Source organism: Allobaculum fili, assembly GCF_020969955.1.
GTDB lineage: Bacteria > Bacillota_I > Bacilli_A > Erysipelotrichales > Erysipelotrichaceae > Allobaculum > Allobaculum fili.
Genome location: NZ_JAHDSX010000015.1, coordinates 1 through 49757 on the forward strand (window position 1 = coordinate 1; position 49757 = coordinate 49757).

The window sequence follows — 49757 nt, forward strand, 5'->3', positions numbered from 1 at the left end:
ACTTTGGAGAAATCGATACCGAGATCGATTGCAGGGATGATTGATTCCATGAAAAAGCCTCCTTGAATAAAGGAATTATCCCAAGGAGGCGGTCGAGAAAATACCCGTCTTTTATTTGACGCTTACGTATTTATTAACATTCATTTTTTCAAAAAGCGAAAGGAAAAAGCCGAATTCGTGTACTTTTCGAATTCGGCTTGATTTAAGAGTCCAGAATTATTTCCCGTCTGAATAGCCCGGAGCATTCTCCTCATTCTTTTTTTCGGAATCGGCAGACAGCCGGCCTTCTTTTTGAAGACTGGTAATCGAGGCCAGAAGCAGCGGATCCGTCTCTGGATTGACGCTTACTGGATTCGTCGTTTTGGAAGTCCGGATTTCCTCCGTCTTTGTTTCGGGCAGCGGTACAGTGGCTGTTTCCGGTTTCGATGAGGCCTGCATGGTCTCTTCCAGACTGGAAGGCTTTTTGGGTGCAGGTTCTTTTCCAGTAAGTTCTTCTTCCAGAACAGACGGGCTGGCCGGTTCTTCTTGAACATAAACGTCGTCGACGGCTTCCCCGTTTTGCACGGACGATTCGTCATCCAGGACAGGCTCCGCTTTGCCGGTATCCGCACGAACCGCACTCTTCTCTTTCGAATCGGCGAGCGGAATGTTTTCGGCCGGATCGAGCGGGAAGCTCATGATGGCTTTGAAAATGTCGCCGTCGGTCTGAATGATGAAGTCGCCGTTCTGGACTTCGACAAAGCTTTTGATGATCGCCAGACCCAGACCGCTTCCCGCTTCGTGACGGCTGGCATCGCCGCGTACGAAACGTTCCATGATCTGTTCGGGATCAAAGTCGAGAATGTCTGCTGACGTATTGCGGAAAATCAGCTCGCAGCTCGAACCGCGGTTGATCAGGGTAATGAATACGCGGGAGCCGGGCAGCGAATACTTGCGGATATTGGAAAACAGGTTGTCGATGACGCGGACCATCTTGTTCGGATCGAGATCGATCATGACCGGTCCGTCCAGATTCATAATCGTTTCGAGCTGTTTTTCCGCCAGCGTATCGATCCATTCGGCCTGCACCTGTTCGACCAGTTCACACAGATCGATGTGAACGAGATCGAGTACGATATCGCCGCTGGTCGCCTTGGTGATATCAAACAGGTCTTCAATCAGCGAAGCCAGACGGGCGGAATAATTTTGAAGATGGCTGGCGTAATGATGAATATCGTCCATGTTGTCGGACATGCTGATGAGCTCGGAATAGCTCTGAATGCCCGCTACTGGCGTCTTCAAGTCGTGCGAAACGTTGGAAATCAGCTGGGACTTGGACACCTGGCTGGCCAGTCCTTCGTTGCGCGCGTTTTCGTAATTGCCCGCAATATGGACCAGATCACTGACGATCGGATTGAACATGCCGGCTTTTTCCGGCTTGAACTCGCTGTAGTTGCCCATGGCCAGAGAATGCGAAGCATCCAGAACGTGCTGAAAATCCTGCGAGATGGCTTTGGCAATGCCGACTGCAAAAAGAATGGCGATCAGGCAGCTGATCAGCACAGCCGCAATCAGTCCAAAAAGGTCGAAAAACAGGACGCCAAGAAGCATGAATGCTCCCGTCAGAACGATCCATAAAGCAGATAGTATCGTCAGACGGAATACGGGCATGTGCCGGTTTTGCGAAGAGAAGCTTTCCAGAATCCAGTCCTGGGCATGCACATAACCCCAGTAGCAAAGAGAATCCTGTTCCACAAAAGCTGCCGGACCCATTTTGAAAATGCGCTTAATGTAGAGCGCGATCAACGCGACAGTCATAAAAACCAGGAACCAGAGCAGAATGACGGTCGCCCAGGCGACCAGTTCCGCCTGCCAGTCGTTCATCGCAAAGGAAAGGTACTGCGCCTTCAGCGAACCGTTCGCAAAATTCATCGTGACACGGTTCAGGCCTGGGGAAAGAATCGCGTACATACCGCCAAGAACGAGAATCGCAAACAGCGCCTTCATCCGGCTGAGCTGTGTCAGTAAAGGCAGCCCTTCTTCCAGCCGGTAGCGAAAGAGCAGGACGAACAGAACCACGACGATGGATCCGTATAACATACAGAAATCAAATCCGGTCTGGTTGACGTCCGCAGCGACGCGGGCGACTACGCCGCCGTTGGGCTGCAGCGTTTTGGGTACGTAGTAATGAATGGAAAAATCGTCCGGGAGCACCAGCGAATACGCGTATTCGCAGCCGCTTGGCGAATTGCGCCGCTCTTCGGGAACGAGCGCCGGATTGACGAGAATCGAACGCGCCCTCGAAAAGGAGACGTCCGGCTGAATTGCCCCGGAATACGTGATGCCGCCCGCGGAAGAGCGGATCGTGTAGTCGAGTGCACCGTCGGTCTGGTTATACGAATCTTTCCAGTTGTGGGAATACTCGTTTCCGCCGTAGCGGATAATCCAGGCGAGGTTGGAATCGCGCGCCAGAGATTCGGCGGAAGAGCGAATGCTGTTGCCGGCGTTTTCCTCGATGTACTGCCGTATCGTCGAATCGGTTTCCTCATCCGTTTTCAGCCATTCGGTGCCCGGAACTAGCGATCTGGCCCGGACCACCGCCATGGCTTCGAGCGACGGGGCCAGCGCTTCGGTAAAGACATCGAGCGTTTCTTCCCCCTGCAGGGTAATTTTGGACGTCAGTTTGGTCGCCAGCGTACTCAGGATGAGCAGCAAAATGCAAAGCAGGCAGGTAAACACTTTCGCACCGTTCGATTTCCCGCTTTTTTTCAGTTCCGGCTTTGCCGATTGAAAGCTGGTGCTGCTTTTGGGCTCGTCTTCAAAGGCTGTATTCGGCGCGCTCTGCGTGCTGTCCAGACTTGCCGTCGAAGCCGGCTCGATCAGCCGGGCTCCGCTTATCATGCCGTCAGAGGATCTTTGCGCATTTTGTAGCCGAGGCCCCAGACCACCTGAATGTACTGCGGCTTTTTCGGATCCTCTTCGATTTTTTCACGCAGTTTTCGAATGTGGACGGTAATGGTTTCGGTCGAAATCGCATCTTCTTTCCAGACCAGCTCATAAATCTCGGCTGCGGAATAGACACGCTCGGGATGGCGCATGAGCAGTTCAAGAATCTGGAATTCCTTCGGGGTAAGATGCACCGGCTCATTGCGGACAAACACTTCCTTGGTCATCGGATTCAGAGACAGATCGCGGTTGACGAGCGAAGCGTTATCGGGTTCATCCTTGGCGTTTTTCATTTCCAGAAAACTGTCGTAGCGGCGCAGCTGCGCCTTGACGCGGGCGAGCAGTTCCATGGACGAAAACGGCTTGGTCAGATAGTCGTCGGCACCGATCGTCAGGCCGTTGATCTTATCGACTTCTTCGGATCTTGCCGAAAGGATAATAATCGGGAAATCATAATTTTTACGGACTTCCTGAATCATGGTCAGACCGTCCATGACCGGCATCATCAGATCGACGATGGCCAGATGAATTTTGTCTCCCGCTTTGCCAAGCTCTTCCAGGCCCTGTGCGCCGTTGGCGGCCAGCAGGACCTCGTAGTTTTGTGAACGAAGATAAATCGCAATCGCATCGCGAAGCCCCTTTTCATCTTCAACAACAAGAATCGTATGGTTCATCGTGTTCCCCTCTTTCTTTTCCTGTCTCCAGACGGATCGGAATTTCCCGTTTGCCTGCCGCGTATGTTCGCGCCAGAGCTTCCAGTCTGGTTTTATCTTCTAATTCTGGTGTCTGCACAGGCTTTTCTTAAGCAGACACTATGCTTTCAGTATAAAGCGCCGTATGCATCTGCGCGCTTTTTTAAGAAAACCTTCAGATGGCCGGAAGAATTTTTCCAGAAGCCCTCTGGATGGACCAGATGCGATGCAAGGCTGCAGATAGCTTTCTCCAAACACTCTCCAGTTGGAGAGAATTCTTGCCGATTTCCGTAAAAAAAGCCCCGCAGACTGCGGAGCAAAAGCGCTTCATAAAGCAGGACCATCCAGGGATTCGATCCGCATTTTTTGCCCTTATCGGACCGCCGTTTTATTGCGTACGGCTTTCTTTTCCCCGGTCCGGTTTTCCTGCAGATCCGAAAGACCGGCCAGCCGGCGCGCTCGATCTTCCATCGCCTTTCGTCTGGCCCGCTCGAGCATGACGCTCTGCAGCGAGGTATGTTCCAGACCCGCATTCGCACGGTTTCGATGCTTCGACTTTGGTGCATGCACTCGTTCGGCGCTTCTGACCGGGCGGCGAAAGCGGATCGGCCGCATGCCGCCGGTACAGAACAGATGGACGCCGGTTATCAGCACGATCAGTAAAAGAATGAAAACGAGTCTTCGCTCCGGTACGGCAAGCAGACCGAGCAGAAGCAAAACGAAGTACAGCCCCCACCGGCCGGCGCTCGCTTCCCAGTCGCAGCGCGTGAGCCAGAACCAGCACGGATAGCTCACCAGCAAAACGATCGGTCCGCAAAATACCAGGGTGATCATGCTCGAAACATCCATGAGCAGACCGGCCAATATCTGACCAACGACGCACAGGACAAGGTTTCGCATCGCTTCTTCAAATTTAAAGCGGCCGCAGACCATGAGAAAGGAAAGCAGCAGGCTGATCAGAATTGTAAACGGGATCCGGGATCCTTCCCCGGAAGCCAGAAGCAGGCCGCTGGCCATGCCGACATTGCCGGCGCCAAACCAGAACAGCGAGCTCTTCCAGTACTTTTTTATATTTCGGCTGCAGTGCCTTGTCCAGAAGCGCGTCCGGTCACAAAATTTCTTCCATCCTGCGCGCCAGGACGAAGCGGACGGAGCCGACCGGCGTTTTGATCCGTTGTAGACCGCTTTAGGATTTGTCTTTTTTTGTATTGCCGAGTCCATGCGCTCACCTCGCTTTCCAGTTTACTGTCTGGTGTCAAAACTTATCCTGTGAAATTCTTATCAATTTTGAAAGATTGTCTGTACCGCTTTTTCCGGCAGCCTGCAAGGCAGGCCGGTATCGTGAAAAAAGCGCATTTCCCGGGGAAACGCGCAGGATTTCAGAGAGGAGTCTTGCTCTCTGTACAGACGAGATGAAATCGGGCACTTTTGTACGGCTTCCGATTCTAGATTATTTCTTGTCTGGAATAGATAGTCTAACTGGATGCCTAGTAGTTTTCAACCGGGCGGCGTTCGGCTTTCAGATTGTGCTTTTTAAGCGAACGCTTCGCGAGTTCGGCTTCGACTTCATGCCAGCTGACATCCTTCTGTGCCATCAGCACGCAAAGATGATACAGCAGATCGCCCATTTCGCCGATCAGATGTTCCTTGTCCTGACTGAGCGAGGCGATAATGACTTCCGTGCACTCCTCGCCGACTTTTTTGAGAATCTTTTCTTCGCCTTTTCCAAAAAGATACGCCGTATACGAGCCTTCTTCCGGATTGGCTTTGCGATCCATGACGGTTTCGTACAGTTCCTGCATTTCGTTATTCTTCATGCTCTTTCTCCTCAAAGCTTTCCAGCTTGCGATAAAAACAAGTGCGATTGCCCGTATGACAGGCAGGACCGGTACTTTCTACCTGAACGAGCAGCGTATCCCCGTCGCAGTCCTTGTACATCGACTGAACGATCTGGAAATTGCCGGACGTTTCGCCTTTGATCCAGAGCGCATTGCGGCTTCTGGACCAGAAGGTTGCTTTTTTCGTTTCCAGCGTCTTTTCCAGCGCTTCTTCATTCATCCAGGCGACCATTAAAACGGTGCCATCTTTGGCGTCCTGCACAACGGCCGGGATGAGTCCGCCGCCTTTTTCAAAATCGAGATCGAAATCCTTGCCCGTCATCGAACCGCAATCCCCTTTCCTTTCAAATAGTCTTTAACATCCGTTACGCTCAGCTCATCGTAGTGAAAAAGCGACGCAGCCAGGGCAGCATCCGCGGCGTCTTCTTCAAAGACTGTCGCAAAATCTTCGAGCTTGCCGCAGCCGCCCGAAGCGATCAGCGGCACGCTGACGGCCTTTCGAACGGCTTTGCACAAATCGAGGTCAAAGCCCTGCTTTGTGCCGTCCGCATCCATGCTCGTCAGAAGAATTTCTCCGGCGCCAAGACGCACGCCTTCTCGAATCCATTCGATCGCGTCGCGTCCGGTATCGATCCGGCCGCCGGCTTTGTAGCAGTGCCAGGAACCGTCGGGCTGCCGCTTGGCATCGACCGCCAGCACAATACAGCTCGAACCGTACATGTGCGCGGCCTGTTCGATCAGTTCGGGATGATCGAGCGCGGCGGAATTCAGAGACACTTTGTCCGCGCCGTGATTGAGCAGATCACGGATCTGTTCGATCGAGGAAATGCCCCCGCCTACGGTCAGCGGAATAAAAACCTGTTCAGCCACGCGGGCTACGGTTTCGACCATCGTCTTGCGGCCCTGCCAGGTGGCTGTAATGTCGAGAAAGACGAGCTCATCCGCACGCTGGTCGTTATACTTTCTGGCCAGCTCCACCGGATCCCCGACTTCCTGAATGCCTTCAAAATGAACGCCCTTGACGACTTTGCCATCGCGTACGTCCAGACAGGGAATGATTCGTTTCACTAACATGACGCATCCTCCCCCACGCCTTTTCCGGCCGCAATCGCCTCTTTTAAGGAGAGCGATCCGGAATAAATCGCCTTGCCGGCGATGGCGCCATACAGATTCTGCTTTGCAAGACGCTCAATATCGCTCAGCTGACTGACGCCGCCGGAAGCGACCAGCTGACAGTCTGTAAAGGAAGAAAGATGCTCCATCAGATCAAAGGAAGGGCCCATGAGCATGCCGTCCTTGCGGATATCCGTAACGATCAAAGTTTGAACACCAGCCTCTTCCATCTGTTTTACGGCGTCATCGAGTTCGATGCCGCCATCTTCGAGCCAGCCGGCGACCATGACCCGGCCGTCTCTTGCATCAAGCGAGACGGCGATCCGATCGCCGTACTCTTCACAAAGGTCCTTGACCATCTGCAAATCTTCCAGAGCCGCTGTGCCCAGAATGATGCGGTGCATGCCATGATCGAGGTAGCGTTTCGCATCGGCTTTTGTTCGGATGCCGCCGCCCACTTCCGCTGGAATATGGAGTGCGTTTGCGGCTTTTAAAATGAGTTCATCGTTGACGGGATGACCGGCTCTGGCGCCGTCCAGATCGACGAGATGAATAAACTCGGCGCCGTCGTTTTCAAACGAAGCGGCGGTGCTCAGCACATCGGCAGCGACCTGACTGGCCTGATTGTAGTCGCCCTGACGCAGGCGAACCGGCTTGCCGCCGAGAATGTCAATGGCTGGAAAAATAATCATGCGCCAAACTCCTTTCCAAACCATTCCAGAATACGCAGTCCCGTCGTTCCGGATTTTTCCGGATGAAACTGGCAGCCCAGAACGTTGTCTTTCCATACGATGGCCGGAACCGTATACGGTCCATAGCTGCAGTACGCCGCCAGCTCGGACGGATTCCAGTCCATACCCGCGTAGCTGTGGTCGAAATATACGTACGGATCGGCTTCGATTTCTTTCGCGATTGGAAAATTCGAAGCGCAGTACAGACGGTTCCAGCCGATTTGCGGAACCGGCAGCGTAATCGCTGTTCCGTCTTCATGAAATTCAATCGGCTCCATGGCTTTCACGCTTCCCTGCAGAAGGCCAAGACCTTCGTGTTCGCCAAATTCAAACGAACGCTCGTACAGAGCCTGCATGCCCAGACAAATGCCGAGCAGCGGGATGCGATCTTCTTTGACTTTTTTCAGAAGCCATGTATACAGGCCGTTTTTGTGCAGAGCGCCGATCATGTCTTCAAACGCGCCGACCCCGGGCAAAATGAGCTTGGAGCAGTCTTCGAGCTCCGCTGGCGAAGAACCGATTTTCGTCTCCAGACCCAGATGGCTGCAGGCGGACGTCACGGAATGGAGGTTGCCCATTCCATAATCAATAATTCCAATCATTCCAGCACCCCTTTCGTCGACGGCAGACGGTCGCTTTCAATCCGGATGGCCTGACGGATCGCCCGGCCCAGTCCTTTAAAAATGGCTTCGATCTGGTGGTGATCGTTTTTGCCATACACGTGGACATGCAGCGTCAGCCCCGCGTTAAAGGCGAAGGCGCGCAGAAATTCTTCAATCATTTCCGTGGAAAAGCCGTTGATCGATTCCCGGTGAAACTGTACGTCCAGTACAAGATACGGGCGTCCGGAAAAATCGAGATCGACCTGCGCAAGACTTTCGTCCATCGGCAGGCGGCAGTTTCCGTAGCGGGCAATGCCGCGCTTGTCGCCCAGGGCATTTCGAACGAGGCTTCCTAATAAAATCCCGGTATCCTCGATCAGATGATGGTCGTCCACATCGACATCGCCGTCCGCTTTCAGACGCAGATCCATGCCGGAATGAAAGGCGAACAGCTCAAGCATGTGGTTAAAAAAGCCGATGGGCGTCGCAATGGAGGCTTCGCCTGTTCCATCGAGATCGAGCGCGATCTCGATCTGGGTTTCTTTTGTAACACGGCGATCATTCGATTTACGCATGCTCTTCTCCTTTGGAAAATTCGAAATTTTCGCTCTTCGAAAGTTCTGAATGGTTTGCGTTTCTGTCATTAAAGGCTTTAAGAATGGCTAAAACCTGGTCGTTTTCTTCGGGCAGGCCGATCGTAATGCGGATGCGCTCCTTATTGCCGTACGTACGAACGGTAATGCCAGCCTCTTCAAACGCCTGTTCGAGCGCTTCAATCGATTTTGGATCGTCCTTTGGACGCAGCGCATAAAAATTGGCGTGAAATTCGCCCGCTTCCAGAGAGGAGAGGGCTTTGAGTTCGTCCTGAATGCGGTTCGACTCGTCGACGATGACGTTCAGATAGTCTTCCATGATTTCCGGATGGGCCAGAACAGCACGTGCGGCGAGCTGATCAAGCGTCGAAATCGAATAGACGATTTTATACAAAGCCAGCTTCTCGAGCAGCTGCGGCGAAGCGCTCAGATAGCCCAGCCGAATTCCCGCGGCACCCCAGGCTTTGGAAAGCGTCTGCGTGACGATCAGATTGTCATGTTTTTCAATCCGATTCAGAGCCGACTGATCACAGAAGTTCATATACGCTTCATCCGCAGCCAGAACAATCGGATCGAGCATAGTCGCCAGCCGGTCAATTTCCTCGCGGGTTAACAGATGCCCGGTCGGATTGTTCGGGTTGGAAAGCAGGACAAGTCCTGCATTGTGTTCTTTAGCGAAGCGGACAAAATCGTCGAGATCAAACGAACCGTCCCACGCGGTATCATACAGACACGTATCGGACTGGATGCAGCCGGCGTAAAAGCGGTACATGCCAAAGTCCGGATTGAGCATGACCAGCGTTTTTCCATCCCGGCAAAGCGTGGTAATCATCAGCTGCAGCAGCGCGTCGCTGCCGTTACCCACGACAATTTCTTCCGGCTTCAGACCGGTCTGCTTCCCGATGGCCTTGCGCAGTTCGATGGCGTCGTCATCGGGATAGCGGTTAAGCGCGCTCTCCTGAAGCAGCGCGTGAAACGTATCGAGGATGCGGGAATCCCAGGGTCTGGACGATTCGTTGGCATTGAGCAGGACGCCCTGGTGGCTGTGCGCTTCATAGGTATAGCCCATGGCTTACTCCCCTTCCTCGCGCTCGATCTCATCCTGGTTTTCGGACGCGTCGTGCACGCGGATGCGCACCGCGTTGGCGTGCGCTTCGAGATCTTCCTCCTGCGCCATGCGAATGATCTTGTGTCCATTCTTTTGAAGGGCCTGATCGGAGTAATACATATAAGAAGATTTTTTGGTAAACGCGTCGACGCCTAAAGCGGAAGAGAAGCGGGCTGTGCCGCTGGTCGGCAGAACGTGGTTGGTGCCGCCGAAGTAGTCGCCGATGCTTTCGCACGTCGTATAGCCGAGGAAGACGCTGCCGGCGTTTTTAACGAGCGGCAAATAGTCGATCGCGTTTTCCACCTGAAGTTCGAGGTGTTCCGGTGCGATTTCGTTGGAAATTTCAATGGCTTCATCCATCGTATCGGTCAGAATGGCGGTTCCAAAAGAAGCCAGGGACTGTTCAATAATTTCTTTTTTCGGCAGAACGTCCGTCTGTTCGCGCAGCGCCTGATTGACCGCTTCGATGAGCGGTTCGCTGGTGGTGACCAGAATCGAGGATGCCATCGGGTCGTGTTCCGCCTGGGAAAGCAGATCGGAAGCGACATGATCCGGATTGGCGTTTTCGTCCGCAACGACGAGAATTTCACTGGGTCCGGCGATCATGTCGATATCGACTTTTCCAAAAACCAGCTTTTTCGCTGCAGCGACGTACATATTTCCAGGGCCGGTAATTTTATCGACCGGCGCGATCGTTTCTGTACCATACGCCAGTGCGGCGACCGCCTGCGCGCCGCCGGCTTTGATAATTTCGGTGACGCCCGCAATTTTCGCCGCGGCCGCCAGGTTGGGTGAAATCTTTCCGTCTTTTCCCGGAGGCGTCGTCATGACAATGCGGCGAACGCCGGCCACTTTGGCCGGAATCGCGTTCATTAATACGGAAGAAGGATACTGCGCCCGACCCCCGGGGACGTAAATGCCGACCGCATCGAGCGGCAGCACCCGCCAGCCGAGGTATACACCGTCTTCTTTTTCCAGAGACTGCGGCGTCTGCACCTGCGTTTCGTGGTAAGCCAGAATGTTCTGGGCGGCTTCCTGCATGGCCGCGACAAATTGCGGATCGGCTTTGGCCGCCTGCTCTTCGAGCTCTTCATTAGAAACGATAGGATCGTCCAGATCGATGCGATCAAACTGAAGGGTCAGATCGTGGAGCGCCTGATTTTTGCCGGAACGGACTTTTTCAATGATGGAACTGGTCTTCACCAGCATGTCCGGCGAAATTTCATACGCACGGCTCTGAAGGTAGGCTTTCAGTTCAGCCCGGTCGTCTTTTCCAATGGTTTTAAGCATTTTCACTCACCGCTTTCTGCAGATCCAGAAGGACCTGTTCAATTTCCTTTTTCTTCAGCTTCCAGCTGGCTTTGTTCACAATGACCCGCGCGGAAATCTCGCAGACTGTATCGAGTACCTGCAGGCCGTTGGCTTTCAGGGTGCTGCCGGTTTCCATGATGTCGACGATGCCGTCCACCAGACCGATCAGCGGCGAAAGTTCTACCGACCCGTCGATCTTGATGATTTCCACGTCCATGTTGCGTTTCAGAAAGTATTCTCGGGCGACGTGCGGGTATTTCGTACCGATGCGCACGCGTCCTTTTTTGGTAAACAGATCCGAATCGGGCAGCGCCGCGACAATGAAGCGGCACTTGCCGGTGTTCAGATCCAGCATTTCGTAATAGTCCGCCGGGTTTTCGAGAAGCGTATCCTTGCCGACGACGCCCAGATCGGCGGCGCCGTGCTCGACGTACGTAATGCAGTCGTTGGATTTCACGAGCACGTAGCGAATGTCGTGTACCGTATCGGGCAAAATCAGCGCCCGTCCTTTGTTGCGAACTTTTTCGGTTCCGTAGCCGGCTTCTTCGAGCATCGTCAGCGTTTTGTCTTCGAGCCGGCCTTTGGTCAGCGCAATCGTCAGACTCATGGGCGTACCTCCATTCGGGTTTCAATGTCTTCCAGGCCTTCTTCTTCCAGCAGGCAAACGGCGAAATTTTTGCGGATGCGCGCCGCCTCCGCAAAGGCTTCTCTGGCTTTGTGCGGCGGATAGGCCAGCACGATTTTGCGGCGCTCTTCCTGATCCGGAAGGAGAGCCACTAACGGATTGATTTTAAAGGCGAATCCGATGGAGGGCATCGAATTTCCAAAAGCGCTCATCAGATTGTCATAACGGCCGCCGGAAAGCACCGCGTTCGAAGCGCCGGGAACGAACGCTTCAAAAATGATGCCGGTGTAGTAGTTGAGATGCGGCAGCTTGCCCAGATCAAAGCCGATCATCTCGCCGTAGCCGGCTTCTTCCAGAAAACGACCAGTCGCTTCGAGCTCTTCGAGAACGGCTACAGTCGACGGATCGAAGGCGAGTGCCTTGGCTTTTTCAAGGGTTTCAAACCCGCCGTCGAGCAGCGGAAGGTGCAGGAAATAGCGCCGTATGTTCTGGTCGAGATGCTTTTCATCGAGAAAGTTCTGCAGTTCGACCATCGACTTCTTATCACTCAGATCCGCGAGCGTCGCAATATCGTCTTCGTCATCAAAAACCAGACGGGCCGCGTCGGAAAGCAGACGCGCATCCGACATTTCCAGACGCCAGTCTTTCAGACCGTACGACTGCAGCGCCTTGAGCGATTCCAGCGCGCAGATCAGAACCTGCAGATCGTCGGTGCTGCCGATCAGTTCGACGCCGCAGTCAAGAGTCTGAATGGCTTTTCCGGTATAGGCTTTGCGCAGTTTCCACACATCGCTCAAATAGGACAGACGCAGCGGATGAGCCGCGTTTTTCAGGGCGGTCGCGGCGATGCGGGCGATCGGAATGGTCATGTCCATTCGGAGCGTGACAATATCCTGGTTTTCGTCGAACAGCTTGACCATCTGCCGGTCTTCGAGATTGGAAAACGCCTGATTGTACGTCTGGTAGTATTCCATCGCCGGCGTGCTGACTTCTTCAAAGCCAAAGGCATCAAAGACATCGAGAATCTGCGAACATAAGGCTTTTTGCTTGCGCACATCGCGCGAGAGCGCGTCTCGACATCCAAACGGGGTTCTCAGTTCCATGACAAATCCTTTCCGGAATGGATCTAAAGATCCATCCCTTTGTTCTGATCGTTTACGGGTTTACGCCATTCCTGGCGTTTCTGGCTTAAATTTCTGACTGTCCAGACGGTTTTGAATTTTTCAAATCCGTCAAAATCCAGCCGTAGAAACAAAAAAACTTTCACCCCAAAGGACGAAAGTATCGTGATCCCACCTTTTTTTACGTTCTCCTCGCGAAGAACGCCTCTGCAACTGAAAAGACAGTCTGTCCTTTAACGGAGACATCCGGGATCCCATTTCCTGAATCCGGCTCCGGGCTGTGATTCCATCCTGTCTCTGTCTTCCTTTCACCGTACGGAAGCTCTCTGCTCAGTTCAAAGATGTACTGGTGCCCTTCTGCGCCTTTGTGAATTTATTCCAGATTTTATAAATCGCCCTGTGCGGTGTCAACTTTCCCTCCCGCAGTTTACAAAGGTCTTCCGGCGAATGTTTCATTTTCTTACATTTTTCAGACGCTTTGTGCGTTCTTCAAAGACGTTTTGACCGCTGTGTCTTCACTTTCCATCCAAAAAGAAAAGAAGTTCCCAGGCTGAGAACTTCCTGCTCGAACAAATCGATTCTCCCTCAGGCAAAGACGCTTTCCCTTTGCCCTTCTGGCCGCTTTCTTTTAAAGGCAGTAAAAATATGCGCAAAGTCTGTCTTCAGTGCGATCCGGCCGCACGAAAGCAGCAGAAGCGGGGACAGGCTATCGATTTCTCGTTTTATTTCTCTCTTTCGCGTGTGCGAAAGCCGGGTGTACGCCTCCTTTCTGCATGAAAAAACGGAAACAGCGCCTTCGGCTGTCTCCGCGATTATTTCTGCAGAATTCCCTCCGTTGGCATTATCCAAATCAGGTTAGCGGTCGGAGCGCCCAGCTCCCTCTCAGCTCATTTGTGAGCTCCCGTGCTGTTCTCGTTTTCTTTATTGTAGGCTCTATGTGAAAAAAGGAAAGGCTTTGCGTACCATACAGCCTTTCCCGAGCGGCGGTCGCCGTTCTAAGCGCTTTCTCTGACAGTGCAGCAGACATCATAATCCGTACGTCTCAAATCATGCCCTCCGCAAAGCGGATCGGACAGGATAAAGAATCGATACCACAGAAAAGCCGTGAAGGCAAAATCCGGACAGACGGAAAACCGAAAAATCGAGCGATTGGGCGATGGCTTGTCCAGCCCAGAAAAAAAACGCGCCGGATGAACGTCCGACGCATTTTTTCTGAGCTTTGCAGAGTCTTCTTTATTTCTGCTGGGAGCGGATATAGTTCAGCGTGCCGCCCACATAGAGCGTAGGCAGATCTTCCAGTCCAAACTGACTGTTGAGAACATACGTATGGCCTTTGGTCTGGTTGATGACGCGAAGTCCCTGTTCTGGGTCGAGGTCGTGCAGATTTTCGAACGTGAGCACGTCCATCTCGTCGATATCGTCATAGTCTTCCGGATTCTGGAAGGTGAGCGGAAGAATGCCGAAGTTGATGAGGTTGGCCAGGTGAATTCGCGCAAACGATTTGGCCAGAACCGCCTTGATGCCCAGATACATCGGGGCGAGCGCCGCATGTTCGCGGCTGCTTCCCTGTCCATAGTTTTCGCCGGCTACGATAATACCGCCGTTATTGGCTTTGCAGATTTTGTCGAAGCCTTCCTTATTGTTGCGGAACACGAAAGTCGACAGCTTTTCGATATTGGAACGATACGGCAGCACTTCCGCACCGGCTGGAGCGATGTGGTCGGTCGTAATGTTGTCTTCGAGCTTGATGACGACTTTCTTTTCGAACGCATCCGGCAGCGGATCGTTGATCGGAAGCGGCTTAATGTTGGGGCCGCGTACAATTTCCACGTCTTCCGGATGCTCGCTTGGCGCAAGAATCATGGAATCGTCGATATAAACGGGTTCAATAAAATCGCTGTCCGGATAGTCGATCGCGCGCGGATCGGCGAACACGCCGGCAATCGCGCTGGCCGCGGCGGTTTCGGGCGAAACGAGGTAAACGCCCGCTGAGTTCGTTCCGGAACGGCCGTAGAAGTTGCGGTTGAACGTACGCAAAGAGACGCCTTCGCTTTTTGGAGACTGGCCCATGCCGATGCAGGGACCGCACGTGCATTCGAGGATGCGCGCGCCGGCTTTGACAAACGTCTGGAGCGCACCGTTTTCCATCAGCTTAATGAGAACCTGACGGCTGCCCGGCGAAACGACGAGTGAAACGTTTGGCGCAATCGTTTTGCCTTCAAGAATGGCAGCAGCTTTCATCAGATCTTCAAAACCAGAGTTGGTGCAGGAGCCGATAGCGACCTGATCGACTTTCTTTCCGGCGAGCTCTTCGATGGATTTGACCGCGTCCGGAGAATTTGGACAGGCGGCAGCCGGAACCAGCGTGGACAGGTCGATGATTTCGACGTCGTCATAAACGGCGCCTTCGTCAGCTTTCAGTTCGATCCAGTCTTCTTCCCGGTTCTGTCGCTTCAGAAATTCGCGGGTGCGTTCATCCGAAGGGAAAATGGATGTCGTTGCGCCGAGTTCCGCGCCCATGTTCGTAATGGTCGCGCGCTGGTAAACCGAAAGCGAATTTACGCCGTCTCCGGTATATTCAAACACTTTGCCTACGCCGCCCTTTACGCTGCGGCGGCGCAGAAGTTCAAGAATGATGTCCTTGGCCGAAACGCCATGGGGAAGCTTTCCCGTCAGGCGCACTTCAACGACTTTTGGATAGGCAATCGTATAAGGCAGACCCGCCATCGCCTTGGCAACATCGAGGCCGCCGGCGCCCATCGCAAAGCTGGCCATGGCCCCGGCCGTCGGGGTGTGGGAATCCGAACCGATCAGCGTCTTGCCCGGACGGGCAAACCGTTCGAGATGTACCTGATGGCAGATCCCGTTGCCGGGTCTGGAAAACAGAACGCCGTGCTTAGCGGCTACAGACTGCAGATAGGCATGGTCATCCGCGTTCATGAAACCGGACTGGAGCGTGTTGTGATCGACATACGAAACGGAAAGTTCCGTCTGCACCTGATCTACGCCCATGGCTTCGAGCTGAATGTAGGCCATCGTGCCGGTTGCATCCTGGGTGAGGGTCTGATCAATGCGCAGATCCGCGGGTGTGCCCGGGGTATGGGCATCGTTGAGTACGTGTGAATCGAGAATTTTTTGAGTCAGAGTCTTCTTCATAGTCGTCCCTTCCATTTTTTCTTCTAATGATATCAAATCGGTTGTAAACGGAAGTTTTTTCTTTCTGAAAAACCCGATTTCCCGTTTTCAATGTTTGAAATGTGTTTCACTTTGTTATACTGACTCAAACATTGAGCGAAGAAAGGGGTCTTTTTTTATGAGCACTTCTCTGAAAGCAGTTTATCGCGACTGTCTGCCGGACAATTCGATCGAGCCGGATCTGTATTCCATTTATCACGTGAAGCAGGGGCTGCGAAATGAAAACGGCACCGGCGTCAAAGTCGGCCTGACCCGCATCTGCGATGTCATCGGCTACGAGATGGTCAAAAACCATAAGCGCCCGATCGACGGCGAGCTGATTTACCGCGGCTACTCCATTAAGGATCTGGTCGCCATGGAAAAGCTCGATTCAAAAATCCGCGGCTACGAAACCGCCGCTTTTCTTCTCATTTTCGGAAAGCTGCCCAGCCCGGCGGAACTCGGAGAATTTCAGTACGCGATCAAGCATCACTTTTCGAGCAGTCTCGTTTTTGAAACGTACCGGACCAAGGATCTGCTTAACGCCATGCAGATCGAAGTTCTCAAACTGTACGGCCTCGATCACAACCCCGATACCGATACGCTGGAGGACCGCATGATGAAGGGACTTTGCATTCTTTCTTCTCTGCCTCTTTTCGTGTTCTCGGTCTACTCGCATAAGAAAATTTCTTCCTATCCCCTTCCCGCCGCCGGCTTTGCGGAAAACGTGCTCTGGATGGCCAGAGACAACCAGCCCTACACGAAGCAGGAAGCCAGAGTGCTGGACGTTTTGATGATGCTGCACGCGGATCATGGCGGCGGCAACAACTCCACCTTCGCGGATGTCGTCATTTCTTCCACCGGTACCGACATTTACTCGTGCATTTCCGCGGCCATCGGCTCGCTCAAGGGACCGAAGCATGGCGGTGCCGCCGGCAAAGTCGGCGCACAGACGCAGATGCTTCTGAAAAAGCTGAACAAGGATTCGAGCGATGAAGACGTGCTTCAGCTTTGCGAAGACATTCTCGATAAAAAAGAAGGCGACGGTTCGGGTCTGATTTACGGCATCGGCCACGCCATTTACACGAAAAGCGATCCGCGCTGTCAGCTGATCAAGGAAGAAGTCCGCCGGCTGGCGCAGGAAAAAGGCGAACTGGAAACGTTCGAACTGATGGACCGCTTTGAAAAAGCGGCGGTCGCCACGATGAAAAAGCGCAAGGGCACGCACGTCTGCGCCAACGTCGACTACTATTCCGGCTTTGCCTATCACATGCTTGGCATCGACCAGTCGCTCTTTACCCCGCTCTTTGCGACCAGCCGCTGCGCCGGCTGGATTGCCCATCATCTGGAAAACCGGCAGAACAATCGCAAGCTGATTCGACCAGCCAACATTTATGTCGGCGAACACCGTGTTCCGAAAGTCTTGCAAGAGGCGCGGACAAAACAGCCCGGCGAAACCCAGTAAAATTCGTACGCATCGTCCAGTCCCGGAACTCTCAGGAAAAGACGATGCGTTTTTCTTTTTGAAAAGGCAGAGTTTTTTCGAAGACAAAAGGATTTTTGCGGCCTCGTCTGGATGCATCCTGGCAATGCTTACCGATGGAAAACAGACGTTTTCTGGCCGTTGGTTTCTGCTATACTGGTCAGAGTACGAAAGGCGGATTTATTATGCTTGACGATTTTAATACTGAAGAGAAAATCAAAGACTTATTTAAGAGCAGTCATCTTCCCAAAGGAAAGGAAGACTATCTGATTGTTTATTCGACCTGGCCTACGACAGCCATGATTTTAGGGGGCGCCGGCACAGCCATGACTTCGGATGTCGATTCCGCCTACGGGGGCTATCTGGTGCAGATTTGCGATGACGGCCTGAACCTGCTTCCGCTGGTTCGCAAAAACAAGCGCGACGGCGTGTTCGCGGCAGCACGCATGGATCTTTCCACCACAAAAGGCATCCGTCTTCTGCGCGAAGACATCGCTTCCTTCAAAAACCGTCCCGCCAACGGCTTTCTGCCCTTTGCCCGCGCGATTACCATCACGACCAAAGCCGGCAAAAAATACGTCTGGATGATTAACAAGAAGGAAAAAAATCTGCCCTATCACGAAAATGGAATGCGCGCACTTCTCGAATTTGGAAAAACGATTCATTAGTACAGCGGCATGCAAGAGCGGCCGAATCCATACGGCGGTTTCCCTGCGTTTCATGGCGTTTCCATCGTTCTGGATTTTGTTTTACCCTCTGCACATAGAAAAACGACCGCGATTTCGGACTGTTCCGGGTCGCGGTCGTTTTGCGTTCGAATGGGCGTTTAATCTTTTCGTTTTAGCCGATGCGGGCTTCGAGACGGCGGCCAATCGCCTGCAGGAACTCGGTCGAGTTCAGCTTAGTGGCCGGACGGTCGCAGAGCGCGACCAGATCGCCGGTCATTTCGCCGTCTTCAATCGTCTGCAGCGTCGCTTCTTCGAGATCGTCCGCAAAATGAATCAGTTCGGGAATCTCGTCGAATTCCGCGCGTTTGCGCAGCGCACCGCTCCAGGCAAAAATGGTAGCCACCGGGTTGGTGGACGTTTCTTCGCCTTTGAGATAGCGATAGTAATGCCGGGTGACGGTACCGTGTGCAGCTTCGTATTCGTAGTTGCCGTCCGGAGAAACCAGAACGGACGTCATCATGGCCAGCGAGCCAAACGCGGTGGAAACCATATCGGACATGACATCGCCGTCGTAGTTTTTGCACGCCCAGATAAAGCCGCCTTTCGAGCGGATGACACGGGCAACCGCGTCATCGATCAGCGTGTAAAAATACTCAATTCCAGCCGCTTCAAACCGGGCCCGGTATTCCTGGTCGTACACTTCCTGGAAAATATCCTTGAAGCGGTGATCGTACTTTTTCGAAATCGTATCCTTTGTGGAAAACCAGAGATCCTGTCTGGCGGACAGCGCAAATTCAAAGCAGCTGCGCGCGAAGGAATAAATGGAAGAATCCTTGTTGAACTGACCCTGCAAAACGCCCAGGCCTTCAAAACGGGCAATTTCTTCTTCGATTTCAATGCCGGAATCGCCGGTAAAGACAAGACGGGCTACGCCGGGTTCTTCTACGCGGATTTCCGAAGCCCGGTACACGTCGCCAAAAGCGTGACGGGCAATCGTGATCGGCTTTTCCCAGGTGCGAACAGCCGGCTTAATGGAGCTGACCATGATCGGCGTACGGAAGACGGTTCCATCCAGAATGGCACGGATCGTACCGTTCGGCGATTTCCACATTTCGGAAAGGCCGTATTCTTCAACCCTCTGCTTATTGGGGGTAATGGTCGCACACTTGACGCTGACGCCGTATTTTTTGTTAGCCAGCGCTGCATCGATGGTGACCTGATCCTTCGTCGCTTCCCGGTTGACCAGGGAAAGGTCGTAGTACTCGCTCTTCAGATCCACGTACGGAAGAATCAGGATCTCCTTAATCTGAGACCACAGTACGCGGGTCATTTCATCGCCGTCCATTTCGACCAGCGGTATTTTCATCTGAATTTTCATAAATTTTCCTCACAACGCATTTATTCTAATCAGAGTGAAAATGGTTTTCAAACCTGCCGGGGCCGGTTCCATTGTTTCGACTGGCTTTCCATGGGTTTTGAGTACTCTTTTCCAAAATACAAAAAGCGGGCCGTTCTGGTCCGCCTTTCTTTTCCTGAGATTAAACGTCTGTTTTCGGACTGGATCGCCTACGCAAAGAGAATGCCAAGCGTGATGGCGAAGAGCGCAAAGCTGATAATGGCTGCGATCATCCATCCGGTTTTTACCTTTTTCAAAGAAGCGACTTCTTCTTTGAGAAGTTCGATTTCATTTCGTTCCAGATCCTTTTCCATTTTGGTTTTCGGCTCGGCCATATACTCTCCCCGCTTTCCGTTTTTTCGTTCTGTATGCATTCCAGCAGATCTTCGATTGGAAGGTCCGCAGGACGGATTGGAAAGATCCTTTTTGCAAACTTGTCTTCGCTCATTTTACCATGATTCGGGGGCGCCCTTACGGACACGATCGAAAGTCTGCCCGGCAATGCCTTCCTGATCTCCCCGCTGCGCGTTTCCGCCCACAGGAAAAGACGGTCCGAAGACCGTCTCTTTTCTTGTGGGAGCAGTGAGATCGCTATTCCTGCGCTTCCTCTTCCTCTTCGGATTCTTCTGAAGCAGAAGAAGGTTTGTGCAGGGTAAGAATATACGTTCCGTCTGCGGGGAGTTCTTCATCTTCCTTGGGCTCGCCGATAATCTCGAGCTCACAGGGATATCCCATGGATTCAAGGGTATCGAGAAGCCCCTGTTTGCCAAGCTGTTTGGTAATGCGGTAGCCACAGGCACAGTTTCCATACTGTTCCAGGCAGGAAATGATCCAGGCTGGGATCTTGCTTGAACTTGAAGTGGACATGATCTGACCTCCTGTTAATTTGTGTTCGGACTTGCGTGTCGTGTTAAGTGTACCCCACATTGAAGAAAAACCGGACAGAAAGAAACGCAATTCTGTCCGGCACTGGGGATTTCAGAATGAGAAAATATTACTTCTCGAGAATCTCGATCAGTTTTGGATAGTAGTCGTAACGGCCGTCAATGACGCGGAGCGCATCGCGGACGATGCCTTTGGCTCTCTGCAGATCGAAGGATTCGTAAACGCTGGCGAAGCGGTAGTAAATCTGATCCTTGAGCTGGTTCTCACGCAGAACGTAAGAGTAGCCGTCGTTTCCTCTGGCGTAGTCGCCGTGCTTGATGTACAGGTCGGCGATATCCATGAGGGCGCGGTTCTGCCAGGACGCCAGGTCTTCAAACTGAGCCATGACGCCATAGAGGAAGCCTTCGTAGTACTTCACATCGTTGTACTGCCAGCCGGCCAGGATCGTGTAGGCAACGGTCATGAAGCGGTCGAGCAGGCCGTGAAGATCCGCCGGGATAATGGTTTCCATTTCTTCGAGGGATTCGATGCCGTTCTGCTGGGCATAGACGAGAACCTGACGTACATCATCGAACAGATCCTTGTAAATGGCGGAGTCGTTGATGCCTTCGTTGATCAGCATGCGATCGACATCCTTCGCGATCTTTTCAGCAAGCTTGCGGTTGTCTTCGGCTTTATTCGGAATACGGGCAGTCAGACGGTCGCAGAGGTATTCGATCACGTTTTTCGAGAATCCGTCGACTTCGAATACGTATTTCTTTTCGGTCTTGTCGGCGAGTTTTTCGTACGCGTCTACGGCTTCTTCAATGCTCTTGGCACGGGTGAGTTCGCCAAGCAGCGTATCGAGATCCATATCGACGCCTACAGCGGACATCATATCCATGAGCGTATTGTCATCGAGCGTATCGTAGAACGCTTTTTCTTCCGCGCTCATATGTGTGATAGCGGCTTTGGCAGCGCCTTTGGCCGGGCGCACTTTGGAAGCGAGCACTTTACGGCTGGCCATAGCGGCTTCTTCACAGCGTTTGGCGGCAGTTTCCGGATCCATGTTGGATACAATTTCCGGAATCAGCTTGTTAATGGCTTCCGCAGCGGCTTCCTTGTCGGTTTTTTCGACTTTCTTAGCAGCTTTGCGTGCCGGTTTCTTAAAGGTTTTCCTGGCTTCGGCAGAATCCTTGGCGCTGCGGGCAGCGAGGTTTACCTGACCGAACGTATGGGCAGCCGCTTTGGCCGCGAGCACTTTACGGCTTGCGTCTTCTGCGCGGACTGGAGTTTCTTCTGCGGTGAGTTTCGCGACGCCTTCCATGACTTCCACGCCGGCTTTTACTTCGGCGCCTGTGGCGTTCAGACCGGCTTCGATCTGCGCTTTCGTCTGATCGCTCTGACTTTCTTCATACGCTTCTACGACAGCGGCAGATGCTTTGGCAGCTTTCTTTGTCGTTTTCTTAGCGGGGGCTTTCTTTTCAGCAGCCTTTTTTGCGGGGGCTTTTTTTGTTTTTGGAGCAGCTTTCTTCTCGGCCAGGGCGTCAATGCCTTCCATGATTTTTACACCGTCTGCGGCTTCATCAGCAATAACGGTTTCCGCAGCGACTTTTTTGGCTTCCGCTGCGATGCCTTCCATAACTTCCACGCCGGCCTTGGTTTCTTCAGCGAGAACTTTTTTGGCAGCATTCACTTCGGCAACGGTCTGATCGCTTGCGGCAACAGCTTTTTCTGCCACCTTTTCCTGCTGTTTGTCTACGATGGCATCTACAGCCTTTTCGTAGGCAACGCCGCCTGCGGTTTCGGCCTTGAGCATATCAATGTTCGCATTGATTTCTGCCTGGGTCTGATCGCTGTTTTCCACGAGAGCCGGTTTTGCGGCTTTCTTGGCAGCCGTCTTTTTCGCGGCTGGTTTTGCCTTTTCAGCAGCAGCTTTCTTCGCTGGCGCTTTTGCGGCTTTTACAGGTTTTTTATCGGAATCTGCGGCTTCCTTGGCAGATGCTTTTGCGGGAGCTTTTCTGGAAGCTGCCGGTTTTGCGGGGGTGCTTTTCTTCGAAGCGGCACTCGCTTTTGCGGCAGGCTCTGGTTTTACAATTTCTTCAGTGCTGTTCGCAGCTGTATCTTTTTTGGACATACGTAGCCTCCAATCCATTCTTTCCTTATTAGTATATCATTCTCGCCATTTTTGCACTCTCACATGAACAAATCGCAAAAGCGCGAAACGCCTTTCTTTATCGGCCGGATCGCCCGTCCGTACCGCTGCAAACTCCCGTTTTCACAAACCGCTTCTGGGGTTTTGCGCACCGGGGGACTTGCAGTATGTTTTTACAGGCGTGATGCGAAAAGCATACAGAACGTCATTGTACCGTGAAAGATTATTTTTTCCTACAAAATGGTTCAAGGGCATCTTTAAGCTTGCTTTAAAACAGAGCGATATACTGAAACCATCAAAGATAACCAAGGAAAAAATTCATATCGAAAGGAGTTTAGTATGGCAAATAACACACCCCCAAGAGTACCGAACAGAAAGTCTTCCAACCGTAAGATTTACACCAGTGTAGCGGTCATCGGCCTTTGCACGGTTCTTCTTTCCGGCGCGGCAGGCTTTGCGGGTTCCTATTTTGGAAATGCGGCAAGCCAGCCTTCGCAGCCGGCTTATAAAACTTCGGACAATACCGCAAATTCGTCCTCGAACGGTTCAACCTCGACAGCCGGCTACACCGTAACCGATGTATCGGATGTTGTGGCCAGGCTCCGTCCTTCCGTTGTGGAAATTACGACGGAATCGGTAAGCTCCGGCAACTCCATCTTCGGCCAGTACACCGCGCAGGGCGCCGGATCGGGCGTTATCCTGAGCGAAGACGGCTACATCGTTACCAACAACCACGTTGTGGAAGATGCGGATACGATTACCGTTAAGACCTTTGACGGCAAGGAATACCCGGCTACCCTTTGCGGCACCGACCCGCAGACGGATATCGCCGTCATCAAAATCGATGCGCAGGGCCTTTCGGCAGCCACCATCGGCAATTCCGATGACATTAAAGTCGGCGAAGCGACAATCGCGATCGGCAATCCGCTCGGCTCGCTGGGCGGCACTGTTACAACCGGCATCATTTCCGCAGTCGGCCGTGAAATCACGATTGAAAACGAAACGATGACGCTGCTCCAGACCGACGCAGCCATCAACCCGGGCAACTCGGGCGGCGGTCTGTTCGATGCCAACGGCAATCTGATCGGCATTGTCAACGCCAAGCAGTCCGATACCGGTATTGAAGGTCTTGGCTTCGCCATTCCAATCAGCGATGTCACCAACGTCATTGACGATCTCATCAGCAACGGTAAAGTCACTTCCCGTCCAGTTCTGAATGTCAGCCTGCAGGACATCACCGACAGCTACTTCAACTACAACTCGCTTGATCCAGGCGTATACGTTGTACAGATCGTTCCGGGCGGAACCGCAGATGCCGGCGGCGTGAAATACGGCGACAAGATTATCTCGTTTGACGGCGAAGAAATTTCTTCTTCCTCGGATGTACGCAACATCCTCAAACGCCATAAAATCGGCGATGAAGTTGAAATTGTCGTTGAACGCGACGGCCAGCAGCAGACGCTGAAGCTCACGCTCCAGGGCCCCGCAGACTAACCCTTCCCTTTACATAAACCCTGCTGTTCATCCCTTCCTGCCATTGGCGGCTATGCGCTGCCAATGGCTTTTTTCTTTGACCCGCTTTGATCGGTTCTGAATGCATTTGACCTGCAGCAGCCTTCCTTCCCGAATCTCCTCAATTGTCTTTGTTCGGACAATTCCTTTTTCGACCTGTGCAGAAATTTTATCGGGAAGTGTTGTTTTTTACTCACTGGGCAAGCGTTTATCATTTCCCGGAAATCCACTGAATTGTGAATTATTTCACGTTTCGTGTCGTTTAGGCGGGCACTTGGACGATCAGAAGTTTGTCCGGACTTATAATGGAGTCAGTAATTAAGGGAGGTTAACTCATGGCAGACAATCTGATTTCAAAACGAAGAATTATGCTGGTCGGAACCGGCTTTGTCGGAATGTCCTTCGCCTATTCCATGCTTCATGAAAAAGGAATCGACGAAATGGTTCTGGTGGACGTGAATGCGGACAAGGCGAAAGGCGAAGCCATGGACCTGACCGACGGTCTGGTTTATGCCGACACAAAAATGAAAGTCTACTCCGGCTCCTACGCGGATGCGGAATACTGCAACGTGGTCGTTCTGACCGCCGGCGCAGCGCAGCGTCCGGGACAGTCCCGTCTGGAACTGGTAAAAATTAATGCGCAGATCACCAAAGGGGTTTGCGAAGAACTGAAGAAAAACAAATTCAACGGCATTCTGCTCGTTGCCAACAACCCGGTCGACATCATGACGTACGTCGCCTGGAAAGCGTCCGGGCTGCCGAAGGAACACGTCATTGGTTCCGGTACCGTTCTCGATACCGCGCGCCTGCGAGTAGAACTCGGCGATGAACTGGGCTTTGCGCCATCCAATATTCACGCCTACATTCTGGGCGAACACGGCGACTCGTCCTTCATCAGCTGGACCAACAGCTACATCGGATGCAAGTCCCTGCTCGAATACCTCGATGAAAAGAACATTTCTCTCGCCCGTCTGCAGACTATTTATGAAGACGTCCGCGATAAGGCGTACAAAATCATTGATCTGAAAAAAGCAACGTATTACGGAATCGGCCTGGCTCTGCGCCGAATCGTTACGGCGATCCTCAACAACGAGCGCTGCATTCTCCCCGTTTCTTCCTATCAGAACGGCGAATACGGCAAGTCCGGCTACTTCATCGGTACGCCAACCGTCATTGGATCCGACGGAGCGACGCAGATTCTGACGCTGCCGTTAAACGAAAACGATCAGAATCGCTTCAACAATTCGTTCGATACGCTGGTCAAGACCATTCAGGAAAACCTGGGCGACATCATCGATCTCAACGACTAAACGCATGAGCTGAATCCAGCGGTTCATGATTCATTCCCTGTTCCATCCAAATCACAAGTTCACTATCCATAAAGTCAGACAGGCCGTCTCTTTCGAAAAGAGGCGGCCTGTTTCTGCATACAGCGCTATGAATGATTTGGGGATCCCTTCGTTCAGTTTTCCTGAATGTACAGCCGGCTGCTGCGCGGGAATTCCCGGGCAAAGGCTTGCTTGAGAAGTTTCTTATAGCCGTCAGCAGGCAGTTCGATTTCCTGATGAAGATAGCCGTCTTCAACAAGAAGAAACTGACCGTTTTCTTTTTTCAGGCAGACCGAGCGGTCCTTTTTAAACGTGAGAAGGCGAAGCGAGGAAAGCCGGCTCGATTTGGGAGCGTTCATCCATTTCACCTGTGCTTCACGTACGGAAATCATTTTCATGCCGCTTCCCCTTTCAAAAAGGAATCCATCTCCTGCGTGAACTCTTTTTTCAGAAGCGTTCCGGAAAGATAGAGAACATAAATCGTGGAATCCTTAACGGCAAATGCGGCCCGGCATGCTTTAACGGCGGGATCGTTGATCCGACATTCCAGAACCGGCAGATCCTGCCATTTCTTTCTGGAAGCGAGTTTGGCGTGATAAAAGCCGTTTTCACCCTGACGGGAAAGAACATCCGCGATTTTCGAAGTCAGCGCAGGATTTTTCTGCAGATACTTGCGGCATCCGCGGCTTACAAACGCGATGGTCCAGCCCGGACGTTCTTGTGTCTGGTATAAATCTGTATTCATGATTTCAGACTAGCACGCGCGTAAAACGATGTTCTTCTGGGTGCCCTTGTATGATTTTCGTCAGATCCCTTGCCAGATCAAAAGGACCAGACAAAAAGGACAGAGCAAAATTCGCGTCTGTCCTTGATATGCGGGTATGGAAATAAAATGGGATTTCGATTTGGATTTGGCCAGCTGGCTTTACATGCATCAGCACGAAGCAAGCGCGCTGCCTTTTGAAACCGCCGGCTTTACGCTCTCCGAGGGGCATTCGGCTTTTTTGTCCGAAGCGGCTTTCTGGCTTTCTTCAAGCAGTTCATCGATCGTACGCACGTCATCAAAGAGCATGCGGCAGGGACGGCCGTCGGTAAACGTCAGCAGATCCTTGTGGTAATGGCCGCAAAGCCAGATTTTGTAGTCTGTCTTCTTACGGATTTCTTCCAGGAATTCGAGCTGCTGAACCTGATCGGCTTCATAGCGTTCGAGCTCGAGTTCATACGTATTGGCTAAAGGATGGGAGGCGTACACGTCATGCGAAAGAATCACATCCGCCTTCCAGCCGGCTTTGGCCAGGTTGTCGAGCGCGTGCTGCGCTTCTTCCTGATTCATGATTTCCTGCTTCCACCAGTTCACGCCTTCGCTGCGAAAGGCATGATCGTGGCTGTAGCCGCCGCCTAAGGCGAGCCAGGTCTTATTGTCAAAATGATAAATTTCGCCGCGCATCAGATGGATCACATTTGAACGGATGCGGTGGATTTTTCCGCCGTTCCACTCCTCCTGCGGGTAGGCATTGAGAATACTGAAATTTTCGTGATTGCCGTCGATGAACAGAGTTGTCCAGGGCAGAGATTCCAGCCAGTTAAGCCAGAAGTTGTCATTGGACGCCCCGTCCCAGACGCATCCGAAATCGCCGCAGACGATGAGATAATCCCCCGCCTGCATTTTCTGGGCGACTTCCGATTCTCTCGGATTGATTTTCCGGATATCGAAGGCTCCATGCAGATCGCTTGTTACATAAACCATGATTCTTTTCGCACTCCATCTCTCCAAAAAGTGAAGATCGATATAACGATAGCGAAAAAAAAGCGAATGTCCCCCTTTTTTACACATTTTGCACAAAATTCTCATGTAAGCACTTACCATTCTTGACAATCGGCGCGCGTTGCTTTCGGTAAGCGCTGTCATTCAGAAGACTGAATTTTGTTATTCCGATCCGATTTGCGCATCAGGAATGTCGGATTCTGAACGTAAACTCGAACGGCCGCAGCCGGTACGCCGTTCCATCCAGATCCTTTAAGAGACGGCTTGGACCGCCAGGCGTATGATAAACAAATTCTGCCCCTGTCTTGGTGAGAGACCATTCGATAGGAAAAGCCCCGAAAACCGTCGGGCGTTCGGAGCTTCGTTCGATCGATTGGGTATGGGTTTTTGAACCGAATGGATTCTGCTGAAACGACAGGCGTTTTTCTGAATCCGGATTATGCGTTTTCTTCGGCTTTGGAGAACGCCAGATAGGCTGCACCGATCAGGCCGGAGTCTTCGGAAAGGGTTGTTGTACGCACGTCTACGTAAGGAACAACCGGTCCGTGAACTTTTTTCTTCACGCGGTCTTCGACGTCTTTCGTGAAGCCTTTGATCTTGGTTGCAACCGAACCGCCGAGGATGACGATTTCCGGGTCGGTGACGGCGATCAGGCAGGCGATCATGTTGGCCAGGTAATCCTTGGTGTCTTCCATGATTTCCTGAGCGACTGGATTTCCGGCAACGGCGAGATCGTTGACTTCGCCGGCGTGTTTCACTTCGAGGTTGGCTTTCTGGGCACGAGTTGTAATCGCGGTACCAGAGCAGATGGCTTCGACTGCACCGTTGAGCAGACGTCCGTGCTGCGGACCGTCTTTCCAGAGAATGCAGTTGGCGATTTCATGGGCGAAACCATGTGCGCCGTCGTAAATTTTCTTATCGATGATCTGGCCGGATCCGACGCCCGTCGAAATGGTCAGATACTGAACGTAGCGTTTGTCCTTGCCTTCGCCGACAACCGCTTCCGCCAGTGCGGCCAGGTTGGCGTCATTTTCCAGATAGACCGGAAGGCCAGTGGCTTCAGAAATGGTCTGCGGAATCGGGAATCCCCACCACGCCTGACCAAGGTTTGGCGTCGTAAGGATGCATCCGTTTTTCAGATCGAGCGGTCCTGGGCAGGAAATGCCGACACCGACAATGTCCTTGCCAAAGCCTTTAATGGTTTCTGCAATTTTGGAAAAGGTTTCGTTTGGATCTTCCGTATTCGTACGGAACTGGACGCGTTCCACAAGGTTGAGGTTTTCGTCCACAAGAGCAACACGCGCATTGGTGCCGCCGATATCAATGCCTACAGCATATTTCATAAAATGTCCCTCCTTGGGCTGACTATGATCAGTTTAACATAGCCAGACGAGCCGGGAATTAAATTCGGCGAACGCCGGACGTACATTGTGCTGCGGGAAGAGAGAGCGTTCCCGGCATTTCGTCGCGCTGGGATTCGCGGTTTCCCTGCGGAATGAGCGCGGTGATTTCGTCGTCATCGTAGCCGACGACCATTGTGCGTTCCGAAAGCATGATCGGCCGCTTTAAAATGGACGGATTGCGCTGAATGAGCACGATCAGCTCGCGAACCGTGTAATCGTTAATGTCTTTTTTCAAAGATTGAAAAGCCTTGGAACGGGTCGAGATAATATCCGTCGTACCGTTTTCACACCGTGAAAGAAGATATTTGATTTCGGATTCGAGCATTAAGTTGGAAAAGATGTTTTTTTCCAGATAGGAAATGTGATTTTCTGTTAGCCAGCGTTTTGCTTTCCGGCAGCTGGCGCAGCCAGGGGATGTATAGACAATGACCATAAGAACCTCGCTTTTTTGATCTGGTGTTCACCTGCATGCGCTGGCTTTTCCCTTGATCAAATTTACATGTTAATGGTAACACCATAATCCGTACATGTTTGGGAATGTGACTAAATAAGATTAGAGAATACATCTATTTCTATTTTCGTGCCATTCAGAGGCTTTTCTGCTCAAAAACGAAAAAGGCAGGAACTTCCTGCCTCTTTGTGTTTTCTTCGATTGGTATCGCTCCTTTTGACGGTTCGAAAATGCAGAAATTTTATTTTCTGTGAATTTCAAATCCAATCGATGCGAGCGGTTTATAAACCGTTACTCTACGCCGATGATGAAGGAGTAGACCGGCTGCCTGCCGCTGTAGACTTCTACTTCCGCGTCGCTGTGATCGGTAATGAACGCAGCCAGCTCATCAGCCTGTTCTTTCGTGGCGTCTTCGCCGTAAATCAGCGTAACGAGTTCGCTGTCGTCGGCGAGCATTTTGGATAGGAGCGCCTTGGCGGTATCCATTTCGTTTTCATTGGCTTCCACGATGGCCTTGCCTAAAATCGCCATGTACTGACCGGCTTTGATCGGCAGACCTTCGTACGTCGTATCCTTGATGGCGTAGGTGACTTCGCCGGATTTCACGTGCGCGATGGCTTCGTTCATATCGGACAGGTTGTCTTCCAGATCCGCTTCCGGGTTGAACATGACGCAGGCGGAAAGGCCCTGCGGGATCGTTTTGGCCGGAAGAACATGAACGTCACGGTCTTCGAGAACATCCCCGGCCTGCTGAGCGGCCATGACGATATTGGAGTTGTTCGGGAAAATCAGAACGTGATCGCAGTTGAGTTCTTCGATGGCGCTGATGAAGTCTTCCGTGGACGGGTTCATCGTCTGTCCGCCGGAGATGACTTTATCCACGCGCAGATCCTTGAACATATCGCGGATGCCGTCACCGGCAGCGACAGCGATCAGACCGTACTTTTTATGCTCCGCCTGTTTTTTCGGCGCAGCGGTATGGGTCTGCTCGTTTTCCTGATCGAGAATTTCTTCGTGCTGATCGGTCATGTTTTCGACTTTCAGCTTCACAAAGCGTCCCTGGCGGCGGCCCATTTTCACAGCCACTTCCGGGGTCAGGGTATGTACGTGAACTTTGACAATGTCTTCGTCCTGTACGCAGACGATCGAGTTGCCGATGGTGGACAGCTCATCGCGGAATTTTTCTTCCGAGAAGTTGCGCATGCCGCGATCGGACAGCTGAAGAATGAATTCGGTACAGAATCCGTATTCGCCTTCACCCTCGATCTTGGTCTGGCTGGCTTCCGAAGACGATCCAGTCGACTGTTCGGCTTCGACCGGCTTGCCTTCCATAGCAAGAAGCATACCTTCAAAAATCGCCAGAAGACCGGCACCGCCGGAGTCAACGACACCGACTTCCTTTAAGACAGGGAGCAGGTCAGGTGTAGTATCCAGAGAAATTTTCGCCTCTTCGACCATTTTGCGCATGACATCGACACAGTCGGTGATGCCTTCGGTCGCGGTATAGGCGTACGTATAGTCGGCAGCTTCGCGAACGACGGTCAGAATGGTTCCTTCGACCGGACGCATAACGGCTTTGTAGGCGACACGGCTTCCGTTCACCAGAGCCTGCGCGAGCTGCATGGCATCGATTTCATCGAGATCTTCTACGGCCTGATAAATGCCGCGGAAAATCTGAGAAGTAATAACGCCGGAGTTTCCGCGTGCGCCCATGAGCAGGCCGCGGGAGAGCACTTTGGCGATCGCGCCGACACCTTTGGCATCGGATTTGAGAGCTTCCTTAACTCCGTTTGAAAAAGTGAGATACATATTGGTTCCGGTATCGCCGTCCGGAACCGGGAATACGTTCAGCGCATCAATTCTGGCCTGGTTGTTGCCCAGATTGTTCATGCCCGAACGCAGCATTTCCCGAAAGAGTTTGCCGTCAATAAATTCCATTGTTCTAAAGGCTCCTTACTTAATTGCTTTCACGCCCTGAACAAAGATATTGACTGCTTCAACTTTAACTTCCAGGGTTTTTTCCAGTACGTAGCGCACGCGCTGCTGCGCAGCAAGCATCACTTCGGAAAGCTTGATGCCCTGCATGGCGATGACATAGATATCGAGAATCAGAGAATTTCCATCCTGACGCACGATGACGCCGCGGGAGTAGTTGTCCCGTTTGAGCAACTCAGCCCAGCCGTCCTTAAGCAGCTTCTGGCTGGCCATGCCAATAATTCCGTAGCATTCATTGATCGTACCGCCCACGAGATTGGCGATGGCGTCGAGAGAAATTTCAATCTCTCCGTATTCTGTAGATTTATGAATCGGCATAGTTTTGCCTCCTGTTTTCCATGTGAAAAAGCGGTGCATGCTGCACCGCTGTCATTATATCGACTTTTCATTGGAAATAAAAATCCTACAGACCGGCGAAGAAAACCGCTGGACCGTCATTTTTGACATCAGATCGGATAGAACGTATCCGAAGCGGCGTCATACGTGTAAACCGTTCCCGAGTCCATCGCACGGAAAAGATTCGTAGACGGCGAATACTGAATGTTATCGACCGCGCTCGGCTCCCAGTCATTGATCGCTGCAACGTTCACCTGCATCGTGCCGTTTGGCGTCTGAATGGTCTGAATGCCGCTGTACAGTTCCGGAACATACGGATAGGTATACACCGAATCTTCGGAGCTGGCCTGGCTGTCCCTGTTTTCGGAATCTTCTTTTTTGTCGTCTTCGGACTTCTTTTGAGAATCCTTGTTTTCGTCTTTTTTGTCGTCCTCCTTGCTGGACTGGCTGGAGGAATAATTCGGGTCGATTACGCTCTTTGGAATTTCGCGGTTTCCGGCGCGTTCTTCCGGAGAGAGGTACAGGTACGAACAGGAAACTTTATTTACGACGGAGTTTTCCCCATCGAGAATGAGGCAGACCTGTTCGCCCTGCAAATGTTCAAGGACCTGATTGTACGTCGTCATCATGAACAGAGAAGGAAGGGCGGTAAAAACGGTATTGCCGTCCTTGAGCACGAGCTTCAGCATGTTTTTGTCATACGTCTCGGCCCAGGGCTGAATTTCCGCGATCCGGTCAAACACCTGGCGGGTGAGCTGCTTCGGATACTTTCGCACCTGCTCGCAAAGCGATTCAATCGTCTCGTCGCTTAAGGAACTGAGCAGCGGATAGTGGACGAGCGTTTTATAGAGTGCATCGCTGTTTACCGGAATCTTTTCATTCTGGTCGGTAATGAGCGTGACCTGATCGCCGTCCTGCGTATAGCCGACAATCATTTCTTCTTCTATGGCAATGCGAATATCGTTTCCGTTTTTGGTGACATCGGCGCTGCGGATGAGCGGATTTTCTTCGAGCCGGGTGGCAATCGCGCTAGGCGACGAAAGACCGATCAGCCCGCTTTCTGATACATCGGCCAGCGCGTAAATCTGCGATTTGGAATAGTAGTAGTTTCCTTCGCAGGACAGCACCCGCACCTCAAAGGCCCGCGTAAACGGGAAGATGCAGACGGCTGCCATCGCAAAAATCGCCCACGCAGCCCATACCCAGTTCACATTGCGTCTGGGTTTTGGCTTGTGCGGTTTATAGTCGTCTTCCTCGTCATGGCTTCGCAGCGATTCGAGAAAGGCTTTCCCCTTATTCATAATGCTGGTGTGTTTATCAGGATCCACTCTGGGTGTTGGTTTCGAGCTCGAGCTGGGCATCCCAATTGATCCTTTCTACTTCGGTAATCAGCTGGACGCCCAGTTTTTTCAGGGCCGCCTGCTGAATGGAGCGAATCAGCGTATCCACGTCGCGCGCAGTCGCTTTTCCCTCCTCGTTGATAATGAAGTTTGAATGCATTTCACTGACTTTGGCGCCGCCGCAGTATTTTCCGCGAAATCCCAGTGCGTCCACCACTTCCCAGGCGGACCCGATCGAAGGGTTGCGAAAAACCGATCCGGCGGAAGGCTTGGATACCGGCTGACTCGTCAGACGGCGCTGCTTTCGCGAATCCATCAGGGCACGGATTTCTTCCTGATCCCCTTTTTCCAGACGCAAAGTGGCTCCAAGTACAATCCAGTGCTTCTTTTTCTGGAAAATGGAATGGCGGTATTCGAAGCCGATCTCTTCCTTGGACAGCACCCGGATCTGGGTCCCGTCGAGAATGGTGACCGTTTCAATCAGCCGCGAAAGATCCGAGCGATAGGCGCCGGCGTTCATATAGACACCGCCGCCAAGCGTTCCGGGAATGCCGTAGGCAAATTCCAGACCGGTCAGCGACTCTTTCATCGCCGACTGACTGATCGCGATCAGCGAGCATCCGGCCCTGGCTTCAAGGATTTCGCCATGAAAGGCGTAGGCGCAAAATTCGCCGGTCAGTTTGATAATGACCCCGTGATAGGGCGCATCCGAGGCCAGTACGTTGCTTCCGTTGCCCAGAACCATCCAGGGAATCTTCTTTTCGTCTAAAAGCGAAACGAGATTCTGAAGATCATTCTGGGTATCGACTTCCACGAGAAAATCAGCGGGCCCGCCGATTTTATACGTGGTATGGCGGCACAGCGGCTCGCCGCATTTGACTCGTCCAAACGCCGCGAGCACAGATTCTTCGATCATGGCTTATTTTTCCTGACCGGAAATAATCGAATTGGCCCATGCGATCATATCCTGTGCTGCGTGCGGCTTGCCGGCTTTAAGGGCATGCGCTTTGAGAGACTGTCTTTTGTTCTCATCGAGAAACGCCGTTTCAATCGCTTTGGAAAGGCTATCGGCATTGAGGTCCTTTTCTTCCAGCATGATGGCGGCGTCTTCATCTACTAACATTTTCGCGTTGTAGTACTGATGATTTTCCGCCACATACGGGCTGGGAATAATGACAGCCGGAATGCCGAGAGCGGTCAGTTCCGCAAGCGTTGTGGCGCCGGCGCGGCAGACCATTCCGTCCAGCATGCCGTAAAGACGAAGCGCATCCACATACGGAACCGTATGAACGTTTTTGAATTCATCAAACGAATGCAGCGCGTCGGCGTTGTCCTTGCCGCAGGCGTAGACAATCTGCAGCGACGGATCAACTTTCGACAGCGCCTCTTTCATCAGTTTGTTGATGGAAGAACTGCCAAGCGAGCCCATGACGATCAGAATCGTCGGCAGACTCGGATCCAGATTCAGTTCCTTAAAGTAGGCTTCATCTTTTTTCACGCGAGCAGCCAGACTGGCGCGCGGATTGCCGAGCAGGCAGGCTTTTTTATCGCCAAACTCCTTCTGCGCCTTGTCATAGCACGTGACAATGCCGGCAGCTTTGGAAGCCACCAGCTTATTGGCTTTTCCAATGACGGAATTCTGCTCATGAAGCATGAACGGAATGCCTAAAGAGGAAGCGGCCATAGCCGCCGGTGCGGTCACGTAACCGCCAAATCCGATCACCAGATCGGGCTTTTCTTCTTTCAGATACTTTTTTGCTTTCGAACGGGCTTTGAACATCTTTAAAACAGCTTTGATCTTATTGACAAAGCTGCCGGCCAGACCGGAGGCGTGAACTGGCAAAAAGCGATAGCCGGCTGCAGGGACAATCTGCGCTTCCATGCGGTCATCGTTTCCGATAAAGAAAATATCGGTATCCGGTTCCTGTTCTTTCCATATTTGAGCGAGGGCTAAAGCGGGATAAATGTGTCCTCCCGTTCCCCCGGTGACTATACATATTTTTTTCATAGGGATCGGGCTTAGTATATCATCTGAAAAGAGAGGCCGACAAAGTCTTAGCGGATTGTAACAATTCCCTCCTGCCTTGTCCCCTTCCCTTACCGATCGAACGATACAGCGCAACCCCCCGGCGTGCATCCAGGCACGCCGGGGGTTATGTATCCATTCGAAATTTCTTCAGCGCCGATGCAAGGATCGGATCGCTTCTTTGTTGATATATATCGTTTTAATACAGGCAGCAGAAAAGCCGCTGTCGGTCATCAGCTGAATGAGATCGTTTTCCGTCAAATCATACGTATGACCTGCTTCATCGGGGACATAGAGACGATACGTCATGTATCCGGATTCATCCCTTTCACTACCATAAATCAGGCCGTACATGTTCGAGTTGCCGGTCTGGAAATTTACGCAGACGATCGTGGGATAGCCTATGCTCAGATTCGTATCGATCGAATTGTACAGAGCCTCTATGTGCGCCGCGGTCAGCTGATAGAGTTCCAGATACACGCCGGTATACATTGCGCTGATGCCATTGACATCAAAAGCACGGGTCAGATAGCCTGCCAGCTTCTCGTAATCGCTGACGCCATCGATCATGACGCTATTGGCGATTTCTTCCTGACTGGAAACGATGCCCTTGTATTCGAGAATGATCTGGGGGACCGCCGGACCTGTGTAATTGGATTTTTCCCGGGTGATATGCGCCAGCGGCAGCGTGTCAGCCGAGCTGGAAGGACTCTCATACGAATCGTCACGATTGGAATCATTCGGCGAAGAGGAAGGCTCTTCTGCACTCGTCACGTTTCCTGTCCGATCTTCCCCATCGGAAGGAATGAACGCCGACGTTTCCTCTTGTGCGGAATTGCGATCTTCCTGCTGACTTTCCAGTTTTTTGTTTACGGCTGCGGTCTGGTCAGAAAGATGATCACTGGACGCATTCGAATTTCGTCCAAAAACGAATACACCGATCAGAACAGCCGCCACAAATAATGCCGCAATACCAATGCCCGCATACAGACCTGTTTTCTTTTTGGTCTTTGAAGTCGCTGGCATGGCGCGTGGGTTCAAAGATGTCTGCGCCCGATTTGGCGCGGCCTGTACAGGGCGCCCTGCAGCTGCACGCGGACTGGCCTGAGAGGGCTGCTGCGGTTTTGACCGCTTTGGCAGAGCGCTTCCGCAGCGTCGGCAGTAAACATCGTTTGCATTATTTGGGGTATCGCAGTTGGGACAGATGAGCGGCCGATCGGATTTCGTCTGTTCTGGCTCTGAAGCCTGCGCGAAAGGCGTACCGCAGCGCTCGCAGAAACGGCTGTCCTCCCGGTTTGGCGTACTGCAATTTGGACACTTCTTCATCGTATGGATCCTTTCTGTATTTTCGGTTATTGAATAGCCTTTCTTTTCGTCTTGCTCTATTCTTTCTGGATCACAAGAGCGTTCGATCGGTCTGAATCGATCGACGGATCGCATTAGCATCCGCTGTTTTTAGCTTGCTCATCGTTTCCTTTTGCGATTCGTCTTTACGAAAAATGCAATCGACGTGTAGTTTTGACTTCAAAAAATGGACGGGTTGCCTGAAATACGTGAACTGGAAGCGAAAAAAAAGATGGAATCGTAAACTCCATCTCTTTTCAGCTCGATTTGGAACGAATGATTCCAGACCGTTTTCCTTTGTAAATTTCTGGTGCTTGGTTTTCTTCATGCGGGTGTTTGCGGGTTTTTACCTCTATGACCGGTCTGACCAGGGATACAGGTATGCATTTGAACCAGCAGAACGCACTCGAAGCCTGGCCGAATGAATCTCATTCGAGCTGAACAAAGCCGTCCTCACCGCCAGACAAATGAAGAAAGGTCTACGAGAAGACAATAACAAAAAGCGCAGCAGATCGGTATAAAACCAAAAGGCGGTATCCGTTTCAGATAAAGCTGATACCGCCTTTTTAGCCCGAAAAAACCGGCAAAGACCGGAGTATATCCTCTGAAAACAGAGACTGCCAGAGTCTTAGCGGACTGTAGCAATTCCCTCCTGCCTTGTCCTTGTCCCCTTCCCTTATCGATCAAGCGCTGCTCAAAGAAAATCCCCGGCGATTATCCAGTTACGCCGGGGGGTGTATATCCATTTAAAATGTCTTCAATGTCAATGCAAGGATCGGATCGCTTCTTTGCCGTTTGGATACTTGTCGTTTTAATACAGGTAACAGAAAAAGCCGGTGCCGGTCATCAGCTGAATGAGATCGTCTTTCGTCACGTCGTATGTATGACCTGCTTCATCAGGAATATACAGGGTATAGATCGTGCTGCCAGCATTATCGCTTTTGCTTCCACAAATCAGACCGTACGTACTTGGCTGGCCAGTCTGGAAATTCACGCAGACGATCGTGGGATACCCTGTGCTCAGATTCGTATCGATCGAATTGAACAGAGCGTCTTCCTGCGCCACGGTCAGCTGCGAGAGGTCCATATATACGCCGGTATATTGTGCGCTTATGCCATTGACGTCAAATGCGTGGGTCAGATAGCTCGCCAGCCTTTCGAAATCGCTGACGCCATTGATCATGATGCCATTGGCGATTTCTTCCTGACTGGAAATGATTCCTTTGGATTCGAGAATGATCTGTGCAGCCGCCGGACCGCTGTAATTGGATTTTTCCCGGGTAATGTGCGCTATCGGCAGCTTAGTCTCTGAGCTAGAAGATTTCTCGAATACATCGTCCGGAGTGGAATCAATCGGCGAAGAGGAAGGTTCGTCTTCCCTCGCCACGTTTTCAGCCGGATCTTCCCGATCGGAATGGATTGACTTCGAAGACTCCTCTTCTTCGGACTTGCGATCTTCCTGCTTGTTCTCGAAATCTTTGTTTACTGCGGCTGTCTGGGCGGAAGGATTTTCAGTGGACGCATTCGAATTTCGTCCAAAAACGAATACGCCAATCAGAACAGCCGCCACAAATACAGCAGCAATCCCAATGCCCGCGTACAGACCCGTTTTCTTTTTGTTTTTTGAAGTCGTCAGCATGACGCTTTGATTTGCAGGCTTCTGCGTCCGATTTGACTCAGCCTGTACAGGACGCGCTGCCGCTGTTCTCGGTTTGGACCGCTTTGGCAGAGCGCTACCGCAGCGTTTACAGTAAGCATCGTCTGATCGGTTTGGGGTATTGCAGTTGGGACAGATGAGCGGGCGATCGGATTTCGTCGGTTCCGGCTTTGGAGCCTCTGCTAAATCTGTACCGCAGCGCTCGCAGAAACGGCTGTCCTCCCGGTTCGCCGTACCGCATTTTGGACACTTTTTCATCGTAAGGATCCTTTCTGGATTTTCGTTTATCCAATAATCTTTCTTTTCGCAGTTCTTTCTTCTTTTCTGGGTATAAGAGAATTCAATCGGTCTGAACCGATGGGCAGATCATTTTTCATCCGCTGTTTTTTAGTTTACTCATCGTTTCCTTCTGTGATTCGTCTTTGCGAAAAGTGCAATTGACGTGTTGTTTTGACTTCACGAATTAGCCGGTTCGGCTGAAAAACGGGAACTGGAAGCAAAAAAAGACGGAATCATAAACTCCATCTTCTGGCAAAACCGGTTTGGAACGGATACTTCCAAAACGGTATTCTTCGTGAATTTTGCCGGCTTAGTTTTCTTCGGGTGCCGGAATGGGGGCGCTCCATTTTTCCATCATGCCCATGAGCGCAAACCTCTGATCGCTGTGTACGCCAAAATCCATGTTGCAGGTGGAAAGCGTCACAAAGTTGTGGTTGCGGTATTCGAGCGGACGGTAGTAGAGGGAGACATTCTGGATTTCATCAAGAATGTCCTTGCGGTAGTCGCCAAAGTCGGTGGTGTAAATGGGTGAATCATCCGTTCCGGCATAAAACGCGTTGATCGTGCACCGATAGTTTTGCGACGGCGTCAGCAGCCAGAAATACGGATGGGCATTGAAAAACTCCAGATCGTTGAAATCCTTGAGGTTGGTAAACATGCCGCCGACGTCAGCCGTATGGGCATAAATGATCGAGTTCTGGTTCTGGTAGTCCGGATTTTGCGTGCAGTCCAGGAATACAGCACCCAGACGGTTGTAGGCGCCGTTGAACGAGTGATTCAAATAATAATCGTTGTCCATGGCCTGAACGACCGGATAGGAAATTCCGGTTCCCGGAACGAGAATCCAGGCGTTGATGTTCGGGTTGGCCGCTTTCAGACCTTCCCAGTCGACGGTAAATGAAGGCGCCTCTTCGCTCATCTGACCGTTTTCATCGCCGGCGGCATTATTTCCGGTAACGTACTGGTTAAAGGCATCCGTTTCTTTCTGGATGGTTCGTTCTTCGTTCCAGGTTTCGTAAATCTTATAGCCGCTCACGCCAAGAACGACTACGCAGACCGCCATAAGAATATAGAGAATGATCTGCGTAACTTTTTTCTTTCTGGATCGGCGCGGTGCGGCAGAATTATCATTCGTGCTGTCCACAGCGGGACGGTTATTCTGATCCATAGTTTTTTCCTTTCCGATTCGCCAGAATTTGAGTTTCCAAAAGGAGCAAAAGAGCGGTCTCTTTTTTATCTGTATCCTTATCGTCTGCTCTCTTTTGTGAGCGCAGCGGGCGAATCTGAATCTTCGATTATCTTAGCGAATTTTACAGAGGCAGAAAAGGACGGAAGGCGCCAGCCGCCTCTCTTGGCCGCAAACGAAAAAGAACCGGCAGGTTTTCGCCTGCCGGAACGTATACAGTCTATAGGATACTGGTTCTGCCGAATAATCTGAGTGTTGGGGCAGAATCTGGAAAGATCGACTGAAGTCTGTGATTAGCGATTGAGTTTGGACGCAGCCGCTTCGTCTATGATTACGACTACATCTGGATGGTTCTGCAGAACAGAAGCCGGGCAGGCTGTGTCTACTGGTCCTTCTACCATGGCTTTTACTGCATCCGCTTTGGATTCGCCGTTGGCTACGAGAAGGATTTTCTTCGCATCCATAACGGTACCGATACCCTGCGTGATAGCATGTGTCGGTACTTTGTTGATGTCGTCATCGAAGAAACGCTTGTTGGCATCGCGTGTGCTTTCGGTAAGTTCAACGATATGCGTTCTTTCATCGAACGGTGTGCCCGGTTCGTTGAATCCGATATGTCCGTTGCGGCCGATACCGAGCAGCTGGATATCTACGCCTTTTACCTGATCGTCATAGGCTTTTGCATCTTCTGCAGTGCTTCCGTAAGGAACATGCGTGTTGGCTGGATCGATGTCCACGTGGCTGAACAGATGATCGTTCATGAATGTGTAGTAGGACTGCGGATCGTTGCGGTCAATGCCTACGTATTCGTCAAGATTGTAGGTATGAACGTCTTTGTAGGAAGTTCCGTTTTCTTTGTGATCCTTTACCATTTCGGCATAGAGGCCTTCCGGAGAGCTGCCGGTAGCCAGTCCGAGGACTGCATCTGGGCGTGCATCCAGGACTTCTTTCATGACTTTGAACGCTTCTTTGGAAAGCTCATCATAGTCTTTTGTAACAATTACTTTCACAGTATTTTCCTCCTAGGTACATCTATTATAAAAGGATTCCTTCCGTTTGAATCTTCGAAATTGATAAAACGAAACAAAAGCTTAATTTGACGCGTCGCCTTTGGATACGTAGCGAATCAGATCGTTTCCAAAATAGTCCGCCAGAATGGATTCGTAAAACTCATAATGCACCGGTACTGGCCAGCTTAACAGTTCCATCGGCACGCCAAAGAGCGTAATCGTAGTCTTGCAGTCGTTCATGGAAGAAGAAAGATAAAACCGCTTTCTGCGCACAGCTTCTTCGGTTGTCGGCGCCTTGGTGCTTTCGATCTCAACAATAAACGGATGCTTTCGAACTTCCTGCAGCCAGGTCAGAATGCGAGATCCGATCCGATGGCCTCGAATCGTCGGATCGACGGCCAGATAGTCGAGAATGTCCGCTTTTTTATTTCGAATCAGAAAAATGAGGGCAGCCGGCTTTTCATGAAGTTCGGCGTAAAAGAGCTCCATTTTTCCTTCTTTTTTTCCATCGAGAATCATCGAAAACGGCTTGCGCTCCGAATCGGGAAAAGAGTTCTGGTACAGCGTTTCAATTTCTGTACGGTATTTACAGTCTTCTTCAAAAGGAAGAATTTTCAGATCGTTTGTCTGGGATTCCATATTTGCGTTCACCTGCTTTCTATGCGAAAACGCAGCGCTTCTTTCCTTCTTATTAATCCGTTTTGGACTGTAAAAGAAACATAATGCGCTTTCATTCATGATCACCATAACAGGATATGCAAAAAATGCCACTCACCGGGCTTTTTCGACTTGGCGGCGGATTCCATAACGGCGTATGCAAAGCAGCAGAATCGGGGATAATCAGGGATAAACAGAAAAACGGCTGCAGCAGAAATTCAGCCCGTTCCGGGAGGTTCTGCTCCAGCCGTTTTCAACTTTTTTCCTGCCAGCATTCATTCCATTTCCTTTAGCTGGTTTGCTTTAGCTCATCCAGGCGTTCTTTGGACGGAAGAAGCCGCAGTTCCAGCAGATCCTGATGCAAAGTATCTATACAGATTTGCGCCTGCTCCGTTGTATGGGACGAACGATCTTCCAGAATCTCGATAGCGTCTGTGAGATGGATAAAAATTTCTTCTTCATACAGACCAAACTGTGCGCTTGATTCGCTGGTCTGCATCAGAACGGCTCCTTTGCGAAATACCGTATCCAGAAGATCCTGCATTGGATTTGTTCGAACCTCCAGGCTCGCTGCCTCAGAAGCAAACGCATTAAACACTGGCCGCGTATACGCGTAAATCCGATAGGACGTGTCGGGTTCGAGAGGGACGAAAGCCGGACTGCCCTGCCATTCGAGGGTATCCAGATCCGGATCCTTCATGTCTTCTTGCGCTTTTACAATCGCGTAGATACCGCCGTCAACTTTCTGAACGCTCAGAGTGGAGGAAGTCACCAGATCCATTTTCAGTTTAAGAGCGCTCGGTCGTTCGGGAATTTTAAAGCGATAAATCGCAGAAGCAAAGTCATAGTCTGTCGCATCCCTTTGCAGATAAACATCGACCCCAGGCTTTACGGAAAGCATCTCATCATAGGTGAATTCGATTCCATCGCTGAGATCTGGAGTATAGCCGTAACGAATGCCTGGAGAAAAAATGGCATTGATCCGCTCGTTCGCATAATCGATTCCGATCACCGGCCAGGACCATCGAGCTGGAATTGTCCAGGTTTCTGTAACGGAAGTTCCCTCTTCCTTTGTATACGTCAGCAGCTGTATACGTCAGCAGCAGCGGCGCCGGAAGTTCGTCGTCAATGAGACGGCCGATCGAATCGCCGTTCGGAATGGGATCGCCATCTAGCGTGCTGACGGTATATTTCGAATCAAACGAAATCGTTTCGCTGCGATAGACAAAGTGCAGAGGCGAACGACGGACATGGAGGGCTGCTTCTGAATTTTTCTTGCCTGGTGCGCTTGCACTGATTTGGAGGGTTACTTCTTCTCCTTCTTCCAGTTCAATCGGATCGGACCAGGCGAATCGTTCGGCGGGCTCGCCGTTTACAGCAATCGAATCCGGACTGATGGTCTGGACATAAATGTCCTCTTCGTCATTGCGAAGTTCAATCGTCGCGCTGCCGTTTTCAAAGGAAACGATCTGTCGGGCGCGTGCGGAGTCAACTCGATTCGTCCCGATTTGCGCAGATGCTTTGGAATACGTTCTTGTAACCGTATTTCCTGTCTGACCTTCTTCGTTTACCGTGCGAGCCAGCAGTATATGCGTCTGGTCCGGCAAAGCAAAGCGCAGTTCGATCGGCGCAGTGTATTTGGCAAACACCGATCCATCCATCGAATATTCGATCGGTTCATTTCCTGCACTGGAAAGTTCCAGAAGGGTTCCATCGTTGACTTCCCCGTCCATCTGCGAAGAACGAACGGTGCTAAGCTCCTCTTTAGATTCTGGCAGCGGATTGGTAAAGCCTTTAATGCAGACGTTGGTCAGGACAAAACTGTCGGCCATCCCGTAAACGTCTTCCCATTGCGCGCTTTCATAATCGTAGACGTAGCTTTCGTGTCCCGTTCCCATTTCTTCCACAAAGTCTTCTTCCGGGTCTTCACAGCCATACGTTTCTACAGGAATGGGATTCTCGTATTCCGGATTATCAAATTCGATAACGATGCTGAACTGGGAATTGGAGTGAAGAACGGCTGGCTGTTCGAGCTCAATCGTATGATAGCCGGTATACTGCTCGCTTCCGCTCTGTCGGCTGACCAGCCTTCCGTTTTCCGGATTTTCCCCCTGCACCTCCGTGTAGACCGAAAGGGTATAGGCTGTACCAGCGTCCGTCGTATAAAACGAAGCAGCCTCAAGAAGTTCATCTTCTTTCGCACTGAAAATATTGGCTGCTTTTCCCAGACACGGGTTATTGTTGCTGCCTTCCAGGGAGGTGTACCACCCCAGGGTATCGTATTGATAATTGCGCTGATAGTTGTCATTTTATTCGAGAAGGAAAACTGTACCAAAGGAAATTGCGCTGTCTTCGTAGGAGAGCCAGTGAGTTCCGTTTTCTCCCCAGTCGTACCCCCAGCTGTTTTGAACGAGCCAGGCGCCGTCATGTTCGGGCTGCGCACTTTCGTTAAAGTTTTCTCTGGAGAAGCTGTCATCCCAGCCGATTATCTGTACGACATGATCAGTTAGATGTCCCGGTTCGTTATCCCAGGCATTCGTTTCTTCGATGTAGCCGCTGTAGTTGCCGACGTTTACGTTAATGACGGCTGGTCCGTAGTCATAGACAACCTGTTTGATGATCTGCTGGTCCACAGTATTTCGATCCGGATCTTCGTACGCTGAGGTAGGAAGACAGAACGCATCCTGCAGATGAAAGTCCGCTTCATAGCGCATGCTTTCGTCAGGGATACGATCAAAATCAGACATAGGCAGTTTTTCTTCCCGAATCGGTCCTTTCCAGGCGGCTAATGACGGTGCAAGAAGACTGCTGCTTCCCCCATTCCCGTACGGATCCCCATTCATCTGCAAAATCTCTTCTTCTTTCCCGGTCAGCGTATACCATGCTGCATGCAAGGAAGAAAGCTGGAGTCCATGTTCCTGATCATATAGCGTTTGCGCAGCACCCTCTATCCCGGTAATTGCCCAGCAGGTCGAAAGCGATCCCTGATCTTCCACGAGAAGCAATCTTCCCTGATCCCGCAGACTGAATCTGAACGGGAGCGTTCTAGCCGAGGTTTTCGTCTTCTGATTCTTGCGATATTGCCTTGCATAATGATCGGAAAGATACGAAAGATCCATCGAAGAAGGAGCCTGTCCATGCGGATCTTTGAGCCAGTTCAAATATTCTGAATTAAAAGCGGATGGATCGAGTCGATCGGCGACCGGACTTTGGGGAATGGTCTGACCCTAATCCTCCATGCTCTCCTTTGCCTGAACAGGCTGCTGCCCGATGCTTATCGACAGTCCGATCAGCAGGGCTAACCATTTCGAAGCCTTCATTTGATTTCTCCCTTTCTTCTCGCTTTAAAGCGTTTGATTCACTTCCTTTTTCTTTTACTCGAAGCCAACGCCAGTCTCTTGGCTGGGGAAAAAGGATTTGGTCTCATTTTATCGTCAGGATTGAGGATTGGAATTTCCAGCGTGGAATGTTTTAAAAGCTTCTCCTTTTGTATCTACTGTTTATGTCAGGATTTTGCCTTCTTCAAAATCAAAAGTTACATCCTCTTAAAAATACGAGATCGAGGGAAGACAGAAAAAAACGGCTTTGAAATTTCGTGCGTTTCCGTTGAAAACGGCAGATCGAGTTCAAAGCCGCAAAAACAAAACTCTGCCGAGTGATCGGCAGAGTCAAGTTAACAAATATTAGAAGAGCATTCCAGTTGCTGCTGGGTCGATGCCTGCTGCAAGCAGAGCTGCATCTTTCGATGTGTACCAAGGTACTGGGATCAGTGGATCATATCCGGATCCGAGGATACCGAACATACCAGCTACGATACCGATAACGAGGAGCAGAAGGATACATTTGATTGGTGTCCATCCTTTTTTGAGGAGGAAGTACATCAGCAGAGTCAGAAGCAGAGGAATAAGGCAAGGCAGGATCTGGTTCAGGTAATCCTGAAGAACGACTGGGCTTTCGCCGTTAGCGAATACGATACCAGTTGTGGTTCCGCCGCCGTAGTTAGCTGTAAGAGCACCTACAACGAATACACCAAGGATAGAAGCAGCGCGTGTGAATTCTTTAGCGTTAGCTGTCATCATCTTAACTGCATCCAGACCGAGGTTGTAAGACCAGTACATCAGGACGTAACGAAGAATCATTTCAATGCCGAAGGCAACAACGAAGTACAGGATTGGACCCATCATCGATCCGTTGATAGCCATACCGCAAGTCATACCAGCGATAATTGGGATAAGTGTGAACCAGAAGAGAGCGTCACCAATACCGCCCAGAGGAGCAGCAGTGGAGATACGTACAGCACGGATTGTCTGGATATCCATTTTGTTCTGTTCCATGGAGAGAACGAGACCCATAACGAATGTTACCAGGAAGGGGTGCGTGTTCAGGAAGTCCAGGTTCTGACACATGGACATCGAGAGGTCAGTTTTGTTTGTGTGAATCTTTTTCAGACCAGGGAGCATGGACCAGAGCCAGCCGATAGCCTGCATACGTTCGTAGTTGAAGCAGATCTGAAGGTTGCAGGAACGCCAGATCATTTTCGTCAGGGTTCCTTTATCCAGTTTTGGTGCTGGAGTCAGATCTGTGTAATACTGCATATCCTGCAGATTGAGATCTGTATTAGATGCCATCAGAGAATCCTCCTAAACCTGCGTTAGATGCAGCTTCTTTAATGTTGATCGAAGTGAAGTAGTTGCTGCATGCGATACCGATACCGATGAAGGCAATCAGTACGAGAGTAGCGGAAGCCACTGCTGGGATGTTACCAATAACCAGAGCCATTGCAAATCCAGAAAGGAAGTAGCCCCACATATCGTTGGAAAGCATGATTTTCAGCAGAACGCCGAATCCGACGAAACGCATCATGCCGCCGGCAACAGCGAGACCGCCGTTCATCAGCCAGGAAGCGTTAGTGGAAAGGGATTCCATTGCAGGCTGAATAGCAGCGCCGCCTACGTAAGCCAGGATAGCGATAACTGCGAACAGACCGCCAAGAAGAGCTACGTCAGCGAGGACAGCATTCGTTACACCTTTTGTTTCACCCTTGGAGCAGGTGTCATCGCACCATGCGTTGAAGGAAGAAGCGATTGTGAACACGATGGTTACTACATAAGTACCAAATACAGAGAAGATTACAGCAGAACCGAGAGCAGCGTCTACGGACATCTCTGTCTGGCAGGCGAAGATCATAGCAACAACTTCACCGATAACTACGTTTGCGGGCTGTGCGCCGCCGACAGGCATAGAACCAATCATCATCAGTTCGTATGTTCCGCCAAGTACCAGACCGGTATTTACATCGCCCAGGATTGCACCGATGATCGGGCAAGCGCAGATTGGACGGTAAATAATCTCAGTCAGGGAAAACTGGTCAATCGCGAACAGGAATGTAACGATTGCCAACAAAACGACTTGCATAATTTTTCTCCTTTGTTTTGTTAGTGCAATTTAGCTAAAGAGTTTGGAAACGTCTTCTTTAGCTGTGTTAGGTGTGCGCTGGATTTCGAGTTTAACACCGAGATCCTGCAGCTTCTTGAATGTGGCGACGTCGTCATCGTCTACCGCAACACTCGTAGCTACCTGGCGTTTTCCTTCATGCATGTGCATGTTTCCAATGTTCAGAACATCGATTGGCACGCCGCCCTCGACGAGCCGTAACGCGTCCTGAGGAGTTTCCAGGATCAGGAAGATTTTCTGAGCAGGACTTGCTTTGCTGATGACAGCGATCGTTTTATCAATGCTGAAGTAACGAGTCTGTGCATAAGCTGGAGCAGCCATGTTCATCAGGCCCTGACGGAACTGGTCTTTCGCAACTGCGTCGTTTGCAACGAGAAGCAGGTTTGCTCCAACCACCCCGGCCCACTGTGTTGCAACCTGTCCGTGAATCAGACGGTTGTCAATTCGAGTCGCAACAATGTTTGGCATTTATATCTCTCCTTTCTGTCAAGCTATGCTGTGAAAGCACTCTCTTATCTACGATTATAAACAATGCATTCCCATATCATTTGCACAAATTGGATCAAGATTTAGATTTTTCGTTCAAATAAACCAAATTTGACGGAAAATTTGCGAAATAATGCCGAAGAATTAACGCAAAGCTCAGGGCTCGCAGACAGGGATTGGCATAGCTTTTCATGAAAAGAAAAGAGTATGCCAGTCAGCCCATTTCCACCCGATTAAAAATCATTTCTTTTAGACAGCAATCTTATACAAATCGTCTTATCCTGTATCAACAATTCATATTGGAAGGTTTCAATCTGGGATGGAATGATGACACAAGGATTATCTAACAAACAGCCGCAATTTCCAAACATTTTGTGATAATTTGGGATAATATTTTCAAATTGATTTATTTAAATATCAGTAGAATCTTTTGCGTCCGTTCAGGCAAACGCTTTCCCAGGTACATCCGAAGAAATGTAAACGTTATCGGAATCGGGGAATGTTGAATTTTTCTACAATTTGGTATTTCTGCAGTATTCTTAAATGCCTGCATCTTAGATTCTGGAAGCAACAGTGCAGTTCTATACTGCAGCCTGCCTTCTGGATCCGAGTGCCGGCTCAATCGTTTTCTGCAAACGGTATATCCGCTTCTGCATGGAATCGGTCGATATTGAAACACAGATCAAAACCAATACTGAAAAGAGCACCCGGCTTTCGCGTTCCTGGATCAGACAGAACCGGGCGCGCAGCGCTTTCTGTCCATTCAGACCGGATATGGAATACAGACTTCGAAATGCATGCAGATTCGGAATGCAGCGAATCTCTGCGAATGAACTCGAACAGTATTGAACCTCAGCCATATAGACAGAAAGAGTACAGATCGTATAGACAGAAAGAGTACAGATCGTTTTACTGCCTGATCCGATCTGGAAACGCGCTCAATGAATTCCTGGATCAGGCCCTTGCAGATTCTTCTTTCTCTGCTTCTCTGCAGGTCCCTGCCCAAGTCCGACTCGAGACCTTTATCTTATCCTTAGCTTCTTTGAAAATAAGGAAAGCCCTGATCGTTACGCGTTCAGCAAAGTACAGAATCTCGGATTTTCGGAGCCATAGCCAGGAAAAGTCCATACAAAACCAGGTCTGATGAAGAAGGGACAGCCAGATCGTCCCCTCCCTTTAACAGACTGAACATCTGCTCTTACAACCGTTAACCCCTGTTTACTGCCACCCATCACATAAAGATTCCATAAATATTTACTGTTTTAAACTAAGGTTTTTAGCAATTGCAACGACCGTATTTTTATAAGCTCTGCTCTCTTTATAACGCAAGTTCTGGCCCAGAATTGTCCATACAAATAAGAAAAACATCCGTTTTTGAAATTTGCTTTGCATTGATCGAAAATATCCACCTCGCCTTCGAACTAATTTATTCAATCTTAATGTACGGAAATATCGATTTACTCCACAGATTTGAACTTTTTTAGTGAAATATCGACCGAAATTTACAAAATTTGCCCTTTTTAATTTCCGGCTCATTTACACCCCATCAAACGCTGGATATACTTTTTTGTATTAGAAAGCGTTAACAAGACAAAATAGTCTCTTTGTTGCTCTAAACAGTATTTGAAGACTTTTGCCTTGAAAATTTGGAATAGTGGTGAAATATGCTCAAAAGAACAACGCATTATCAGTTTCAGCCGTATGGCTCGATCCTCTACGATCTGTCCGAAGTGGCTGAACAGCATGCCGACTACCAGCAGAACGCTCTTAAACTGACGGCTAAGAGCTTCTCGCATGTGTACTCTTCGAACGAACCCTGCTACATCCAGTGCAAATCGGGCATTGTGCTGATGGCTGTTTCAAAAGACGGGGATACTTTTGAAAACTTTGTCATCCATCGGATTGTCAAAACGAATCCCGAAACCTTCTTTAACTTCATTTCGATCTCAGATGATGCCGAGATTGATATCTGCTACCGTAAATCAAATCTGGAAATTCATCCGGCTGCGCACGAAGTTACGTTCAGCCCGATGGTGACCAATCTTCATATTCATGAAATCCTGACCACCTTTTATCAGGTTCGAAAAGAAGACTACGTTTTCCCGGGTGAAGCGCACTCGTACTATGAACTTGTTTATATTGACCACGGATCCATGGAAATGGACGTGGATGGCAAAGCCTACTCCCTGAGCATGTACGATCTGATGCTCTACTACCCAGGACAGTTCCACTCGCACTACACAAAACATGATCAGACGTGTTCGTATCTGACCGTTATCTTTAAGATGGATGACACGCTGGCGGATTCGCTGTGCAATCGTGTCTTCCATACACGCAAAGATATTTATCAGGTCCTCTGCTCCTTCATGAAGGCAGTACAAACGGAAGACTATCTGAACCAGGAACTTGCGATCCTCTATCTGAAGGAAGTCATCATTCTGCTGCACCAGTTCGACCATAAAGAAGAAGTCGATGCAGGCATCAACCCGATGCAGCAGCATTATGAACACACTCTGCTCAACGAAATTCTGGTCTACATCAACAACAACATCTGTTCGGCATTTACGGTCGAGGATCTGTGCATTAAGTTCTCGGTTTCGCGCTCTTCCCTGCAAAACCTCTTCCGGACCAACCTGCACATCAGTCCGAAACAGTACATCTCCAACCTCAAGCTGAATCACGCAAAGCTTCTGATTCAGGAACACAACCGTACGATCTCCGAGATCAGCGACATGCTTGGCTTCACCAGCATTCACTACTTCTCGAGAAAGTTCAAAAAGCAGTACGGTCTTTCCCCGACGGATTACTCCAAGTCGATCCATCCTTGATCGCCGGATCGAGCAGGTACTGGATGTATTTCCAGGCTATGAGAAATCAGGCATAACAATAGATGTTTTTTTACGGAGTTTGTATTTTATAAGCGAGCTAAGAAGGCTCGCTTCATAATCAAATTCCCTTTCTTAAACTTTCTTGGAAAAAGGGCTGTCCCGGCCCTTTTTTCGGTAAGCGTCAAATAAAAGACGGGTATTTTCTCGACCGCCTCCTTGGGATAATTCCTTTATTCAAGGAGGCTTTTTCATGGAATCAATCATCCCTGCAATCGATCTCGGTATCGATTTCTCCAAAGTT

43 protein-coding genes, 2 pseudogenes, 1 riboswitch and 1 other annotated feature are annotated in these 49757 nt (G+C 50.8%); of the genes and pseudogenes, 5 read left to right on the plus strand and 40 right to left on the minus strand.

Annotated elements, in window-relative coordinates; genetic code table 11:
• Positions 1-216 precede the first annotated feature (216 nt).
• From Afil_RS04965 to Afil_RS05030, 14 genes are all read right to left on the minus strand, one after another.
• The gene (locus Afil_RS04965; protein WP_230267447.1) at positions 217-2880 is read right to left on the minus strand and encodes a sensor histidine kinase; all 2664 of its coding nucleotides are present in this window, start codon (positions 2878-2880) and stop codon (positions 217-219) included.
• Complete coding sequence (locus tag Afil_RS04970) at positions 2877-3599, minus strand: response regulator transcription factor (RefSeq protein ID WP_230267449.1); 723 nt, start codon at positions 3597-3599, stop codon at positions 2877-2879. The genes Afil_RS04965 and Afil_RS04970 overlap by 4 nt, the downstream gene beginning before the upstream one ends.
• 390 nt (positions 3600-3989) lie before the next feature.
• Positions 3990-4838 carry a hypothetical protein gene (locus Afil_RS04975; protein WP_230267450.1) on the minus strand — a complete coding sequence of 283 codons (849 nt, stop codon included), beginning with the start codon at positions 4836-4838 and terminating at the stop codon, positions 3990-3992.
• A gap of 266 nt (positions 4839-5104) precedes the next feature.
• The gene (gene hisE / locus Afil_RS04980) at positions 5105-5434 is read right to left on the minus strand and encodes a phosphoribosyl-ATP diphosphatase (protein WP_230267451.1); all 330 of its coding nucleotides are present in this window, start codon (positions 5432-5434) and stop codon (positions 5105-5107) included.
• Entirely contained in the window at positions 5424-5777 is a 354-nt protein-coding gene (gene hisI / locus Afil_RS04985) for a phosphoribosyl-AMP cyclohydrolase (RefSeq protein ID WP_230267453.1), read from the minus strand. Before hisI ends, hisE begins: the two co-directional genes overlap by 11 nt.
• Complete coding sequence (gene hisF / locus Afil_RS04990; protein WP_230267455.1) at positions 5774-6529, minus strand: imidazole glycerol phosphate synthase subunit HisF; 756 nt, start codon at positions 6527-6529, stop codon at positions 5774-5776. Before hisF ends, hisI begins: the two co-directional genes overlap by 4 nt.
• The gene (hisA, locus tag Afil_RS04995; protein WP_230267457.1) at positions 6523-7260 is read right to left on the minus strand and encodes a 1-(5-phosphoribosyl)-5-[(5-phosphoribosylamino)methylideneamino]imidazole-4-carboxamide isomerase; all 738 of its coding nucleotides are present in this window, start codon (positions 7258-7260) and stop codon (positions 6523-6525) included. The genes hisF and hisA overlap by 7 nt, the downstream gene beginning before the upstream one ends.
• Positions 7257-7901, minus strand: coding sequence for an imidazole glycerol phosphate synthase subunit HisH (hisH, locus tag Afil_RS05000; protein WP_230267459.1), 645 nt, complete (start codon positions 7899-7901; stop codon positions 7257-7259). The genes hisA and hisH overlap by 4 nt, the downstream gene beginning before the upstream one ends.
• Positions 7898-8476 (minus strand): imidazoleglycerol-phosphate dehydratase HisB, encoded by a 579-nt coding sequence (hisB, locus tag Afil_RS05005; protein ID WP_230267460.1) that lies wholly within the window; start codon positions 8474-8476, stop codon positions 7898-7900. The genes hisH and hisB overlap by 4 nt, the downstream gene beginning before the upstream one ends.
• Complete coding sequence (locus Afil_RS05010; RefSeq protein WP_230267461.1) at positions 8469-9563, minus strand: pyridoxal phosphate-dependent aminotransferase; 1095 nt, start codon at positions 9561-9563, stop codon at positions 8469-8471. The genes hisB and Afil_RS05010 overlap by 8 nt, the downstream gene beginning before the upstream one ends.
• Before the next feature lie 3 nt (positions 9564-9566).
• Positions 9567-10892 carry a histidinol dehydrogenase gene (gene hisD / locus Afil_RS05015; RefSeq protein WP_230267505.1) on the minus strand — a complete coding sequence of 442 codons (1326 nt, stop codon included), beginning with the start codon at positions 10890-10892 and terminating at the stop codon, positions 9567-9569.
• Complete coding sequence (hisG, locus tag Afil_RS05020; protein ID WP_230267463.1) at positions 10885-11520, minus strand: ATP phosphoribosyltransferase; 636 nt, start codon at positions 11518-11520, stop codon at positions 10885-10887. The genes hisD and hisG overlap by 8 nt, the downstream gene beginning before the upstream one ends.
• Positions 11517-12641: an ATP phosphoribosyltransferase regulatory subunit gene (locus tag Afil_RS05025; RefSeq protein WP_230267464.1), complete on the minus strand. Its 1125-nt coding sequence runs from the start codon at positions 12639-12641 to the stop codon at positions 11517-11519. Before Afil_RS05025 ends, hisG begins: the two co-directional genes overlap by 4 nt.
• A gap of 165 nt (positions 12642-12806) precedes the next feature.
• Positions 12807-13028 (minus strand) — a binding site (T-box leader).
• Positions 13029-13468: 440 nt separating this feature from the next.
• Positions 13469-13573: riboswitch (TPP riboswitch) on the minus strand.
• A gap of 319 nt (positions 13574-13892) precedes the next feature.
• Positions 13893-15815 carry an aconitate hydratase gene (locus tag Afil_RS05030; protein WP_230267466.1) on the minus strand — a complete coding sequence of 641 codons (1923 nt, stop codon included), beginning with the start codon at positions 15813-15815 and terminating at the stop codon, positions 13893-13895.
• A 157-nt stretch (positions 15816-15972) separates the two neighbouring features.
• Between Afil_RS05030 and Afil_RS05035 the strand changes: the two genes are divergently transcribed.
• Complete coding sequence (locus Afil_RS05035; protein ID WP_230267468.1) at positions 15973-17298, plus strand: citrate synthase; 1326 nt, start codon at positions 15973-15975, stop codon at positions 17296-17298.
• 134 nt (positions 17299-17432) lie between these two features.
• Complete coding sequence (locus tag Afil_RS05040; protein WP_230267469.1) at positions 17433-17984, plus strand: hypothetical protein; 552 nt, start codon at positions 17433-17435, stop codon at positions 17982-17984.
• 172 nt (positions 17985-18156) lie between these two features.
• Here the strand turns inward: Afil_RS05040 and Afil_RS05045 are convergent, their stop codons facing one another.
• The 4 genes from Afil_RS05045 to Afil_RS05060 all read right to left on the minus strand — a co-directional run bounded on the left by Afil_RS05045 (position 18157) and on the right by Afil_RS05060 (position 22381).
• Positions 18157-19362: an NADP-dependent isocitrate dehydrogenase gene (locus Afil_RS05045; protein ID WP_230267471.1), complete on the minus strand. Its 1206-nt coding sequence runs from the start codon at positions 19360-19362 to the stop codon at positions 18157-18159.
• Between the two features lie 188 nt (positions 19363-19550).
• A complete protein-coding gene (locus tag Afil_RS05050) occupies positions 19551-19715 on the minus strand; it encodes a hypothetical protein (protein ID WP_230267472.1) in 165 nt (54 codons plus the stop codon).
• Between the two features lie 256 nt (positions 19716-19971).
• Positions 19972-20247, minus strand: coding sequence for a hypothetical protein (locus Afil_RS05055; protein ID WP_230267474.1), 276 nt, complete (start codon positions 20245-20247; stop codon positions 19972-19974).
• A 127-nt stretch (positions 20248-20374) separates the two neighbouring features.
• Positions 20375-22381, minus strand: coding sequence for a hypothetical protein (locus tag Afil_RS05060; RefSeq protein ID WP_230267476.1), 2007 nt, complete (start codon positions 22379-22381; stop codon positions 20375-20377).
• Between the two features lie 357 nt (positions 22382-22738).
• Here Afil_RS05060 and Afil_RS05065 point away from each other — a divergent pair, with 357 nt between their 5' ends.
• Together Afil_RS05065 and Afil_RS05070 are read left to right on the plus strand one after the other, a co-directional pair.
• A complete protein-coding gene (locus Afil_RS05065) occupies positions 22739-23893 on the plus strand; it encodes a S1C family serine protease (RefSeq protein WP_230267478.1) in 1155 nt (384 codons plus the stop codon).
• A gap of 353 nt (positions 23894-24246) precedes the next feature.
• Entirely contained in the window at positions 24247-25221 is a 975-nt protein-coding gene (locus tag Afil_RS05070) for an L-lactate dehydrogenase (protein ID WP_230267479.1), read from the plus strand.
• 152 nt (positions 25222-25373) lie between these two features.
• Here the strand turns inward: Afil_RS05070 and Afil_RS05075 are convergent, their stop codons facing one another.
• The 22 genes and pseudogenes from Afil_RS05075 to agaB form a co-directional block, all read right to left on the minus strand.
• Positions 25374-25637, minus strand: coding sequence for a hypothetical protein (locus Afil_RS05075; protein WP_230267480.1), 264 nt, complete (start codon positions 25635-25637; stop codon positions 25374-25376).
• Positions 25634-25984, minus strand: coding sequence for a hypothetical protein (locus Afil_RS05080; RefSeq protein ID WP_230267481.1), 351 nt, complete (start codon positions 25982-25984; stop codon positions 25634-25636). Before Afil_RS05080 ends, Afil_RS05075 begins: the two co-directional genes overlap by 4 nt.
• 189 nt (positions 25985-26173) lie before the next feature.
• Positions 26174-26986 (minus strand): metallophosphoesterase family protein, encoded by an 813-nt coding sequence (locus Afil_RS05085; protein ID WP_230267482.1) that lies wholly within the window; start codon positions 26984-26986, stop codon positions 26174-26176.
• Between the two features lie 455 nt (positions 26987-27441).
• Entirely contained in the window at positions 27442-28347 is a 906-nt protein-coding gene (locus Afil_RS05090) for an ROK family protein (RefSeq protein ID WP_230267483.1), read from the minus strand.
• 58 nt (positions 28348-28405) lie between these two features.
• The gene (locus Afil_RS05095; protein WP_230267485.1) at positions 28406-28840 is read right to left on the minus strand and encodes a Spx/MgsR family RNA polymerase-binding regulatory protein; all 435 of its coding nucleotides are present in this window, start codon (positions 28838-28840) and stop codon (positions 28406-28408) included.
• Between the two features lie 309 nt (positions 28841-29149).
• Positions 29150-30796: a DAK2 domain-containing protein gene (locus Afil_RS05100; protein ID WP_230267487.1), complete on the minus strand. Its 1647-nt coding sequence runs from the start codon at positions 30794-30796 to the stop codon at positions 29150-29152.
• A 15-nt stretch (positions 30797-30811) separates the two neighbouring features.
• A complete protein-coding gene (locus tag Afil_RS05105) occupies positions 30812-31171 on the minus strand; it encodes an Asp23/Gls24 family envelope stress response protein (RefSeq protein ID WP_230267488.1) in 360 nt (119 codons plus the stop codon).
• 128 nt (positions 31172-31299) lie between these two features.
• Positions 31300-32490, minus strand: coding sequence for a cell division protein FtsQ/DivIB (locus tag Afil_RS05110; protein WP_230267489.1), 1191 nt, complete (start codon positions 32488-32490; stop codon positions 31300-31302).
• 16 nt (positions 32491-32506) lie between these two features.
• Positions 32507-33445: a UDP-N-acetylmuramate dehydrogenase gene (gene murB, locus Afil_RS05115; protein WP_230267490.1), complete on the minus strand. Its 939-nt coding sequence runs from the start codon at positions 33443-33445 to the stop codon at positions 32507-32509.
• Positions 33446-33448: 3 nt separating this feature from the next.
• Positions 33449-34537: an undecaprenyldiphospho-muramoylpentapeptide beta-N-acetylglucosaminyltransferase gene (murG, locus tag Afil_RS05120; protein ID WP_230267492.1), complete on the minus strand. Its 1089-nt coding sequence runs from the start codon at positions 34535-34537 to the stop codon at positions 33449-33451.
• A 168-nt stretch (positions 34538-34705) separates the two neighbouring features.
• Positions 34706-35881 carry a zinc ribbon domain-containing protein gene (locus tag Afil_RS05125; RefSeq protein ID WP_230267493.1) on the minus strand — a complete coding sequence of 392 codons (1176 nt, stop codon included), beginning with the start codon at positions 35879-35881 and terminating at the stop codon, positions 34706-34708.
• Between the two features lie 829 nt (positions 35882-36710).
• A complete protein-coding gene (locus Afil_RS05130) occupies positions 36711-37538 on the minus strand; it encodes a hypothetical protein (protein ID WP_230267494.1) in 828 nt (275 codons plus the stop codon).
• 108 nt (positions 37539-37646) lie between these two features.
• A pseudogene (locus Afil_RS11350) lies at positions 37647-37814 on the minus strand (zinc-ribbon domain-containing protein); the annotation flags it as partial.
• Positions 37815-38145: 331 nt separating this feature from the next.
• Entirely contained in the window at positions 38146-39003 is an 858-nt protein-coding gene (gene srtB, locus Afil_RS05135) for a class B sortase (protein ID WP_230267496.1), read from the minus strand.
• 311 nt (positions 39004-39314) lie between these two features.
• Positions 39315-40031: a glucosamine-6-phosphate deaminase gene (gene nagB, locus Afil_RS05140; RefSeq protein WP_230267497.1), complete on the minus strand. Its 717-nt coding sequence runs from the start codon at positions 40029-40031 to the stop codon at positions 39315-39317.
• A gap of 81 nt (positions 40032-40112) precedes the next feature.
• A complete protein-coding gene (locus tag Afil_RS05145) occupies positions 40113-40670 on the minus strand; it encodes a GNAT family N-acetyltransferase (RefSeq protein ID WP_230267498.1) in 558 nt (185 codons plus the stop codon).
• A 307-nt stretch (positions 40671-40977) separates the two neighbouring features.
• Positions 40978-41700, minus strand: a complete 723-nt coding sequence (locus Afil_RS05150) for a hypothetical protein (RefSeq protein ID WP_230267499.1) — start codon at positions 41698-41700, stop codon at positions 40978-40980.
• Positions 41594-42964: pseudogene (locus Afil_RS05155) on the minus strand (lectin like domain-containing protein); the annotation flags it as partial. The gene Afil_RS05150 and the pseudogene Afil_RS05155, both read right to left, overlap by 107 nt.
• A 33-nt stretch (positions 42965-42997) precedes the next feature.
• The gene (locus Afil_RS05160) at positions 42998-43849 is read right to left on the minus strand and encodes a C1 family peptidase (RefSeq protein ID WP_230267500.1); all 852 of its coding nucleotides are present in this window, start codon (positions 43847-43849) and stop codon (positions 42998-43000) included.
• Positions 43850-44371: 522 nt separating this feature from the next.
• Positions 44372-45316: a PTS system mannose/fructose/sorbose family transporter subunit IID gene (locus tag Afil_RS05165; protein WP_230267501.1), complete on the minus strand. Its 945-nt coding sequence runs from the start codon at positions 45314-45316 to the stop codon at positions 44372-44374.
• Positions 45306-46103, minus strand: a complete 798-nt coding sequence (locus Afil_RS05170) for a PTS sugar transporter subunit IIC (protein ID WP_230267502.1) — start codon at positions 46101-46103, stop codon at positions 45306-45308. Before Afil_RS05170 ends, Afil_RS05165 begins: the two co-directional genes overlap by 11 nt.
• A 30-nt stretch (positions 46104-46133) precedes the next feature.
• Positions 46134-46610, minus strand: a complete 477-nt coding sequence (gene agaB / locus Afil_RS05175; RefSeq protein WP_230267503.1) for a PTS galactosamine transporter subunit IIB — start codon at positions 46608-46610, stop codon at positions 46134-46136.
• A gap of 1682 nt (positions 46611-48292) precedes the next feature.
• Between agaB and Afil_RS05180 the strand changes: the two genes are divergently transcribed.
• Positions 48293-49456, plus strand: a complete 1164-nt coding sequence (locus Afil_RS05180; protein ID WP_230267504.1) for a helix-turn-helix transcriptional regulator — start codon at positions 48293-48295, stop codon at positions 49454-49456.
• Positions 49457-49757 lie beyond the last annotated feature (301 nt).

Excerpts from the sequence above, each read along its gene's own strand:
- Afil_RS04965 (WP_230267447.1), bottom strand. The coding sequence starts at position 2,880 with ATGATAAGCGGAGCCCGGCTGATCGAGCCGGCTTCGACGGCAAGTCTG.
- Afil_RS04970 (WP_230267449.1), bottom strand. The coding sequence starts at position 3,599 with ATGAACCATACGATTCTTGTTGTTGAAGATGAAAAGGGGCTTCGCGAT.
- Afil_RS04975 (WP_230267450.1), bottom strand. The coding sequence starts at position 4,838 with ATGGACTCGGCAATACAAAAAAAGACAAATCCTAAAGCGGTCTACAAC.
- hisE (WP_230267451.1), bottom strand. The coding sequence starts at position 5,434 with ATGAAGAATAACGAAATGCAGGAACTGTACGAAACCGTCATGGATCGC.
- hisI (WP_230267453.1), bottom strand. The coding sequence starts at position 5,777 with ATGACGGGCAAGGATTTCGATCTCGATTTTGAAAAAGGCGGCGGACTC.
- hisF (WP_230267455.1), bottom strand. The coding sequence starts at position 6,529 with ATGTTAGTGAAACGAATCATTCCCTGTCTGGACGTACGCGATGGCAAA.
- hisA (WP_230267457.1), bottom strand. The coding sequence starts at position 7,260 with ATGATTATTTTTCCAGCCATTGACATTCTCGGCGGCAAGCCGGTTCGC.
- hisH (WP_230267459.1), bottom strand. The coding sequence starts at position 7,901 with ATGATTGGAATTATTGATTATGGAATGGGCAACCTCCATTCCGTGACG.
- hisB (WP_230267460.1), bottom strand. The coding sequence starts at position 8,476 with ATGCGTAAATCGAATGATCGCCGTGTTACAAAAGAAACCCAGATCGAG.
- Afil_RS05010 (WP_230267461.1), bottom strand. The coding sequence starts at position 9,563 with ATGGGCTATACCTATGAAGCGCACAGCCACCAGGGCGTCCTGCTCAAT.
- hisD (WP_230267505.1), bottom strand. The coding sequence starts at position 10,892 with ATGCTTAAAACCATTGGAAAAGACGACCGGGCTGAACTGAAAGCCTAC.
- hisG (WP_230267463.1), bottom strand. The coding sequence starts at position 11,520 with ATGAGTCTGACGATTGCGCTGACCAAAGGCCGGCTCGAAGACAAAACG.
- Afil_RS05025 (WP_230267464.1), bottom strand. The coding sequence starts at position 12,641 with ATGGAACTGAGAACCCCGTTTGGATGTCGAGACGCGCTCTCGCGCGAT.
- Afil_RS05030 (WP_230267466.1), bottom strand. The coding sequence starts at position 15,815 with ATGAAGAAGACTCTGACTCAAAAAATTCTCGATTCACACGTACTCAAC.
- Afil_RS05035 (WP_230267468.1), top strand. The coding sequence starts at position 15,973 with ATGAGCACTTCTCTGAAAGCAGTTTATCGCGACTGTCTGCCGGACAAT.
- Afil_RS05040 (WP_230267469.1), top strand. The coding sequence starts at position 17,433 with ATGGAAAACAGACGTTTTCTGGCCGTTGGTTTCTGCTATACTGGTCAG.
- Afil_RS05045 (WP_230267471.1), bottom strand. The coding sequence starts at position 19,362 with ATGAAAATTCAGATGAAAATACCGCTGGTCGAAATGGACGGCGATGAA.
- Afil_RS05050 (WP_230267472.1), bottom strand. The coding sequence starts at position 19,715 with ATGGCCGAGCCGAAAACCAAAATGGAAAAGGATCTGGAACGAAATGAA.
- Afil_RS05055 (WP_230267474.1), bottom strand. The coding sequence starts at position 20,247 with ATGTCCACTTCAAGTTCAAGCAAGATCCCAGCCTGGATCATTTCCTGC.
- Afil_RS05060 (WP_230267476.1), bottom strand. The coding sequence starts at position 22,381 with ATGTCCAAAAAAGATACAGCTGCGAACAGCACTGAAGAAATTGTAAAA.
- Afil_RS05065 (WP_230267478.1), top strand. The coding sequence starts at position 22,739 with ATGGCAAATAACACACCCCCAAGAGTACCGAACAGAAAGTCTTCCAAC.
- Afil_RS05070 (WP_230267479.1), top strand. The coding sequence starts at position 24,247 with ATGGCAGACAATCTGATTTCAAAACGAAGAATTATGCTGGTCGGAACC.
- Afil_RS05075 (WP_230267480.1), bottom strand. The coding sequence starts at position 25,637 with ATGAAAATGATTTCCGTACGTGAAGCACAGGTGAAATGGATGAACGCT.
- Afil_RS05080 (WP_230267481.1), bottom strand. The coding sequence starts at position 25,984 with ATGAATACAGATTTATACCAGACACAAGAACGTCCGGGCTGGACCATC.
- Afil_RS05085 (WP_230267482.1), bottom strand. The coding sequence starts at position 26,986 with ATGGTTTATGTAACAAGCGATCTGCATGGAGCCTTCGATATCCGGAAA.
- Afil_RS05090 (WP_230267483.1), bottom strand. The coding sequence starts at position 28,347 with ATGAAATATGCTGTAGGCATTGATATCGGCGGCACCAATGCGCGTGTT.
- Afil_RS05095 (WP_230267485.1), bottom strand. The coding sequence starts at position 28,840 with ATGGTCATTGTCTATACATCCCCTGGCTGCGCCAGCTGCCGGAAAGCA.
- Afil_RS05100 (WP_230267487.1), bottom strand. The coding sequence starts at position 30,796 with ATGGAATTTATTGACGGCAAACTCTTTCGGGAAATGCTGCGTTCGGGC.
- Afil_RS05105 (WP_230267488.1), bottom strand. The coding sequence starts at position 31,171 with ATGCCGATTCATAAATCTACAGAATACGGAGAGATTGAAATTTCTCTC.
- Afil_RS05110 (WP_230267489.1), bottom strand. The coding sequence starts at position 32,490 with ATGAATAAGGGGAAAGCCTTTCTCGAATCGCTGCGAAGCCATGACGAG.
- murB (WP_230267490.1), bottom strand. The coding sequence starts at position 33,445 with ATGATCGAAGAATCTGTGCTCGCGGCGTTTGGACGAGTCAAATGCGGC.
- murG (WP_230267492.1), bottom strand. The coding sequence starts at position 34,537 with ATGAAAAAAATATGTATAGTCACCGGGGGAACGGGAGGACACATTTAT.
- Afil_RS05125 (WP_230267493.1), bottom strand. The coding sequence starts at position 35,881 with ATGAAGAAGTGTCCAAATTGCAGTACGCCAAACCGGGAGGACAGCCGT.
- Afil_RS05130 (WP_230267494.1), bottom strand. The coding sequence starts at position 37,538 with ATGCTGACGACTTCAAAAAACAAAAAGAAAACGGGTCTGTACGCGGGC.
- srtB (WP_230267496.1), bottom strand. The coding sequence starts at position 39,003 with ATGGATCAGAATAACCGTCCCGCTGTGGACAGCACGAATGATAATTCT.
- Afil_RS05145 (WP_230267498.1), bottom strand. The coding sequence starts at position 40,670 with ATGGAATCCCAGACAAACGATCTGAAAATTCTTCCTTTTGAAGAAGAC.
- Afil_RS05165 (WP_230267501.1), bottom strand. The coding sequence starts at position 45,316 with ATGGCATCTAATACAGATCTCAATCTGCAGGATATGCAGTATTACACA.
- Afil_RS05170 (WP_230267502.1), bottom strand. The coding sequence starts at position 46,103 with ATGCAAGTCGTTTTGTTGGCAATCGTTACATTCCTGTTCGCGATTGAC.
- agaB (WP_230267503.1), bottom strand. The coding sequence starts at position 46,610 with ATGCCAAACATTGTTGCGACTCGAATTGACAACCGTCTGATTCACGGA.
- Afil_RS05180 (WP_230267504.1), top strand. The coding sequence starts at position 48,293 with ATGCTCAAAAGAACAACGCATTATCAGTTTCAGCCGTATGGCTCGATC.